The organism is Rhizobium sp. BIGb0125 (assembly GCF_024810055.1).
Classification (GTDB): Bacteria; Pseudomonadota; Alphaproteobacteria; order Rhizobiales; family Rhizobiaceae; genus Agrobacterium.
The window spans coordinates 575894-633564 of sequence record NZ_JANUDV010000001.1 but is presented as its reverse complement, the minus strand read 5'-3'; the positions used below and the strand labels follow the sequence as shown (position 1 = coordinate 633564).

General features: G+C 54.7%; 55 protein-coding genes (1 of these 55 cut by a window edge). 25 read left to right on the top strand and 30 right to left on the bottom strand.

The genetic code is table 11. From position 1 onward, the window contains the following. From M2418_RS02880 to ychF, 3 genes are all read left to right on the top strand, one after another. Nucleotides 1-78: the end of an ABC transporter substrate-binding protein gene (locus tag M2418_RS02880; protein ID WP_259143883.1), read on the top strand. 672 nt of this gene lie to the left of the window's left edge; the window shows 78 of its 750 coding nt (coding positions 673-750); the start codon falls outside the window, past its left edge; it ends in the stop codon at nucleotides 76-78. Between the two features lie 69 nt (nucleotides 79-147). Next, nucleotides 148-867, top strand: a complete 720-nt coding sequence (pth, locus tag M2418_RS02875; protein WP_259143881.1) for an aminoacyl-tRNA hydrolase — start codon at nucleotides 148-150, stop codon at nucleotides 865-867. 154 nt (nucleotides 868-1021) lie between these two features. Next, nucleotides 1022-2125, top strand: a complete 1104-nt coding sequence (ychF, locus tag M2418_RS02870; protein WP_192488417.1) for a redox-regulated ATPase YchF — start codon at nucleotides 1022-1024, stop codon at nucleotides 2123-2125. 80 nt (nucleotides 2126-2205) lie between these two features. Here ychF and M2418_RS02865 read toward each other — a convergent pair whose 3' ends face one another. Continuing rightward, a complete protein-coding gene (locus M2418_RS02865) occupies nucleotides 2206-3300 on the bottom strand; it encodes a hypothetical protein (protein ID WP_259143878.1) in 1095 nt (364 codons plus the stop codon). Nucleotides 3301-3518: 218 nt separating this feature from the next. On the opposite strand from M2418_RS02865, the gene M2418_RS02860 reads away from it, so the two are divergent. The 3 genes from M2418_RS02860 to M2418_RS02850 are packed head-to-tail and all read left to right on the top strand — an operon-like array spanning nucleotide 3519 to nucleotide 5072. Beyond that, the gene (locus tag M2418_RS02860) at nucleotides 3519-3980 is read left to right on the top strand and encodes a MaoC family dehydratase (protein WP_259143876.1); all 462 of its coding nucleotides are present in this window, start codon (nucleotides 3519-3521) and stop codon (nucleotides 3978-3980) included. Further along, nucleotides 3977-4444 (top strand): MaoC family dehydratase, encoded by a 468-nt coding sequence (locus tag M2418_RS02855; RefSeq protein ID WP_259143874.1) that lies wholly within the window; start codon nucleotides 3977-3979, stop codon nucleotides 4442-4444. The genes M2418_RS02860 and M2418_RS02855 overlap by 4 nt, the downstream gene beginning before the upstream one ends. A gap of 10 nt (nucleotides 4445-4454) precedes the next feature. After that, nucleotides 4455-5072, top strand: a complete 618-nt coding sequence (locus tag M2418_RS02850) for a bifunctional 2-polyprenyl-6-hydroxyphenol methylase/3-demethylubiquinol 3-O-methyltransferase UbiG (RefSeq protein ID WP_259143866.1) — start codon at nucleotides 4455-4457, stop codon at nucleotides 5070-5072. Between the two features lie 22 nt (nucleotides 5073-5094). Here the strand turns inward: M2418_RS02850 and M2418_RS02845 are convergent, their stop codons facing one another. From M2418_RS02845 to petA, 5 genes are all read right to left on the bottom strand, one after another. After that, nucleotides 5095-5637, bottom strand: a complete 543-nt coding sequence (locus M2418_RS02845; RefSeq protein ID WP_192488412.1) for an adenine phosphoribosyltransferase — start codon at nucleotides 5635-5637, stop codon at nucleotides 5095-5097. A gap of 112 nt (nucleotides 5638-5749) precedes the next feature. Beyond that, the gene (locus M2418_RS02840) at nucleotides 5750-6139 is read right to left on the bottom strand and encodes a GFA family protein (RefSeq protein WP_259143855.1); all 390 of its coding nucleotides are present in this window, start codon (nucleotides 6137-6139) and stop codon (nucleotides 5750-5752) included. A gap of 139 nt (nucleotides 6140-6278) precedes the next feature. After that, on the bottom strand, nucleotides 6279-7139 hold the full coding sequence (locus M2418_RS02835; protein WP_192488410.1) for a cytochrome c1: 861 nt from the start codon (nucleotides 7137-7139) through the stop codon (nucleotides 6279-6281). Nucleotides 7140-7166: 27 nt separating this feature from the next. Next, on the bottom strand, nucleotides 7167-8489 hold the full coding sequence (locus M2418_RS02830; protein WP_250981958.1) for a cytochrome b N-terminal domain-containing protein: 1323 nt from the start codon (nucleotides 8487-8489) through the stop codon (nucleotides 7167-7169). A gap of 14 nt (nucleotides 8490-8503) precedes the next feature. Next, a complete protein-coding gene (gene petA / locus M2418_RS02825) occupies nucleotides 8504-9082 on the bottom strand; it encodes a ubiquinol-cytochrome c reductase iron-sulfur subunit (protein ID WP_192488408.1) in 579 nt (192 codons plus the stop codon). A gap of 345 nt (nucleotides 9083-9427) precedes the next feature. On the opposite strand from petA, the gene M2418_RS02820 reads away from it, so the two are divergent. Beyond that, nucleotides 9428-10363, top strand: a complete 936-nt coding sequence (locus M2418_RS02820; protein WP_259143852.1) for an endonuclease/exonuclease/phosphatase family protein — start codon at nucleotides 9428-9430, stop codon at nucleotides 10361-10363. A 16-nt stretch (nucleotides 10364-10379) separates the two neighbouring features. Here the strand turns inward: M2418_RS02820 and M2418_RS02815 are convergent, their stop codons facing one another. Together M2418_RS02815 and M2418_RS02810 are read right to left on the bottom strand one after the other, a co-directional pair. After that, the gene (locus M2418_RS02815; RefSeq protein ID WP_310503177.1) at nucleotides 10380-12242 is read right to left on the bottom strand and encodes an ABC transporter ATP-binding protein; all 1863 of its coding nucleotides are present in this window, start codon (nucleotides 12240-12242) and stop codon (nucleotides 10380-10382) included. Between the two features lie 106 nt (nucleotides 12243-12348). Continuing rightward, entirely contained in the window at nucleotides 12349-14214 is a 1866-nt protein-coding gene (locus tag M2418_RS02810) for an ABC transporter ATP-binding protein (protein ID WP_259143839.1), read from the bottom strand. 377 nt (nucleotides 14215-14591) lie between these two features. On the opposite strand from M2418_RS02810, the gene M2418_RS02805 reads away from it, so the two are divergent. Next, complete coding sequence (locus M2418_RS02805) at nucleotides 14592-15050, top strand: tRNA (cytidine(34)-2'-O)-methyltransferase (protein WP_259143830.1); 459 nt, start codon at nucleotides 14592-14594, stop codon at nucleotides 15048-15050. A gap of 9 nt (nucleotides 15051-15059) precedes the next feature. Here M2418_RS02805 and M2418_RS02800 read toward each other — a convergent pair whose 3' ends face one another. Then, nucleotides 15060-15335, bottom strand: coding sequence for a hypothetical protein (locus tag M2418_RS02800; protein WP_259143815.1), 276 nt, complete (start codon nucleotides 15333-15335; stop codon nucleotides 15060-15062). A 145-nt stretch (nucleotides 15336-15480) separates the two neighbouring features. Between M2418_RS02800 and hemF the strand changes: the two genes are divergently transcribed. The 3 genes from hemF (at nucleotide 15481) to M2418_RS02785 (ending at nucleotide 17204) form a co-directional block, all read left to right on the top strand. Continuing rightward, entirely contained in the window at nucleotides 15481-16392 is a 912-nt protein-coding gene (gene hemF, locus M2418_RS02795) for an oxygen-dependent coproporphyrinogen oxidase (RefSeq protein ID WP_259143809.1), read from the top strand. 260 nt (nucleotides 16393-16652) lie between these two features. Then, the gene (locus M2418_RS02790; protein ID WP_192488402.1) at nucleotides 16653-16928 is read left to right on the top strand and encodes a hypothetical protein; all 276 of its coding nucleotides are present in this window, start codon (nucleotides 16653-16655) and stop codon (nucleotides 16926-16928) included. A gap of 90 nt (nucleotides 16929-17018) precedes the next feature. Beyond that, nucleotides 17019-17204 (top strand): DUF1059 domain-containing protein, encoded by a 186-nt coding sequence (locus M2418_RS02785; RefSeq protein ID WP_192488401.1) that lies wholly within the window; start codon nucleotides 17019-17021, stop codon nucleotides 17202-17204. A 4-nt stretch (nucleotides 17205-17208) separates the two neighbouring features. On the opposite strand, the gene M2418_RS02780 is transcribed toward M2418_RS02785, so the two are convergent. From M2418_RS02780 to M2418_RS02770, 3 genes are read right to left on the bottom strand one after another with little or no spacing between them, the layout of a single operon-like run. Next, nucleotides 17209-18465 carry a CCA tRNA nucleotidyltransferase gene (locus M2418_RS02780; RefSeq protein ID WP_259143807.1) on the bottom strand — a complete coding sequence of 419 codons (1257 nt, stop codon included), beginning with the start codon at nucleotides 18463-18465 and terminating at the stop codon, nucleotides 17209-17211. Next, a complete protein-coding gene (locus tag M2418_RS02775) occupies nucleotides 18462-19094 on the bottom strand; it encodes a CoA pyrophosphatase (protein WP_259143799.1) in 633 nt (210 codons plus the stop codon). Before M2418_RS02775 ends, M2418_RS02780 begins: the two co-directional genes overlap by 4 nt. Then, the gene (locus M2418_RS02770; protein WP_259143793.1) at nucleotides 19091-19714 is read right to left on the bottom strand and encodes a DUF1285 domain-containing protein; all 624 of its coding nucleotides are present in this window, start codon (nucleotides 19712-19714) and stop codon (nucleotides 19091-19093) included. Before M2418_RS02770 ends, M2418_RS02775 begins: the two co-directional genes overlap by 4 nt. Before the next feature lie 283 nt (nucleotides 19715-19997). On the opposite strand from M2418_RS02770, the gene M2418_RS02765 reads away from it, so the two are divergent. Genes M2418_RS02765 through M2418_RS02750 form a run of 4 tightly spaced genes read left to right on the top strand, consistent with a single transcriptional unit; the run spans nucleotide 19998 to nucleotide 26833 of the window. After that, a complete protein-coding gene (locus M2418_RS02765; protein WP_192488397.1) occupies nucleotides 19998-21008 on the top strand; it encodes a MoxR family ATPase in 1011 nt (336 codons plus the stop codon). A gap of 26 nt (nucleotides 21009-21034) precedes the next feature. Then, the gene (locus M2418_RS02760) at nucleotides 21035-21955 is read left to right on the top strand and encodes a DUF58 domain-containing protein (RefSeq protein WP_259143785.1); all 921 of its coding nucleotides are present in this window, start codon (nucleotides 21035-21037) and stop codon (nucleotides 21953-21955) included. Beyond that, nucleotides 21952-24762 (top strand): DUF4159 domain-containing protein, encoded by a 2811-nt coding sequence (locus M2418_RS02755; protein ID WP_259143783.1) that lies wholly within the window; start codon nucleotides 21952-21954, stop codon nucleotides 24760-24762. The genes M2418_RS02760 and M2418_RS02755 overlap by 4 nt, the downstream gene beginning before the upstream one ends. Nucleotide 24763: 1 nt before the next feature. Further along, the gene (locus M2418_RS02750; protein ID WP_259143774.1) at nucleotides 24764-26833 is read left to right on the top strand and encodes a hypothetical protein; all 2070 of its coding nucleotides are present in this window, start codon (nucleotides 24764-24766) and stop codon (nucleotides 26831-26833) included. 93 nt (nucleotides 26834-26926) lie between these two features. Here M2418_RS02750 and M2418_RS02745 read toward each other — a convergent pair whose 3' ends face one another. Beyond that, nucleotides 26927-27496 carry a GNAT family N-acetyltransferase gene (locus tag M2418_RS02745; RefSeq protein ID WP_250981969.1) on the bottom strand — a complete coding sequence of 190 codons (570 nt, stop codon included), beginning with the start codon at nucleotides 27494-27496 and terminating at the stop codon, nucleotides 26927-26929. 296 nt (nucleotides 27497-27792) lie between these two features. Between M2418_RS02745 and M2418_RS02740 the strand changes: the two genes are divergently transcribed. Further along, the gene (locus M2418_RS02740) at nucleotides 27793-28785 is read left to right on the top strand and encodes a glutathione S-transferase family protein (RefSeq protein ID WP_259143758.1); all 993 of its coding nucleotides are present in this window, start codon (nucleotides 27793-27795) and stop codon (nucleotides 28783-28785) included. Nucleotides 28786-28794: 9 nt separating this feature from the next. Here M2418_RS02740 and M2418_RS02735 read toward each other — a convergent pair whose 3' ends face one another. Continuing rightward, nucleotides 28795-29283: an NUDIX domain-containing protein gene (locus M2418_RS02735; RefSeq protein WP_192488391.1), complete on the bottom strand. Its 489-nt coding sequence runs from the start codon at nucleotides 29281-29283 to the stop codon at nucleotides 28795-28797. Nucleotides 29284-29348: 65 nt separating this feature from the next. Between M2418_RS02735 and M2418_RS02730 the strand changes: the two genes are divergently transcribed. Beyond that, entirely contained in the window at nucleotides 29349-30299 is a 951-nt protein-coding gene (locus tag M2418_RS02730; RefSeq protein ID WP_259144804.1) for a metallophosphoesterase, read from the top strand. A gap of 153 nt (nucleotides 30300-30452) precedes the next feature. Here the strand turns inward: M2418_RS02730 and leuA are convergent, their stop codons facing one another. The 3 genes from leuA to M2418_RS02715 all read right to left on the bottom strand — a co-directional run bounded on the left by leuA (nucleotide 30453) and on the right by M2418_RS02715 (nucleotide 34419). Next, the gene (leuA, locus tag M2418_RS02725) at nucleotides 30453-32168 is read right to left on the bottom strand and encodes a 2-isopropylmalate synthase (protein ID WP_259143756.1); all 1716 of its coding nucleotides are present in this window, start codon (nucleotides 32166-32168) and stop codon (nucleotides 30453-30455) included. 302 nt (nucleotides 32169-32470) lie between these two features. Further along, on the bottom strand, nucleotides 32471-33655 hold the full coding sequence (locus tag M2418_RS02720) for a benzoate/H(+) symporter BenE family transporter (RefSeq protein WP_259143754.1): 1185 nt from the start codon (nucleotides 33653-33655) through the stop codon (nucleotides 32471-32473). A 182-nt stretch (nucleotides 33656-33837) separates the two neighbouring features. After that, nucleotides 33838-34419, bottom strand: a complete 582-nt coding sequence (locus M2418_RS02715) for an ATP-dependent Clp protease proteolytic subunit (protein WP_192488388.1) — start codon at nucleotides 34417-34419, stop codon at nucleotides 33838-33840. A 227-nt stretch (nucleotides 34420-34646) separates the two neighbouring features. Here M2418_RS02715 and M2418_RS02710 point away from each other — a divergent pair, with 227 nt between their 5' ends. After that, nucleotides 34647-35222, top strand: a complete 576-nt coding sequence (locus tag M2418_RS02710) for a HupE/UreJ family protein (RefSeq protein ID WP_259143751.1) — start codon at nucleotides 34647-34649, stop codon at nucleotides 35220-35222. 97 nt (nucleotides 35223-35319) lie between these two features. Continuing rightward, complete coding sequence (locus M2418_RS02705; protein WP_259143743.1) at nucleotides 35320-36087, top strand: DUF2076 domain-containing protein; 768 nt, start codon at nucleotides 35320-35322, stop codon at nucleotides 36085-36087. Nucleotides 36088-36105: 18 nt separating this feature from the next. Here M2418_RS02705 and queF read toward each other — a convergent pair whose 3' ends face one another. The 5 genes from queF to M2418_RS02680 form a co-directional block, all read right to left on the bottom strand. Beyond that, nucleotides 36106-36564, bottom strand: a complete 459-nt coding sequence (queF, locus tag M2418_RS02700; RefSeq protein WP_259143742.1) for a preQ(1) synthase — start codon at nucleotides 36562-36564, stop codon at nucleotides 36106-36108. Beyond that, nucleotides 36561-37478 (bottom strand): cation diffusion facilitator family transporter, encoded by a 918-nt coding sequence (locus M2418_RS02695; protein ID WP_259143740.1) that lies wholly within the window; start codon nucleotides 37476-37478, stop codon nucleotides 36561-36563. Before M2418_RS02695 ends, queF begins: the two co-directional genes overlap by 4 nt. Before the next feature lie 136 nt (nucleotides 37479-37614). After that, nucleotides 37615-38028: a VOC family protein gene (locus tag M2418_RS02690; protein ID WP_259143738.1), complete on the bottom strand. Its 414-nt coding sequence runs from the start codon at nucleotides 38026-38028 to the stop codon at nucleotides 37615-37617. A gap of 18 nt (nucleotides 38029-38046) precedes the next feature. Next, nucleotides 38047-38727, bottom strand: a complete 681-nt coding sequence (locus M2418_RS02685) for a TIGR02117 family protein (protein WP_259143736.1) — start codon at nucleotides 38725-38727, stop codon at nucleotides 38047-38049. Between the two features lie 72 nt (nucleotides 38728-38799). Continuing rightward, nucleotides 38800-40989, bottom strand: coding sequence for an anthranilate synthase (locus M2418_RS02680; protein ID WP_259143728.1), 2190 nt, complete (start codon nucleotides 40987-40989; stop codon nucleotides 38800-38802). A 277-nt stretch (nucleotides 40990-41266) separates the two neighbouring features. Between M2418_RS02680 and M2418_RS02675 the strand changes: the two genes are divergently transcribed. Beyond that, nucleotides 41267-42106 (top strand): extensin family protein, encoded by an 840-nt coding sequence (locus M2418_RS02675; RefSeq protein WP_259143717.1) that lies wholly within the window; start codon nucleotides 41267-41269, stop codon nucleotides 42104-42106. An 86-nt stretch (nucleotides 42107-42192) separates the two neighbouring features. Here the strand turns inward: M2418_RS02675 and M2418_RS02670 are convergent, their stop codons facing one another. Beyond that, nucleotides 42193-44466, bottom strand: a complete 2274-nt coding sequence (locus M2418_RS02670) for a TonB-dependent hemoglobin/transferrin/lactoferrin family receptor (protein ID WP_259143715.1) — start codon at nucleotides 44464-44466, stop codon at nucleotides 42193-42195. 470 nt (nucleotides 44467-44936) lie between these two features. On the opposite strand from M2418_RS02670, the gene M2418_RS02665 reads away from it, so the two are divergent. Together M2418_RS02665 and M2418_RS02660 are read left to right on the top strand one after the other, a co-directional pair. After that, complete coding sequence (locus M2418_RS02665) at nucleotides 44937-45452, top strand: TIGR00645 family protein (RefSeq protein WP_259143713.1); 516 nt, start codon at nucleotides 44937-44939, stop codon at nucleotides 45450-45452. A 274-nt stretch (nucleotides 45453-45726) separates the two neighbouring features. Beyond that, nucleotides 45727-46437, top strand: coding sequence for a LuxR family transcriptional regulator (locus tag M2418_RS02660; protein ID WP_259143711.1), 711 nt, complete (start codon nucleotides 45727-45729; stop codon nucleotides 46435-46437). A 72-nt stretch (nucleotides 46438-46509) separates the two neighbouring features. On the opposite strand, the gene M2418_RS02655 is transcribed toward M2418_RS02660, so the two are convergent. The 7 genes from M2418_RS02655 to M2418_RS02625 form a co-directional block, all read right to left on the bottom strand. Beyond that, a complete protein-coding gene (locus M2418_RS02655) occupies nucleotides 46510-47628 on the bottom strand; it encodes a DUF2333 family protein (RefSeq protein ID WP_259143709.1) in 1119 nt (372 codons plus the stop codon). Then, a complete protein-coding gene (locus M2418_RS02650; protein WP_250981983.1) occupies nucleotides 47621-48919 on the bottom strand; it encodes a DUF6638 family protein in 1299 nt (432 codons plus the stop codon). The genes M2418_RS02655 and M2418_RS02650 overlap by 8 nt, the downstream gene beginning before the upstream one ends. Further along, complete coding sequence (locus tag M2418_RS02645) at nucleotides 48916-50838, bottom strand: ATP-binding protein (protein WP_259143707.1); 1923 nt, start codon at nucleotides 50836-50838, stop codon at nucleotides 48916-48918. Before M2418_RS02645 ends, M2418_RS02650 begins: the two co-directional genes overlap by 4 nt. 4 nt (nucleotides 50839-50842) lie before the next feature. Then, nucleotides 50843-51946, bottom strand: coding sequence for a hypothetical protein (locus M2418_RS02640; protein WP_259144802.1), 1104 nt, complete (start codon nucleotides 51944-51946; stop codon nucleotides 50843-50845). A 67-nt stretch (nucleotides 51947-52013) separates the two neighbouring features. Continuing rightward, on the bottom strand, nucleotides 52014-53102 hold the full coding sequence (locus M2418_RS02635; RefSeq protein WP_250981985.1) for a hypothetical protein: 1089 nt from the start codon (nucleotides 53100-53102) through the stop codon (nucleotides 52014-52016). Between the two features lie 121 nt (nucleotides 53103-53223). Further along, entirely contained in the window at nucleotides 53224-53673 is a 450-nt protein-coding gene (locus M2418_RS02630; protein ID WP_259143704.1) for a pseudoazurin, read from the bottom strand. A 109-nt stretch (nucleotides 53674-53782) separates the two neighbouring features. Continuing rightward, the gene (locus M2418_RS02625; RefSeq protein ID WP_250981987.1) at nucleotides 53783-54364 is read right to left on the bottom strand and encodes a thymidine kinase; all 582 of its coding nucleotides are present in this window, start codon (nucleotides 54362-54364) and stop codon (nucleotides 53783-53785) included. A gap of 256 nt (nucleotides 54365-54620) precedes the next feature. Between M2418_RS02625 and M2418_RS02620 the strand changes: the two genes are divergently transcribed. The 3 genes from M2418_RS02620 (at nucleotide 54621) to choV (ending at nucleotide 57567) form a co-directional block, all read left to right on the top strand. Beyond that, nucleotides 54621-55577: a choline ABC transporter substrate-binding protein gene (locus M2418_RS02620; protein WP_250981988.1), complete on the top strand. Its 957-nt coding sequence runs from the start codon at nucleotides 54621-54623 to the stop codon at nucleotides 55575-55577. A 62-nt stretch (nucleotides 55578-55639) separates the two neighbouring features. Then, on the top strand, nucleotides 55640-56524 hold the full coding sequence (choW, locus tag M2418_RS02615; RefSeq protein WP_250982397.1) for a choline ABC transporter permease subunit: 885 nt from the start codon (nucleotides 55640-55642) through the stop codon (nucleotides 56522-56524). After that, a complete protein-coding gene (choV, locus tag M2418_RS02610; protein WP_192488370.1) occupies nucleotides 56521-57567 on the top strand; it encodes a choline ABC transporter ATP-binding protein in 1047 nt (348 codons plus the stop codon). Before choW ends, choV begins: the two co-directional genes overlap by 4 nt. Nucleotides 57568-57671 lie beyond the last annotated feature (104 nt).

The following is a 57671-nucleotide window of genomic DNA, read 5'->3' as shown; positions in this document are numbered from 1 at the left end:
GGGACGCAGCGCAAGATATTTGAAAAATATGGCCTGATTATTCATAACGATCTTCATCTTCCTGCGCATACGCCCTAAGACGTTGCGCAGCGCGTTAATTTCTCAGGCCACAAATGTCGCCTGTGATCATCGGAATATGAGACGACAATGATTATCATCGCTGGCCTTGGTAACCCCGGCAGCCAATATGCTGGAAACCGGCACAATATCGGCTTCATGGCTGTCGACGCATTACAGCGCCTGCCCTCCTTTTCGCCCTGGTCCAGAAAATTCAAATCGGAAATTTCCGAAGGTGAAATTGCCGGCGAAAAAGTCCTGCTGATGAAGCCGCTGACCTATATGAACCTGTCGGGCGAAGCAGTTGGCGAAGCCATGCGCTTTTACAAGCTTGGCCCATCCAACATCATCGCCATTCATGATGAACTCGATCTGCCTGCCGGTCGCGTGCGCATTAAAACTGCGGGCGGCCATGGCGGCCACAACGGCCTGAAGTCACTTGATGCCCATTGCGGCAAGGATTACCGACGCCTGCGGCTTGGCATTGGTCATCCCGGCGACAAGGACCGTGTGCATGGTCACGTGCTGGGGGATTTTGCCAAGACTGACAAGGTTTGGCTCGAGCCCCTCATCGAAGCCATTGCCGACAATGCCAGCATGCTGGTCAAAGGCGAAGATTCGCAGTTGATGAACAAGCTGGCCTTGGCAACCGGAGCCAAGGCAGAACCAGAGAAACAAGTTAAACCGGCAAAGCCTGCCGCCAAATCGCACATTCATCAGGCGCGCAACCACGCCCAACCGATGAAGCTGCCGGAAACCGGCCCCATGGCGGAAATGCTGAAAAAGATGTTCGGCGGCAAGAAAGACTAACTTGCCGACATATGGTGCGGCAGTGATGCTCAACCTCTGCTAACGCAACCTAATTCAGCGCCCTTTCACCTGTTTGCGGCAACAAGGCTTGACCTTGCGCTGTCGTTTCAGCAAAAGGCTGACAACGGAATTCTTAAAGAGACAGGTTCAAGCCATGGGCTTTAAATGCGGTATTGTTGGATTGCCAAATGTCGGTAAGTCCACCCTCTTCAATGCTCTGACAAAAACAGCCGCCGCTCAGGCAGCCAACTATCCTTTCTGCACCATCGAGCCGAACACCGGTGAAGTTGCTGTACCGGATGCACGCATGAAGGTACTGGCTGATATTGCCGGCTCCAAGGAAATCATCCCCACCCGTATCTCTTTCGTAGACATTGCCGGTCTGGTGCGTGGCGCCTCGAAGGGCGAAGGCCTTGGCAACAAGTTCCTGGCCAACATCCGCGAAGTGGATGCTGTGGTGCATGTTCTGCGTTGTTTCGAAGACGACGACATCACCCACGTTGAAGGCCGTATCAATCCGGTTGGCGATGCCGACACGATTGAAACCGAACTCATGCTGGCTGACCTTGAAAGCCTTGAGCGCCGCGTTGAGCAGACACGCAAACGCGCCACGCTGAAGGACAAGGATTCGCTGGCGCAGTTGCCGGTCATGGAAGCTGTTATCAAGCTTTTGACCGACGGTAAGCCTGCCCGTCTGCTGCTCAAGACACTGGCGGCTGATGAAATTGAAGTGTTGAAGAGCCTCAACCTTCTGACCTCGCATCCGGTTCTCTACGTCTGCAACGTCGCTGAATCCGACGCGGTTGACGGCAACGAGCACACCAAGGCAGTTGCCGAAATGGCAAAGGCACAGGGTGCAGAATGCGTCATCATTTCCGCCGCAATCGAATCCGAAGTTGCGCAGCTTCCAGAAGAAGAAGCCAACGAATTCCTCTCGGCACTTGGCCTGGAAGAAGCCGGCCTCGACCGCCTGATCCGCGCCGGTTACCACCTGCTCGACCTGATCACCTACTTCACCGTTGGTCCGAAGGAATGCCGCGCCTGGACAATCGTTCGTGGCACCAAGGCTCCACAGGCAGCGGGCGTCATTCACACGGATTTCGAACGCGGCTTCATCCGCGCCTTCACCATTGCTTATGACGACTATGTCGCATTCAAGGGCGAAGTCGGCGCCAAGGAAGCTGGCAAGGGCCGTGACGAAGGCAAGGAATATGTCGTCAACGACGGCGACGTGATTCACTTCCGCTTCAACACCTGAGGCAACACAGAATTCGGTCCCATAAATAGAAAGCCCGGTACCTCACAGGTCCGGGCTTTTTTCATGTCGCTGATATTGGATCAGATGACCGGCGGCAATTTTTCCTGCAGGCCCACTGGCAATTGCGCGACGACGACACGTCGCAACGAAGACCAGCCAATACCGATGATCAGGACAAAGACACCAACGGCCAACAATGCGACAAACACAGCATTACCGCCACTGATCTCACCCTGCCGCAACACAGCCACCACGGTGGCAATCAGCGACACAAGACCCGAGGTAACGAAGGCTCTGCGATCAATAATGATGCCGATCAACATCAGCATCACCACAACGCAGACGACCAGAACGGCGCTGCCGTAGAGCCCGCTTTCCTCTGCACTGAATAGACTGCCGCCGGCGCCGATGAACACAAATGCCAGCAGCGCATAGAGCAAGGCAGGCGCCGTCGCCAGGTGAAGCCAGAAGGCGATGTCTGAGCGCCGCGTCACGCGGTAGCGGTCCGACAGGTCGTAGCGCATTGCAAGGGCAAACAGGCTGAGCGCCGCAATCAGGAAAATCATCAGCGACAGCAGGCGATATTCAACCAACACATCTGCCGAGCCTGTAATCTGCTCCATCACCACAAAGATGCCCGTCAATGCAAGCAGTGCCGCAGCAACAAATAGACCAGCCAGTGCCAGCGGCACCCTGTAGCGCCAGTAGAATATCGCCATGACCGGTGGCAGCAGAAACACCATCAGAAAGACTTGCACAGCCTCTCCGGGAATATTGGCCACGAAGGCATTGTAGACATACTCATTCACGCCACCCATGGCGATCGCTGTCGCGACCGTCAGTGTCACGGCCGGCAGGGCAAGCCGCTGGCGACGCACGAGAATTTCGGCAAGCACAATGATCGCAGGCAACACCGCAAAGACCGTTGCCACGCCCCACAGGCCAGCCAGAACAACCACAACACCGATTGTAATCAGGATATCGTGGAAACCACGCACGAACCGTGGTGTTTCAGTATCCGAATGTGCTGGACTATCAGCCTCGCCACCATCACGGAAGACCGTACTGACACCCGGTTTTGCCACGAGATATGGCAAAAGCTTATCGGCCTGTGCGTCCGAGATAATGCCATCGCTTGCGGCCTGCTTGAGACCTGAGAGAACTTGCTCGTTCACTGTGCACCCTGAATGTTTGTATATCGAATGGGATCGAACAATGAGCATCAGCATTCTAGGCTGATCCCCCTTTTTACCCTCCCCTAGTGTTGCAAGCTCTATTGCATTCGCCGGTGACAATCCAGAGCATCCCGCCTCATCTCCAAAGACAACAAATTCACCTTTACGTAAACGGAAAAATATCTTTATGATCGTCGCGAGAATGGGAGGTTTTAAAGGTGATCTACACTTACGAAGATTTTACACCGGAGCGCGTTTTCCCCTTTGCCCCGGTTACGGTGACTGCCGAGGACATTATCGAATTCGCGTCAGAATTTGATCCACAACCCATGCATCTATCGGAAGAAGCCGGGCGTGCCAGCATTCTTGGTGGGCTTGCCGCCTCCGGATGGCATACCTGCGCCTTGTCGATGCGCATGATGTGCGACAGCTATATTTCCAACTCCACATCACAGGGTTCACCCGGTATCGATTTTCTGGACTGGAAGCGTCCGGTTCTGGCGGGAGATACCCTGTCTGGCCATTCCAAGGTGGTTGAAAACCGACCGCTGGCATCTCGCCCGGGCATTGGTCTTGTCAAATTCCGCAATGAGCTGACCAACCAGCGTGGCGAAATCGTCTGTCAGGGTGAACATGTCGTGATGTTTGCCATGCGCGATCAAGGGAGCACTGTGGCATGAGGTTGGCTGAACTTTCCCCCATCGGCACGCGTATCACCCTTGAAACGTTACACTTTTCCGCCGACGATATTATTCGCTTTGCATCGAAATTCGATCCGCAGCCGTTTCATCTGGATGCGGAAGCCGCACGCCACTCCGTGCTTGGAGGTCTTTGTGCATCGGGGTGGCACACCGGCTCAAGCTGGATGAAGTCATTCCTGTCATTCTGGATGAAGGAAACCATTCGCCTTAAGTCAGAGGGAATAGAACCCCCAAAACTCGGCCCCTCACCGGGCTTCCGAAAGCTGAAATGGATACGCCCCGTCTATGCTGGCGACGACATAACCTACTATGTCACATTGCTGGAAACCCGCCCCCTCGCCTCGCGGCCCGGACTTTTGCTCAACACCACCTTCAACGAAGGCGTAAACCAGAAGGGTGAAACCGTCATATCGTTTGAGAGCAATGTGTTGGAGTTCGAATAGCGGCGGACAGATGAACGACATTTTGGAAGGTTACGCAAAGTCCGCGACGCCGGAGTTCATCGCACGTTACAATGAGCTGGATTGTGCGGAGGTCTATGCACCCGTGCTTGACCTTCTGCCGCCAACGCCTGTCCGTATTGCAGATATTGGTGCAGGCACAGGACGAGACGCCGCATGGTTTGCGGCGGCAGGACATAGAGTGCTTGCTGTCGAGCCCGTGAAAGAACTGCGCGAGCCCGGTATGCGCGGACACATTTCACCCAACATAGAGTGGCTTGACGATAAACTGCCAACGCTGAAAAAGGCGCAGAACTATGGGCGTTTTGACCTGATAACTCTATGTGGCGTCTGGCAGCATATTGAAGACCGCGATCGTCAGCTTGCCATGCAAAGCCTTGGCAGGATGGCCGCCTCAGGTGGCAAGATGGTCATGTCACTTCGCCATGGACCAGCGCCTCTAGATCGGCCGGTGTTTTCTATCTGCCCGGATGAAACGATTGAGCGAGCCAAGCAGTGCGGGTTCAGCCTGTTGAGGCGTGTTGAGACGGGGTCCATTCAGGTCGGCAACAGGGCGCTCGGTGTAAACTGGACATGGCTCGCCTTCCAAATGACTGACCTATCGATATAATGGGTCAGTCGCAGCAAAAGTATCAGTGCCCGGAAAACTCGACCAGTGTGCGAACATCAACGCCGAGGTCTTCGAGTTTCTTTCGACCACCGAGATCCGGCAGGTCGATTACGAAGCAGGCCGAGACAATTTCAGCACCCATCTGGCGCAGCAGCTTGACCGCGCCTTCAGCGGTACCGCCTGTGGCAATCAGATCATCCACCAGAATGACCTTTTCGCCGGGCTGCACTGCATCCACGTGCATTTCCATTTCATCGACACCGTATTCCAGGCTGTAGGCCACACGGACAGTCGTATGCGGCAGCTTACCCTTTTTACGGATCGGTACGAACCCGGCAGACAGTTGGTGGGCAACGGCACCACCCAGAATAAAACCGCGTGCTTCCATGCCGGCAATCTTGTCGATCTTTGTGCCGGCATAGGGCTGAACCAGCTCGTCTACAGCACGACGGAAAGCCCGCGGATTGCCCAAGAGCGTGGTAATGTCACGGAAAATGATGCCCGGCTTCGGATAGTCGGGAATGGAACGAATGGCAGCGGAAAGCTCCGAAGCGATAGCAGTCATGATATGTCCAATTGAATGGGAGATTGATCGAAAAGCTTTTCGTACATTATCAAGTCAGAACGGCTGAACCAACTAAAAAGGGTTGCAACAGCAGCGGTACCCTGCAGACGGTTCATTCAGCAGCCATGCCCTGCACCTTGGCCCAAGCAGGGCAAAGATCTTCAAAGGAATGTGCAGTCGGCTGCAAGGCAGGATCGCTCTTGTCATCGAAAACGCCGAACACCAGTGCCACGGTCGGAGCATCATCAATGGCACCAAGCGTGCTGCCGCATTGACCGCAAAATGCACGGGAAGAATAATCCGACGAACGGTAAAGGACTGGCTCGCCCGCCTCACCTGTCCAGCGGACATCGCTCTTGGCAAACTCCACCCATGTCAGGCTGGTTGCACCGGATTGACGCTGGCACCACTCGCAGGAGCATGTGTGCGGGTTTTGTGGTTCTCCCTGCGCCTCAAACCGTACAGCACCACAAAGACAACCGCCAAGAAACGTTTTTGCCATGTTGAACCTCCTCAAAAATCTTGCCGCAAAGCCCTGCCCGATTCCTGATAAAAATCCAATGAACTAACGGTGAATAAAAAAGCCCCCACAGTCTGTGTGACCGTGGGGGCATTGATTTCTAAACCTCAGCTATTGCAGCTTAGTGTTCTTTGCGTGCGTAAACCGACTTCTTCGTCAGGTAAATCAGCGCGGTAAAGATCGCAAGAAACACCATGACCATGAAACCGGTGCGCTTGCGTTCTTCCAGATGCGGCTCTGCAGCCCACATCAGGAATGCCGAAACGTCCTTGGAATACTGGTCGAGCGTCTGCGGCGAACCATCATCATAGGTCACCTGATCGTCAGAGATCGGCGGTGCCATGGCAAGGGCAGCAGCATTGGCAAAGTATGGGTTGTAGTGAGTTCCTTCGGCCACTTCCACGCCTTCTGGCGGATCAACATATCCAGTCAGCAGAGAGTAGATATAATCCGGGCCACCTTCCTGATACTGCGTAAAAATGTCGAACACGAATAGCGGGAAGCCACGAGTTATACCGCGTGCCTTGGCAAGCAGCGACATATCAGGCGGTGCGGCACCATTGTTCGATGCAGCAGCAGCTTCGTGGTTCGGGTATGGCGATGGGAAGTGGTCGGATGGAACAGCCTTGCGGGTGAACATTTCACCGTCACCGTTAGGCCCGTCCTGCACTTCATACTCGGCAGCAAATGCCTTTATCTGATCATCCGAGTAGCCCAGATCTTCCAGTGTGCGGAAGGAGACGAGGCTCATCGAATGACAGGCCGAACAGACTTCCTTGTAAACCTTCAGGCCACGCTGAAGCTGTCCCTTGTCGTATTTGCCGAATGGACCGGCAAAGCTCCATTCGAGATTCTTCGGCTTATGGATCGGGTAATGCGGTGTACCCCCCTCTTCATGGCCTTCTTCTGCAGCAAATGCTGCACCGACGCCAAGTCCGATAGCCAAGGTCAACGACAGAACGCTTGATACAAGCTTTTTCATAATTTCAATTCCTCTCTGTCGCCACCGTTACGCCTGGGCAGACGCTGGAGCGGAAGCGGTTTTACCACTCTTTTCCAACACTGCTTCCGTAATCGAATTCGGAATACGCCGTGGTTTTTCCACGAGGCCCAGAACCGGCATGATCACCAGGAAGAAACCGAAATAATAAAGGGTACCCAGCTGAGAGAAGCCAACATAGTTGCCCTTCAGATCGCCACCGAAGATCAGACCGATCAAGCCGCTGCCTTCAGCAGGCTGCGAACCGAGCCAGCCAAGGAAGATGGCGTTTACGACGAAGACCCAGAACAGCATCTTGTACCATGGACGGTACACAGCCGAACGAACCTTCGATGTATCCAACCAAGGCAGGAAGAACAGAACGATGATCGCACCGAACATCACCAGAACGCCACCGAGCTTGGAATCGATCGGGCCGACATTGAAGGTGATCGCACGCAGCATGGCGTAGAACGGTAGGTAGTACCATTCTGGAACGATGTGTGCCGGTGTCTTCAGGGCATCAGCGGGAATGTAGTTGTCCGGATGGCCGAGATAGTTCGGCATGTAGAAGATGAACCAGGCATAGACGATCAGGAAGACGGAAACGCCGAATGCATCCTTGAGCGTTGCATAAGGTGTAAACGGAACCGTATCGGTCTTGCTCTTGACTTCAACACCGGTCGGGTTGGTCTGGCCCGTAACGTGCAGCGCCCATACGTGCAGGATGACAACACCTGCAATCATGAATGGCAGCAGATAGTGCAGCGCAAAGAAGCGGTTCAGCGTTGGCTGGTCAACGGCAAAGCCGCCAAGCAAGAACTGCTGCAACCATTCACCGATCAGCGGGAAGGCTGTGAAGAAGCCGGTGATAACGGTAGCGCCCCAGAAGGACATCTGACCCCAAGGCAGAACGTAACCCATGAAGCCGGTTGCCATCATCAGGAGGTAGATGACACAGCCGAGAATCCAGAGGATTTCGCGTGGCGCCTTGTAGGAACCGTAATAGAGACCACGGGCAATATGGAGATAAACGGCAATGAAGAAGAACGACGCGCCGTTGGCGTGCATGTAACGCAACAGCCAACCGTGGTTGACGTCACGCATGATCTTCTCGACGGAGTTAAAGGCAACCGTTGTTTCGGCGGCATAATGCATGGCCAGCACAACGCCGGTCAGGATCTGCACGATCAGCATAACCGAAAGCATAGCACCAAAAGTGTAGGCATAGTTCAGGTTGCGCGGAACCGGATAAGCGACAAAGCTGTCATAGATCAAACGCGGCAGCGGCAGCCGGGAATCGATCCATCTTTCTAAGCCGGTGGACGGCTGATAACTGGAATGACCACTCATAATATTCTGTCCCTTTATCCGATCTTGATGACGGTATCGGATGCAAAAGCAAACGTCGGAATATGCAGGTTCTCAGGCGCTGGGCCTTTACGAATACGGCCCGCCGTATCGTAATGAGAACCATGGCAGGGACAGAACCACCCGCCGAAATCGCCAGCCTGACCGAGCGGAACGCAACCAAGATGGGTACAGGAACCGATCATCACGATCCAGTTTTCCTTTCCTTCACCAGCAGAGCGGTCAACATCCGTTGCCTGCGCGTCGGCAGCAACGTTGGCATTACGCGCAACAGGATCCTTGAGGTCAGCAAGCGCAACGGCCTTTGCCTCTTCGATTTCCTTTTCTGTACGGTTACGGATGAACACAGGCTTGCCACGCCACTTTACAGTGAGCGACATGCCGGGTTCGAGGCTGGAAACATCAACATCAATAGAAGCAAGAGCCAACGTCGATGCATCTGGACGCATCTGGTCGATGAACGGCCATGCAACAGCCGCAGCCCCGACAACACCCGCCATACCAGTTGCTAGATAAAGAAAATCGCGACGAGTGGGTTCACCCGACGCATGATTATTTGTTACGTGTTCGCTCACCGCTACACCATCCTCTGCGCTAAATGTGCCGAAAATCGCATGATTCCTCCCACTGCTATTTGATCCAAGACAACTCCATCCCAAAAAGTCCTGGCCAATATGCGCCAATCGAATTCACGCATAATTGTTTGATCGCAAAATATCCCAACCTTTGGCAAGAGGGAACACCACAATACGGCCGTAATTCCACCCTCACAGAGCATTATTTAGGCCACTGTCGTTCTCATGCCATGACATCGGGTCTTCAGCTGACGAATCAGACGCTTCACTTCCTCCGCCCGTGATTGTGCCCATGCATACCCCATGTTAACAACAGTCGCTTGTCGCTGCGGCTCGGAATGATTGATGAAAACACGGCTAACCTGCATTTTTTCTGTTTTACTGACCCTATTTCTTTTCGCCGGAAGTCTTCGTTACGTCAGGGATCACTGGCTTTTTTCATTCACCTACAGCTTCCAGCTTCACATCGGCATCGTCGGCGCACTCGCAGCCATTGTGCTATTTGTCGTTTTGAGAAGCCGTTACCTGTTGTTGCTTTTTGTCTGGGCCATCGCAATCACCGCGCATGCCGCGGTTCTACGGTATGAATTCGTTGCGCCAGCCGGCGAAACCGTTGCTGGCCAACCCTTCAAGCTGATTTCTTTCAATGTCTTGGGCGAAAATTACCGCAATGGCAAAAGCATCGCGGAATTTCTCTCCAATTCCGGCGCCGACGTCATATACGTCATGGAAGGCAGACCGCTTGCACCTTATCTGTCTCGAATTGCGAAAACCTATCCCTATCGAATGGGGTGCAGGGTCGACACGGAAACATGCGATCTTCTGGTGTTTTCAAAATATCCGCTGGAAGGCGCAAAATTCATTACCTTGAGCGATTTACGCCGCGATCGCATGGCGGTCGCAAGGGTTACGGTCCATGACACAACCATCAATCTGGTCGCCTTGCACGTCACGAAGCCATATTATGACGATTATCACGAGGAAGAACTGTTTGCCGCCTCAAAAATCATAAGGGCCTTAAAGGGTCCTTTGATTGTTGGAGGAGACTTCAACTCATCCAGCATCGCGCCAGATATGCGTCGTTTCCAGCAAGCCAACAATCTGCGCATCTCCAACTTCGAACCGGCAACATGGCCGATCGAGGCCGGTAAATTCGGCATTCCGATCGACCATATTTATGCCCGCGCTCCAGCAACAATGACCAGCTTGAAGCGCCTGCCAGATGCCATGGGATCCAACCATTTTGGCCTCGAGGCAGAATTCATCATTCAAAAACAATAATCGGCGCGAGGCGTCGTCAACCGACATCGGCGGCAAGGAAGCCACCTGACTGGCGCTGCCAGAGTGTCGCGTAAAGCCCGCCCTGCCCGATCAGCTGATTATGTGTGCCCTGCTCCACGATGCGGCCATTGTCCATGACAATCAGCCGGTCGAGCGCCGCGATTGTCGAGAGACGATGGGCAATCGCAAGAACGGTCTTACCCTGCATCAAATCATCGAGATTGCTCTGGATTGCCGCTTCCACCTCGGAATCCAGGGCAGAGGTCGCTTCATCCAACACAAGGATCGGCGCATCTTTCAGCATCACCCGCGCAATGGCGATACGCTGACGCTGACCACCTGACAATTTCACGCCACGTTCACCGACATGCGCATCAAACCCGCGCCGTCCACGCTGATCTTCCAAACGTGCAACAAAATCATCAGATTTTGCGCGCCGTACAGCCTCCACCAATTGCGCCTCGGTCGCGTCGGTGCGGCCAAACATGATGTTTTCCCTGATCGAACGGTGCAGCAGTGACGTGTCCTGCGTCACCATGCCGATATGGGCACGCAGGCTTTCCTGCGTCACCTCTGAAATGTCCTGCCCATCAATAAGGATGCGGCCACTTTCGATGTCGTAGAAACGTAAGAGAAGATTGACGAGTGTCGATTTACCGGCACCAGAGCGACCAACAATGCCAACCTTCTCACCGGCTGCAACCGAAAGGTTGAGCTTGTCGATCACCGATTTTCCGTTTCCATAATGGAAGGAGACGTTATCAAAGCTGATTTCAGGACGACGCACCACAAGCTCGGTTGCATTTGGCGCATCGACGAGATCGATCGGTTTGGAAATCAATTCCGCAGCATTCTGCACGGTGCCGAAGTTGCGCATGATGCCGTTAAACTGCGTCATCAAACGACCAAGCAGGAAGTTAAGGCGCAACACCAGTGCCAGCGTGAACGCAACCGCACCAGAACTGATCCGCCCATCCAGCCACAGGTCTATACACAGAGCCGCCATGGAGGTGATCATCACACCGGAAAGCAAAGCCATCGACGCTCTGACACCGGTGATGAAGCGTGTGAACATCAGCGTTGTCTGCTGAAAAATATCAAAACCTTGCCGCATGTAACGGTCATTGGCATCGTCACGACCAAACAGGCGCAGCGTCTGGATGTTGCTATAGGCATCAACCATGCGACCACTCAGCATCGAGGCCGCTTCGGCCGTTTCCTTGGAATGGTAGCGGATACGCGGCACGAAATAACGCGCCAGTAGCGAAAACACACCAACCCAGACAAAGATTACCGCCGCCAGACGCCAGTCCAGCCCACCAATAAGGACGAGGGTCGAAACGGAATAAATGCCAACGAACCACACGCTTTCCATCAGCGACGTCACTAGGTCACCCGTCGCCTGCCCGCCCGACCAGACCTTGGTGACGATTCGTCCGGAAAAGTCATTCTGGAAAAAGCTCAGCGATTGCCGTGCGACATGCATGTAGGATTGCCAACGCACCAGATTGTAGAAACCTGGCGTGATAATCTGCTGGTCGGTCAGCGCAGTCAGCAAAGCAACAACAAACCGCACCACGGCGATCAACACCAGCATGCCGACAAGTTCGGGGCCATGCTGGCTTAATAATCCTGCCCAGCCGTCGCCGGGTTTGACACTGGCAAGCACATCCACCAGCCGCCCGACGAACCAGAATAACGCAGCCTCAATGGCCGCGGTCATTCCGCCGAGAATCAGCATGGCAATGAAGGGTGCCTTGGCCTGCGAAATATAAAACCAGATAAAACCGGATGTGGTTTCAGGTGGCCTCAGATCATCCTTTCGGGCGAAAGGCTGGATCCAGTTCTCGAAAAAGTTGAAAAGCTTCGAAATCACCATGTCACGGATATAGGCCTTTTCCACGAAGACGCAAAGCAGCCTGCCACCTTATATTTTGGTAATGATCAAATACAAAAGGGCGGGGAATGCCCCGCCCTTTTGTTCGTTATTCCGCAGCAACGTCGTCATCATTGTCCTGGATGAAGCCGCCGGACTGGCGTTGCCAAAGGTCGGCATAAATGCCGCCTTTTTCAACCAATTCGCCATGCGATCCAGCCTCAACGATATGGCCGCGATCCAGAATGATCAGCCGGTCCATTTCTGTCAGTGTCGAAAGCCGGTGAGCAATCGCAATAACCGTCTTGCCCTGCATCAAGGCAAACAGGTTTTCCTGAATGGCAGCTTCCACCTCGGAATCGAGTGCCGATGTCGCCTCGTCCAGAATGAGGATCGGAGCATCCTTCAGGAACACACGGGCAATAGCGATACGCTGCCGCTGACCGCCCGAAAGCTTGACACCACGTTCACCCACCTGCGCATCGAGACCGGTGCGACCATGCATGTCCTCCAGCGTTTCGATGAAATCCCACGCATTGGCGCGTTTTGCCGCCTCGATGATCTGCGCATCCGTTGCCCCCGGATGACCGTAAGCAATGTTGTCACGGATCGAACGGTGAAGAAGCGAGGTATCCTGCGTCACCACACCGATTAACGAACGCAGACTGTCCTGCGAGACGGTGGAGATATCCTGTCCGTCAATGGTGATGCGTCCGTCTTCAAGATCATAGAAGCGCAGAAGCAGGTTCATCAACGTGGTTTTACCGGCGCCGGAACGACCGACAAGACCAACCTTTTCACCGGCACGAATATCCAGCGTCAGGTTGTCGATAACTCCCTTTGTCCCTTCAGCCCGTGCCTTTCCGTAATGGAACTGCACATGCTCATAGCTGATGGCACCTTTTGGTGCTGCCAATGCAGGCGCATCTGCCTTGTCGACGATGTCATGCGCCTTGGTCATCATGCCCATGCCGTCATAGACAGTACCTATGTTTTCAAACAGCGATGTCACTTCCCACATGATCCATTGCGACATGCCATTAACGCGCATGGAAAGACCGATCGCCACGGCAACAGCACCTGTCGTCACCGAACCATTCAGCCAGAAATAAAGCCCGAGGCTGGCGGTCGAAAACAACACAAAGGCATTGTTGAGATCGATGAGAATGTTGAAGCCGGAAATCTTGCGCATCTGGCGATGCACGGTTTCCAGAAACATGTTCATGCCATCACGTGCATAAACCTCTTCACGGCCAGCATGAGAAAACAGCTTGATCGTCGAAATATTGGTGTAGCTGTCGACGATACGGCCGGTCATCAACGAACGCGCATCAGCCTGTTCCTTGGCCAAACGCCCCAGTTTTGGAACGAAATACACCAGAATAAGAATGTAGAAACAAAGCCATGCAAGCAGCGGCAGCACCAGACGAATGTCTGCCGCGGCAACTAGAAACAGCATCGAAACAACAAAGCTGATCGCATACACGAACACATCGATGACCTTGAGTGCCACTTCACGGATCGCAAGCGCCGTCTGCATGACCTTGGTCGACACACGTCCTGCAAACTCGTTTGCAAAGAAAGTCATGGAATGGCGCAGCAGGAACCGATGCATCTGCCAGCGGGCGATCATGCCAAAGTTACCGGCCAAGGTCTGGTGCATGGTCATGGTGTGCAAGGCACCCATCAGCGGCAGGGCAATCAACACAAGTGCGGCCATGCCGATCAGATGCCAGCCTTCATCCTGAAGGAATGTCTCGCGGTTCGCCGTTGCCAGCCAGTCAACAATGTTACCCAAAAATTGGTAGAGCATGACCTCGGCAATGGCGATGCCCATCGACATCAAGCCAAGCAACAGCAGCCAGGGTGCAGCCGGTTTTGTATAATGCCACAGAAAGGGCAGCAACTTCGGAGCCGGAGCCACCGGCGTCGAAGAGGGAAATGGATCAAGACGTTTTTCAAACCAGCCGAACATGGCCAAGCTCCGAAGAAAATGCACCCGAAATGCGAACTCACGGAGAAAACCGGGACCGCGAACGGGAAAATCATGGAATGCGGCCACGACAGCCACATGACGATACTGAAAAGAGTGAGAAACCGCGTAAGTTCCGCGTTAACGCCTAGGCTCGAAGAAAGCCCACGGGAAACGGAAGGTGACGGCGAACAGATATATTCATGGTGAACCTCCCTTTTTGGCGTTGAAGATGCCACCTTTTAAATCAAAAAACGTTGTCTGCCTAGGGGCCACGAGACACGCTCCGTCAATATGACACTGCCCCACTGAATGGTTGTGGCTTTTCAGGCACAATCTGTCGTGGTAACCGCCTCGCAATTCTTGCAATTGGAAAACACATGCCCGACATCAGGATCGCCCTTTATCAACCCGATATTCCCGGCAACACAGGAACGATCCTGAGACTTTCCGCCTGTCTTGGCATTGCCATCGACATCATTGAACCAGCCGGTTTTGATATTTCCGACCGCAACCTCAAACGTGCCGGCATGGACTATCTGGCCGTTGCTGCTTTGACGCGCCATATCAGCTGGACACATTTTGAAGAGTGGCGGGCAACCACTGGACGCCGTCTGGTTCTCGCCTCCACCAAGGCTGCCCTTCCCTATACAGACATCCAATACAAGCCAGACGATATTCTGTTGTTTGGCCGCGAAAGTGCGGGGGTGCCTGATCATGTGCATGACAAGGCCGATGAACGCATCATCATTCCAATGATCGAAGGTCAACGTTCCATCAACGTTGCCATGTCGGCCGCCATGATAACAGGCGAAGTGTTGCGTCAGGTCGGGTTTTAAGTCTGACGGTCAGTCGGCAGACGGCAGGCGACGCATGGTAAATTCAATGCGATCCCCTTCCAGCTGGCGCCAGCTTTCCACCTCTGTCCAGTAAGCTGCTTTGGGAAAGGCGTCGAACCATTCACGCGCCTTGGCGCGAGCGTCCTCGCGGGTGAGACAAAATGTCTGGCGCACGAACATGCCGTGTTTTTTTGCGCACTCCCCGACAAGGGCTTGTTCCCTGCGATGGGCGTTAATACGCCGTTTTAGGCCGTCCAGCGGTGGCGGTCCGGTAAATTTCGTCATGACATTCACCTCTGCCAATAGGATATTCTGGCGAAAGGCGATTGGCGAGTCGAAATTGTGCGCAAGCCTCGCGCCTGATAAAGCGGCGACAATAAAGGCGAATCAACGTCAGGCGTTCGCGCGCAAAACATGCAGGAGAGCGGACATGGACCGGCCGCAAATGCCCAAGGGCTTGCCAGAAGACATTGAGGACAAGAAGGAAGCGGCACGCGCCTGGTTTGAAAGCCTGCGCGACACCATCTGCGCATCCTTTGAAAACCTGGAACGCGAACTTCAGGGACCGCTTTCTGACCAGGAACCGGGTTACTTCGTCGCCAAGGACTGGCAGCGCGAAGGCGGTGCTGGCGGCGGTGGCCGCATGTCGATGATGGAAGGCCGCGTGTTTGAAAAGGTCGGCGTACACACCTCAACGGTGCACGGCGAATTTTCGCCAGATTTCCGTTCGCAGATCCCAGGCGCCGAGGAAGATCCAACCTTCTGGGCGTCCGGCATTTCGCTCATTGCCCACCCGGTCAATCCCAACGTGCCGACTGTGCATATGAACACCCGCATGGTGGTCACATCCAGTCACTGGTTCGGTGGTGGTGCAGACCTGACGCCCATGCTGGCACGCCGGCGCACGCAGGAAGATGGCGACAGCCAGCTTTTCCACAAAGCCATGGAAATCACCTGTCGCCGCCATCCGGTTGCAGATTACCCACATTATAAGAAGTGGTGCGACGACTATTTCTTCGTCAAACATCGCAATGAAGCACGCGGTATTGGCGGCATTTTTTTCGACTGGCTACACCCGGATGAGGAAAAAGGCGACTGGAATGCCAATTTCGCGTTTGTTCAGGATGTCGGTCGCGCCTTCAATCTGGTTTACCCGAAGATTGTACGCAGCAATTTCAATACGCCATGGACGGAAAATGATCGTGACGAGCAGCTGATCCAGCGTGGCCGTTATGTGGAGTTCAATCTGCTCTACGACCGCGGCACACTTTTTGGACTAAAAACCGGTGGCAATGTGGAATCCATCCTGTCGTCCCTGCCACCGGTCGTCCGCTGGCCATAAAATCTTCGCTGAAACGACCGGCGTGTCGGCGAAAAACCACGATAACAATGACCTGAAACGGGTAGCAAAAACAGGCTCGTCAATCGACCCTTTATGAGTGCTCCAGAGCTGTATGGAGCACCAAAATGGCGCACGCTGGTTTGGTGGCAGTCATAATATTAATCTTCACGAATATTTCACCGAAACCCCTATAATTAGGGGTTAATGAAATGCATGAGTGGTGTTAGTCTCCAGCCAGACGTACTGGAGGAGCTATCGTCATGATTACTTCAAACAGCATGCAGTTGTCCGCGTCCCCCAAAGCCCAACCACATTCAATCGAAACACCTGAATTGATTGATCGTCTTGCGACGGAACTCCGCGCAAGCGGTGATCGTGATCTGCCACATGCGTTCTATGTGGAGCAGGTCAAACGCACCCTTTCCGGCGACATCAATCCGGAAGCACTGGTGGCGGCAAATGATGACGAGGGACTTACTCGCGTATCATCCATGTGCAGCCCATCGGTTTTCCAATGCTGGGCGATGCCTGAGTAAGCCGGAACATAACCGGTAACAGCTCGTTACATAATAGGCAGGGCTAAAAATCTGGCTTTCTTCCCTGCCTTTTGAACAGGGAGTTTCAAAATGCGACTATTTGAATGTGGCACACTGGTGCCAGGTTGCGCATGGCACACACGTGCCGACGACGACGCCGAAGTGGTGCGCCGTACAGTTGAGCACATGCGCACCGCTCATGGTGAAACGATTATTCGTGAAAACATGGTTGAGAACATCAAGGCGCGTATTCGCAGCGAAGCGAACGCGGCCTGACTTTTTAATCCTGCAGCATGGTTTTCAATCGGGCGGTCAATGCCGCCCGGTCAAGTGAGAAGTTGACCTCAACCCACTTGTCTTCCAGCGCAGAAAGGACCTCGCCCACACGCGGTCCTGCAGCAACGCCTTCTGCCAGCACATCGGCACCGGTCAACGGAAAGGCCGGCTTGACAAACGCGTTTGCTCGATTGTTGAGCGTCGATAGTCGGGCGACTTTGCGCATCGCCTCTTCACCCGCCGACACATCAGCACGGGCCGCAGCCAGCGCAAGTTTCAGCCGCATCACTACCCCATCCTTACCCTGCCGATAAAGTAGACGATCAAGTGCCGTTTCTGCCATGGTAGCGTCCGGTGTCTGGGCACCCGCCCACAACAACAGCCGGTTGGTTTCGTTTTTCGACATCCGCAGCCTGCTGGCCATGGCTTCAACTCTTGCCACGTCAGGCGGGATAATCGCGGCAAGGCGTATCAACGGGTCGACCGACCAATTCAAAGACTGCTCGGCAGCAACGAGGCCATGGATAGAATCGATGCCCCACTTTTCCGTCTCCGGCAGCACCTGCGCCAGGACGCCAGACTGCCGCATCCACAAAAGCGAACGCGACGGATCCGGTGCTGACAACAGTTTCTTCAACTCGCTCCAAACACGCTCGGCCGACAGGGTCGACAGCTTATCTTTGGCACGTGCGCTTGCCCGGAGCCCGTCCGCATCTGGACGACCGGACCCGTACCAGGCAAAAAACCGGAAGAAGCGCAGTACACGCAGATAGTCTTCTGCCACCCGGGTTGCCGCATCGCCAATAAAGCGCACGGTTCGAGTCTCAATGTCTGGCAGACCATTGATCAGGTCGATAATGTTGCCTTCGACATCGGCATAAAGGCCGTTGATTGTCAGGTCTCGGCGCTCGGCATCAACCTGCCAGTCGGTGCCGAAGGCAACATCAGCACGTCGGCCGTCAGTCGCCACGTCGCGGCGCAGGGTGGTTACCTCGTAACCTTCCCCCTCCAGAACCAACGTGACGGTGCCATGCTCAATGCCTGTCGGGACGGATTTGATTCCCGCATCCTTCGCCCGTTCCACCACATCCTGCGGCAGCAATGTCGTGGCAATATCGATATCGCCAACCGGCATATCCATAAGAGCATTGCGGATTGCGCCCCCCACAATCCTTGCCTCGCCGCCATCAGCGTTCAGCAGACTAAGAATGCGCTGAAGGGCCGGTTTGGAAAACCAGTCCTGCCCGGCAATGCTGTTCATGCGTATAGCCTTTCATAAATCATGCGGACGATACCCGCCGTAATGCCCCAAATATAACGTTCGCCATAGGGCATCTCGTAGAAGTGCCTCTCATGGCCCTGAAACATCCGGCTGGCAAGCACGTGATTGTCGGGATTCATCAGAAAAGACAGCGGTACTTCAAATACCTCATCAACCTCTGCCGGGTTGAGGATCAGATCAAAACCGGGTTTTACAACAGACAGAACAGGCTTGATGCGGAAACCCGTGCCGGACACGTAATCCGGTAAAACGGCCAACGGCTCGACAAATGAACGTTGCAGCCCTATTTCTTCTTCAGCCTCCCGCAGCGCAGCAATTTCGGCATTTTCATCTTCTTCATCGATACCGCCACCGGGAAAGGCTATCTGCCCGGAATGTTTGCGCAGCGTCGACGTGCGCTGTGTAAAAATCACCCGCGCCTCATTGCCATCATCGACGACAGGCACCAGCACTGCCGCATCCTTCAGTTTGACGCCATCAATGGAAAAGCGCACGGCAGGGTTCAAACGGTGGTCGCCATTCACGCCCGCCGTCTCGAAAGCGTCTTCATTCATTGAGAGCACGCGACGGCGAAATTCGCCCGCGGAAAACTGCATCACATCACTCATTTCGACAACATATCCAGTTCATTCATCGGCATGACTGGAAAAACATCGTCACCTGATCGAACGCAGAACATCTCGGTACCGTCGATGTCCATCGCCTCTCCTAGTGCTGCCAGATCATACATAACCGCTCTTGAAACAAGGGCTTCAAGTCGTCCTCGCACCAGCAGATAGGGTTTCAATTCGTGATTTTCACCGTGGATTTCAAAACGGAGCGGATTATCTTTTCCAACAGCCACCACATCCCCCACATTGGTCCGGAATGTCAGTTGTTGTTTACCACCCTCTTTCGTCACCATCATCTCGACGGCAAGAAACGGTGCATCCACCACCTTGATGCCGACTTTTTCCACAGGCGTCACAAGATATGTTTTACCATCTTCGTCTTTTCGCAAAACAGTGGAAAACAGCCGTACCAGCGGCGCACGGCCAATGGGCGTGCCCATATAAAACCAGGTGCCATCCGCCCTGATTTCCATATCGAGATCACCACAAAATGGTGGATTCCAGCGCTCCACTGGGGCCGGCCCACGTGGTTTATCACCGGTTTGCTCAGCTGCGCGAGAAATCAGGGCAGCAAGACCTGCCGCATCTTTCGCCGAATTTATCGTTTCGCTTGCCATATTCGAGTCCCGCTTTACACGTAATGGAACATGAGTAACGAGATAGTCATTTGAAACATGCTTGTCAGCCGTCAGGATGGCAATAAGCTATATGCAGTGCAGAAATTGTCTTAAAGTATGCCGCGTAACAGCGTGCGGCGGTTTTGCGGTCACGGTGTACGATAAAACAATGACTTACAGCACGTTACTTGGATATGATGAACCGAAACGTGATTTAAAGCCACGATTCGCCGGAACCGCAGGATGAGCCGAACGGTTCGATGAAAATGTTGAGGAGAGCGACATGGGCATGATGAACACCAGCGAAGCCCTCGATGAAAAGGCGATTATCGCGGCAGCCGAAAAGGCGCTGGCAGATATTGCAGCCATCCGGGCTGATGTTTCCAAGGTCATTTTCGGTCAGGAAAAAGTCGTCCAGAATACCTTGCTCGCCATTTTGTCTGGTGGCCACGCGCTGCTGGTCGGTGTTCCCGGCCTTGCCAAGACAAAGCTGGTGACGACGCTTGGCACGACACTTGGCCTTGATGCCAATCGTATCCAATTTACACCCGACCTCATGCCGTCAGATATTGTCGGTTCGGAAGTGATGGACCAAGATGAGAGCGGGCGCCGCTCTTTCCGTTTCATCAAGGGTCCGGTCTTTGCCCAGCTTTTGATGGCCGACGAAATCAACCGCGCCAGCCCGCGCACCCAGTCCGCTTTGCTGCAATCCATGCAGGAATACCACATTACCGTCGCGGGCCAACGTTATGATTTGCCCAAACCATTCCACGTTCTGGCCACCCAGAACCCACTGGAGCAGGAAGGCACCTACCCACTTCCAGAAGCCCAGCTTGACCGCTTCCTTCTGCAAGTCGACGTTGATTATCCGGACCTTGCCGCCGAGCGCCAGATCCTGCTCGACACCACCGGCACCACATCAGGTGAAGCACGCCGCGTGATTGACGCGGAACGCCTGATAGAAATCCAGACCCTCATTCGCCAGATGCCTGTCAGCGACAAGGTTGTTGATGGCATCCTGTCACTAGTGCGTTCGGCACGTCCCGGTCACGGCAATGCACTGACCGACAAGAATGTCGCCTGGGGTCCAGGCCCACGTGCCGGCCAGTCGCTGATGCTGACGGCGCGTGCGCGTGCGCTTTACGAAGGCCGTCTCGCGCCGTCGCTGGACGATGTTTATGCCCTTGCGGAACCAGTACTGGAACACCGCATGGCATTGACCTTCGCTGCCAGAGCCGAGGGTATGTCGGTTCGTGATGTAATTGCAGGACTTGTGGCGCAAGCCAAAGGCTGACCCTTAGGGGCAGAAAAGGAGCGCAAGTGGCATCCATTGGTCAGATCGTCGAGAAGACCCCGGGCCCCGAGGTTCTGGCACGCGCGCGCCAGCGCGCAAGTCTGGTGCCGGATTGTATGGTGGAAGCCAAACGCATTGCCAACACCGTAATTGCCGGCTGGCATGGCCGCCGCAAACGCGGCATCGGCGAAAACTTCTGGCAGTTCCGCCCCTATGCCGAGGGTGAAAGCCTGTCGCGCATCGACTGGCGCCGCTCGGCCCGTGACGATCATACCTATGTGCGTGACCGGGAATGGGAAGCAGCCCATACAATCTGGTTGTGGGCCGACCTGTCACCATCAATGATGTTCAAGTCGACACTGTCACCGGTATCGAAAGAAAGCCGCGCATTGGTGCTGATGCTGGCATTGGCGGAAATTCTGGCCCGCTCCGGTGAACGGATCGGTTGTCCCGGCATCATGGAACCGGTCTCGGCGCGCAACGCCGCCGAACGACTGGCCGCTGCCCTCATGCATGCGCCAATGACTAGCGGCTTGCCGGAAACCAACATGATCAAGGGTGCAAGCGATATTGTGCTGATCGGCGACTTCTTGGATGATGCGGCAAACGTCATGGAGCGTATTTCGCCCTTGGCACGCCGCGGTTTGCGCGGGCATGTGGTGGAAATTGCAGACCCCGCAGAAGAGACCTTCCCCTACAGCGGCAGAACCGAATTTTCCGATCCCGAAACCGGTGAAAAGCTGGTGTCAGGTCGCGCCGAAACCATCAAGCAGGACTATACCCGCGCCTATTTCGCCCGACGCGATGCGCTTGGTTCGGCACTGCGTCGTATGGGCTGGAATTTTGTGTTTCACCGCACCGACCATCTGGCATCCGAAGCGCTGGTGACGATGCACATGTATCTGTCCGGTTCTCCGGCCGGTGCCGTTGGTGGAGGTCGCACATGAGCGCCCTGCCTTTCCTGTTCACCAATCCCTATATTCTCATTGGTCTCGCTGCCCTGCCCGCCATCTGGTGGCTGTTGCGGCTGACGCCTCCACGCCCCAAGGCGGAGGTCTTTCCACCACTCAAAATCCTTGCCACGGTATTGAAACGTGAGGAAACGCCGTCGCAAAGTCCTTGGTGGCTAACCTTGCTGCGCATGGTTCTGGCGGCCTTGGTCATTCTGGCACTGGCCGATCCCGTCCTTAACCCGCGCAACACGTCCGTGGCCAGTGGTGGTCCGCTGGTGTTGGTGGTCGATAATGGCTGGGCGACCTCCATTGACTGGGAACGCCGCGTGCAGACCGTATCGGCGATCATAGACGATGCCGAGCGGGCCGATGTGCCGGTGTCGATCAGCTTTACCGCCGAAACCAGCAATGACGCCGTGCCGACAACCGCGGCCGTGGCGCGCGAAAAACTGGCCGCTGCAAAACCGCGGCCCCTGGTTCCAGACCGGTTCAAGACCGCAGAATCCGTGACCGAGGCATTGAACGGCACCTCGCCCGGCACATTGGTTTTTGTCGCCGATGGCATTGCAACGCCAACGGATCAGGATGCACTGGCTGATCTTGCCAGCCTCTCGCCTTCGGAACTGCGGCTGATCGAAGGTGACGGCAAGCAGATCTCCGCCATTGCCTCCGCTACCAACGGCGCCGATTCCATGTCGCTTTCCATTGCCCGCCTGAATACGACAGATGCCGAAAATCTGACGGTGAATGCGCAGGATAGTCAGGGCCGCACACTTGGCACTGGAACAGCAGCTTTCGCCACTGGTGCTGATGAGGCAACCGGCACCATCGAAGCGCCTTTCGAATTGCGTAACGATTTTGCCCGTCTTTCGATTGAAGGACTGACCACAGCAGGTTCCGTGCATTTGCTGGATGATGGTTTTCGCCGTCGCCGTGTCGCACTGCTTGCCGGCGATACCGGCAGCGACTTCCAGCCGCTGCTGCTGCCATTGTTTTACATCAGTCGCGCCCTGCAACCCTACGCGGACCTGATCGAGCAGAGGCAGCCTGACCTTTCGGTTGCCATTCCGGAAATCCTGCAGGCTAACCCCTCCGTCATCGTCATGGCTGACATTGGCCGCCTGCCAGCCGAAACCTATGAACCGCTGCAACGCTGGTTACAGCGTGGTGGCACATTGATCCGTTTTGCCGGTCCTCGCCTTGCCGCAGCCCCCGCCGATGACCCGCTGGTACCGGTGACCCTTCGTCAGGGCGAGCGCACTCTGGGTGGCGCCCTGTCATGGGCAGAACCACAGCCGCTTGCCGATTTCCCGAATTTTGGCGCCTTTGCAGGCATGCCGAAAGCCGACGGTGTGCTGGTCAAACGTCAGGTGCTGGCAGAACCAACGCCTGATCTCGCCGAACGGACCTGGGCAAGCCTTGCCGATGGAACGCCATTGGTGACCATGCGTGAAAACGGCGCTGGCCGCATCGTGCTGTTCCACATTAGTGCGGAAGCCACATGGTCGGACCTGCCGATTTCTGGACATTTCGTTGAAATGCTACGCCGTCTCGTACAATTGTCAAAAGCCGCCGGAGCAACAGCAGAAGGCAGCGCCGTTGGCAGCCTTGCCCCTTATCGCCTGCTGATGGCAGATGGCACACTAACAACGGAAACCGGTACGGCACGTCCGCTGGAAAACCGTCCTGGTCAGACGCCGATCGCAAATTTCGACACCCCACCCGGCCTGTACGGCACAGAGGATGGCTTCGTGGCCCTCAACCTTTTGCCAGCAGGTGCAAAACTTGCGCCGCTGGATGCCTCGCTTGCCAACTTGCCTGTGCTGCGTGAAGGGCTGATCGGCGAAACAGCCCACTCCCTGCGCCCCGCTCTGTTCATCGCGGCATTCCTGTTGCTGATCGCCGACAGCCTGATCATGCTGTTTATGAATGGTGCCTTTGCCCGTCTTCCCCGTGCCAGAGGCTCCGCTGCTGCCGTGATGCTTGCCTTCATGGCAACACTATCATTGCTGGCACCGGACACGGCACGTGCAGATGATCCCAAACCCGGCGATGAAGCGATTTTTGAACGGCTCGACACCACGCACCTCGCTTACGTCATCACGGGTGAAAGTGATGTCGATGATATCTCAAAACGTGGTCTGCAGGGCTTGAGCGAGTTCCTGACCTGGCGCACGACGCTGGAACCCGGTGCACCGGTTGGTCTCGATATTTCAAAGGATGAATTGTCCTTCTATCCGATCATCTATTGGCCGATTTCTGCCACCGCACCAATGCCATCCAGTGCTGCGATCTCCCGCATCGATGCCTATATGCGCGCCGGGGGTACTGTGCTGTTTGACACACGCGACCAATTCACCTCACTCGGCAATGGTGGTGGTACCAGTGCCAATGGCGAACGCCTTCAGGCCATTCTCGCCAATATCGACATCCCACCGCTGGAACCAACACCGGAAGATCACGTACTGACCCGTTCATTCTATCTGCTGACCAATTTTCCCGGCCGTTACAACGGCAGCCCGCTATGGGTCGAATCCCGCCAGGATTCCGGCAAGACCACGTCCGGCCTGTCCTCGTCGGGCGATGGCGTGACACCCATTCTGATCACCGGCAATGATTTTGCGGGCGCATGGGCGATTGACGACAATGGTGCGCCCTCGCTACCAACCGTGCCTCCGGATGAAGTGCAGCGTGAACATGCGTTCCGCTCTGGCGTGAATATCATGATGTATATGTTGACCGGCAACTACAAGGCAGATCAGGTGCATGTGCCTGCCCTGCTGGAAAGACTGGGGCAATGATATGACACTGACTTTTGCTCCCTTCCTCCCGTGGTTTGCCATTATCATACTCGCCGTTGCAGCCCTGTTGCTATTCGTCCTCGGACTGTGGCGTGGTGTGCGCGGCGCATGGCTGCGCGGTATTGCGCTTGCCGCCCTGCTGCTTGCCATTCTCAACCCGCTTCTGACACAGGAGGAGCGTGAGCAGCTTTCCACCATTGTGCCTGTCATCGTTGACCGCTCCCAAAGCCAGGATACGGCTGAGCGTACAAAGACGACCGATGACGCACTGGCGCAGTTGCAGGATCGTCTGTCGAGATTTCCGCGCATCGAGCCGCGCATTGTCGAGGTGCAGGATGATGGCACCAGCGATACGCCATCGACACGCCTATTTTCCTCGCTCAATTCCGCAATATCAGATGTATCACCATCACGGCTTGGCGGTGCCATTTTCCTCAGCGACGGCCAGATCCATGACATTCCAAACCCCGGTCAGGACCTTGGTTTCAAGGCACCGATCCATGGCTTGATCACCGGCAAGGCGGACGAATTTGACCGGCGTATCGAGGTGGTTCGTGCACCGCGTTTCGGCATCGTCAACGAAAACCAGCAACTGACCTTCCGGGTGTTTGATGACGGCCGCAGCCAGGGCGGCCCGGCAGAAGTTACCATCCGCATGAATGGCGAGGAACTGGCAAAGGTACAGGCAACACCCGGACAACCGACACCGTTCGATTTCAAGGTGCCACGTGGTGGCAACAACGTCATGGAATTCTCGGTCGCCGAACTGCCGGGAGAAGTCACCACAGCCAACAACCGCGCTGTGCATCTGATTGAAGGCATTCGCCAGAACCTGCGTGTGCTCCTGGTGTCGGGCGAGCCCCATGCCGGGGAACGCGCATGGCGCAATCTGCTGAAATCCGACGCTTCGGTTGACCTCGTTCATTTTACCATTCTGCGCCCTCCGGAAAAGCAGGATGGGACACCGATCAACGAGTTGTCCCTGATTGCCTTCCCGACCCGTGAGTTGTTTGTTGAAAAGATCGAGGATTTCGACCTGATCATTTTCGACCGTTACCAGCATCGCGGCGTGCTGCCGATCCTGTATTATGATTACATTGCCCAATATGTCGAAAAGGGCGGCGCCCTTCTGATTGCGGCGGGACCAGAACATGCCGGACAGGATTCCATTGCCCTGACGCCGCTTGCCAGCGTTCTGCCAGCCAATCCGACCGGCCAGATGCACAATTCCGCCTTCTACCCTCGCCTGTCTGAAGCGGGTAAAAAACATCCGGTCACCCGCGGCCTTGAAGGCTCTGGTGATGAACCGCCGGCCTGGGGTCGCTGGTTCCGCACCGTCAGTGTTGATCCTCCGGCCGGCCAGACAGTGATGCTGGGCGATGGACAAGACCCGCTGCTTGTGCTGAACCGCCAGGGCGAAGGCCGTGTGGCTATGCTGTTGTCCGATCAGGGCTGGCTGTGGGCGCGTGGTTTTGAAGGTGGCGGCCCGCACGTGTCGCTTTACCGGCGCATTGCCCACTGGCTGATGAAAGAGCCGGAACTGGAAGAAGAGGCTCTCACCGGCCGGGCCAATGGCCGCACACTTGAGGTCACCCGCCAGACGATTGGCGATGATCCCGGTCAAGCAACGGTGAAGTTTCCATCCGGCAAAACAGAAACCATGGCGTTTACCGAAGCTGGTCCCGGCCTTTACAAGCTGGAACAACGCATGGACGAAACCGGCCTGTTTGAAATCACCAATGGCGAATTCACAACACTGGTGCATGTCGGTGCCGTTGATGCGCCGGAATTCAAGGCGATGATTTCAACAACCGAAACACTCGCGCCGCTGGCTGGGGAAACAAAAGGCAGCGTGCACCGCGTTGCCGACAATGACGGCCGTCTCACCCTGCCGGACATTTTGCCTGTGCGCGGTGAAGTGCGTGTCCCCGACAACAACCGCATGCTGATCAGCATGACCAATGAAACGGTGCTGACCGGCGTGAATACCCTGCCGCTGTTTGCCGGTTTTGCGGGATTGGGCGTGCTGCTGTTTGCCTTTGCCGCCGTGTGGTGGCGTGAAGGTCGCTGATATCTGTTTCAGTAAATATCGATCAAAGAAAAAGACCTGACAGATTGCTCTGCCAAGTCCTTTTGTTGGATCCTTCAAGTTAAGAACGTAAACTCAGGCAAAAGCCCTTTGAGGTTCCTCATAGGTATCCTCTTCGGCGTCCGGCATTGCCATCACGGCTTCACATTGCCGCCAGCCAATCACGCCCTTCAGCCGCGCATGAACATCTTGGCCAAGGGGAACAACCAGCACCCGGTTCGGATCAACAGGCCCCGGAAAATCCAGCGCCTTATAGCTGACCTTCTCAAAACCGAGCGGCATGTAATAAGGCGGGTCACCAATCAGGATAACAGCTTCCGAACCCTTGCGTTTTGCCGCCTCGATAGCAATCCGCACCAGTTCCCGGCCAATGCCCATGCTCTTGTGGGATGGCCGCACGGCAAGTGGTCCCAACATATGTCCTTTGACACCACCGGCCAGCACCGGCGTCATCCGCACGGAGGCAATGGTTTCACCGTCGTCAGCACAAATGAATGACAAGGTCCGGTCATGAGGTCCCTGCTCGCGAATGCGCGCTGCCGCACGGGTGTGACGGCCCGGACCAAATGCTTCTTCGTTGATGATTTCGATGGCAGCATCGTGAGATGCGTGCTCGGTAAGGTAGACCAGATCGTGCTTGGACATTAAAAGACCCGAACCAAAAAGCGGACATGACAATAGCGACAGCTACGCCTTAAGAGGCGTTTAAGAGCGTCAGCGTCGTCGGAGCATCCGTGGTTCAGTCATTGAATTCGATCAATCCCTAAAAGTTGGTTTTGCCTGATATCAGGATTCATGGGGAGCGTCCAGCCTTTATTGAACACGTGCTTCCATCATAATTGTGAACGGCACAGAACGCAGTGTTCACGATTAGGGTATCGAATACATCAGAAAATAGCCTATTCTTTACTCAGTCAAAAATTGAAACAGGAGGTTGCACCATGGGTATGCTGGTGGAAGGTGTCTGGAAAGACGTATGGTATGACACAAAGGAAACCCGTGGCCATTTCAAGCGCAGCGCATCACAGTTTCGTAACTGGATTACCGCAGACGGCGAGCCCGGCCCATCCGGCAAGGGTGGCTTCAAGGCGGAAAAAGACCGTTATCATCTGTACGTATCGCTGGCCTGTCCCTGGGCACATCGCACACTGATCTTCCGCAAGCTCAAAAAGCTGGAAGATCTGATTTCCGTTTCAGTCGTCGATCCGCTGATGCTGGAAAACGGTTGGGAGTTCAAACCTGAATCTGACCGCACACCGGGCGCCACACAGGACCATCTGTTCGGCTCGTCCACACTCTGGCAGGTCTATGTCAAAGCCGATCCAAACTATTCCGGTCGGGTCACCGTGCCGGTCCTCTGGGACAAAAAGAACAACACCATCGTTTCCAATGAATCGGCGGAAATCATCCGCATGTTCAACAACGCCTTTAACGGCCTGACAGGTTCGGAAGAAGACTTCTATCCCCAAGCGTTGCAGCAGCAGATCGACGAGCTCAATACCCTCATCTACGACACCGTGAACAACGGTGTTTACAAGGCCGGTTTTGCAACGACGCAGGAAGCCTATCAGGAAAACGCCATCAAGGTGTTTGAAACGCTGGATATTCTGGAAGCACGATTGAAACAGCAACGCTTCCTGTTTGGCGCAAACCAGACCGAGGCTGACTGGCGGTTATTCACCACCCTGGTGCGGTTTGATGCTGTTTATGTCGGCCACTTCAAGTGCAACATTCGCCGCATTGCCGACTATCCCAATGTGAGCGGTTATCTGCGCGATCTCTATCAGACACCGGGTGTCGCCGAGACGGTCGATATGCGCCATATCAAGGAGCATTATTATCGTAGCCACACGATGATCAACCCAACTGGCATTGTTCCGGTAGGTCCAGCCATCAATCTTGAAATGGCACATAACCGGCAGGCATTGGTTTAATCCCCGCGCCTACCAGTAATCCGAGACAGTGATCTCACCCTTCAATTCCTGCAGACGGCGGCGCGTTGCCGCCGTTGCATCCTCGGGCAAATTGTCCGGATCAAAAAAACCGCTTTCCTTGATTTCCCAATCCGCCAGCCGTGGTGCCGTCTGCTCGACATTCAACCGGTAGAGCACAACATGGTCGCGCCTGCTGGCCTTGTTGTTGAAATAGACATGGAAAATCTCCGGCGTGCTGGTCGCCGTCAGATTGCCCTCCTCGCGAATTTCCTTGTGCAGCGCTTCGATCACTGTTTCGCCGCGCTCAACGCCGCCACCGGGCAGATACCAGCCCGGCAAATAGGAATGGCGCACAAGAAACACCCGACCTTGTGCGTCAAAACAGGCCGCCCGCACCCCCATTGTCATGCCACGCGTTACCAGGAACACCGCATGCAGGATGCGTGTCACAATCCACGTCAACAAACTCTGTTTTTCGGAGGAACCTTTTTCGCTCATTCTGCCTTTCCGATCATGGCCAAAAACAATTCCGTTTCATGATCTTATGCGTTATGTCTGCCACCATGTTCAAACTCGCGCATATCTCAGATGTCCATCTTGGACCCCTGCCCAAGCTTACATTCCGTGAACTGGCGTCTAAACGCATTACAGGATTTGTGAACTGGCATCGCAACCGTCGCAAGCACCTTTTCACAGATACGCTGGAAAAACTGCTGGATGATCTGGAGGCGAAGCAGCCCGACCATCTGGCGATAACCGGTGACCTCGTCAATCTTGCGACCGGCATTGAAATTCGTGCCGCCGCCGATTGGCTGGAAGAAGTGGGCGAACCATCGTCTGTTTCCGTCGTCCCTGGCAACCATGATGCCTATGTCCCCGGTGCGCACGACAAGGCCATGAACTCATGGTACCCCTATGTGCGCGGGGATGGCGACCCCGAAGACTGGGATGAAGACCGCAAGATTTTCCCCTATATGCGCGTTCGCGGCCCGGTCGCCCTGATTGGCTGCTCGACATCCATTGCCACCCCGCCCTTTTCAGCGACCGGTTATTTCGGCCGCAGACAAGCGCGTGCGACAGCTGAACTGCTGAAAAAGGCGGGCTCGATGGGCCTGTTTCGTGTGTTGATGATCCATCATCCGCCAATCCGTGGCGCAGCGGCCACCCACAAGCGCATGATCGGCATTCGCCGTTTCGCCGGCGCCGTTTCAACGGGTGGCGCAGAGCTGGTGCTGCATGGCCACACACATCTGAACACGGTCTATTGGCTCAATACCCACCATGGGCAGGACCATATTCCGGTGGTTGGCATCGCCTCGGCTTCCCAAGGTCCCGGCGGGAAAAAACCACGCGCCAGTTATAACCTGTTCAACATATCAGGCGAACAGGGCGCATGGAACGTAACCTGCGAACGCCATTCGCTCAACGAGGCAGCAACGGCCATCGAATTTGAGGATGTCAGGGTGTTCTATGAAAATGGCCGGGTGATAGGTTTCCCCCCGCCGGACGCGTAAGTTCTAAACAGCGAAACGTTTATTTTTAGATCAGCGACCGTAGCGCTGTAACTTTACGTCTGACTTTAAGCTGCCGATTCAACGCCTTTAATCAAAGTCCAATTTGCCATACCCGGGACAAGACCGGGCATGGCAATGTGAGGCGTAAAAGCCTTATGCGTTTTTGGCGCGCTCTTCCAGAACGCGGTTGGCAGCCGAAACGATCGCTTCCAGCGAGGCCGCCACGATGTTGGTGTTGACGCCAGCACCGTAAAGCTTGCCACCATCATACTCAGCTTCGACATAGGCGATGGCCGATGCGTTGGAACCATGCTGCAGCGAGTGTTCGGAATAGTCGTTTACCGACAGGTCAACGCCCAGATAGACTGACAATGCGTTGATGAAGCCATCGATCGGACCGGTACCTTTGCCTTCAATCCGCTTGACCTCCCCGCGGTCCATGATTTCGGCAGCGACCACACGCACGCCTTTGAAATCACCGGCCGGATAGGTGTGATGGTCAACGAATTTCAGACGTGCGTCAGGCTGGGTCACATAACGCTCGATGAAACGCTCATAGATCCGCTTGGCTGGCAGCTCCACGCCTTCTTCGTCGGTAATGCGCTGAATATCCTCGCGGAACTCCACCTGCAAATTGCGCGGCAGGTTGATGCCGTAATCCTGCTGCAGAATATAGGCAATACCACCCTTGCCCGACTGTGAGTTGATGCGAATGATCGCCTCGTAGGAACGGCCAACGTCCTTCGGATCGATGGGCAGGTAAGGTACTTCCCAAACGCCGGTATTGGACTGCTTGATTGCCTTCATGCCCTTGTTGATCGCGTCTTGGTGCGAGCCGGAGAACGCAGTATAAACCAGTTCACCAACATAGGGGTGACGCTCAGGGATCGCCATTTCGTTAGAATACTCATAGACCGACTTGATGCGTTCGATGTCGCGGCAATCCAGTTCCGGGTCAATACCCTGGGTGTACATGTTCAATGCCAGCGTCACCACGTCGACATTGCCGGTGCGCTCGCCATTGCCGAACAACGTGCCTTCCACGCGGTCAGCGCCGGCCATCAGGCCCAGTTCGGTTGCTGCGATGCCCGTGCCACGGTCATTGTGCGGGTGCAGGGAAATGATGACGTTTTCGCGGTTATCAATGTTGCGGCACATCCATTCGATCTGGTCGGCATAGATGTTCGGGGTAGCCATTTCCACAGTCGAAGGCAGGTTCAGAATCAGCTTGTTGTCAGCGGTGGGTTTCACCACCTCGATCACCGCGTTGCAGATTTCCAGCGCCACTTCCAGCTCGGTGCCGGTAAAGCTTTCCGGAGAATATTCAAAACGGTAACCGCCACCGGCTTTCTCGGCCATGTCGGTAATCATCTTGGCGGCATCAACCGCAATCTGCTTGATGCCGTGCACGTCCTTGCCGAACACCACGCGGCGCTGCAATTCAGATGTCGAGTTGTAGAAATGGATGATCGGTTTTTTGGCACCAACCAGAGATTCAAACGTGCGGGTGATCAGTTCCGGGCGGCACTGCACCAACACCTGCAAGGACACGTCGTCAGGCACACCGGCCTCTTCCACGCACCAACGTGCAAAATCGAAGTCGGTCTGCGACGCCGAAGGAAAACCTATTTCGATTTCCTTGAAACCCATTTCCAGCAACAGCTTGAACATGCGCGCCTTGCGGTCATGTCCCATCGGGTTGATCAGCGACTGATTGCCATCGCGCAGGTCAACCGAACACCAGATTGGTGCCTTGGTAATGGTTTTGGATGGCCATGTGCGGTCAGGAATATTGATGGTTGGATAGGGACGATACTTCGCAGCTGCGTCAGACATGCCGTTTGCGCTGGTGATGATCTTCGAGTCCATGTTACTTCCTCCTTGCGCATCCGTGGCTTGGGAACCACCGTTAGATGCGCGCCCTCGAGCGGGCAAAAAATCCAGTATGTACAGAAATTTCGTATGAGGAGCGTTTGTGCCAGCGGGCTTTCGGCCGCCGGGCGCTCCTCACTGGACCCGGCAACCGCGTGTAAGGTCGAGGCTAAGAAGCGAGAGTGCACCGCATGGGCAAGCATTCGCAGAAATCTGCGCATTCATGCCGGAAAAGGTTGCGGAGCAAGTAATCATGCGTTCGCTTATAATTGCCGAAAGATTCTGATGCAAGCGCATCTTTAATTTTTCATTCGTTTCACGAAACGCGTCAAAACCATCATCAGGCCACCAGCCATCAGCCCCCAGAAAGCACCGGAAATGCCGCCGAATGACAGGCCGGAGGCCGTGATCAGGAAGGTGATCGCTGCCGCTTCCCGCGTGTCAGGTTCCCTAAAGGCCGCAACGGCAGAACCGGAGAATGCACCGACCAGCGCCAGTCCAGCCACCGCCTGAATGAGAATCGGTGGAGCAAGTGCCACAAAGGCCGTCACCACACCGGCCAGCAGACCGAGAATGATATAACCAACCCCGCCAATGATCGCCGCCCAATAACGGCGCTTCGGATCGGCATGGGCATCTTCACCCGCACACATCGCAGCAGTAATCGCCGCAAGATTAACAGCGTGGCCACCAAATGGCGCAGACAGCAGCGAGAAGAAGCCAGTCGTGGCAAACAATGGGCCGGGCTGCGGGTCATAATGATTGACCTTCAAAACCGCGATCCCGGGAATGTTCTGCGATGCCATGGTCACGATGAACAACGGCAATGCAATCGAGATCAGGGCCTGCAGATTAAATGATGGCGTTACAAATTCCATTGGAGGTTTCAGTGACTGTGAAATGCTGTCCAGTGCGCCAGGGGGAATATCGACACCAAAAACCATCACCAGCACAAAGGCCAGGAGGGCAGCCGGCACGGCAAACAGGCGCTTGAAGGCACCAACCACGATCCATGCCAATATGATCGGCAGACCCAGCGCCGGGTTAAAACCGATGGCCTTGATTGGCGCAAAACACAGGCCGATGATGACGCCGGATAACATGGCATTGGCCAACGGCGCTGGAATGGACGCAACAGCGCGGCCGAGCGGCTTGAAAAGACCTGCAATCATGATCAGCACGGCACAGATGATGAAGGCACCAACAGCAGCAGAAAACCCACCCTCAACCACGCCTGTCGTCGCCAGCAGTGCGGCACCGGGCGTCGACCATGCAATACTGACCGGTAGTCGGGTGGCGACCGACAAGGCAATCGCGCAAAATCCCATCGACACGGAAAGCGCCATCAATCCGGAGGCTGCCTCAAAATCCGTGGCTCCAACGCCTTTTAGCCCCTGCAACACAACGGCAAAGGAACTGGCAAAGCCAACAAATGCCGTAAGGCAGCCCATGAACAGGCTTTGAACGGAAAAATCTTTCAACATGGCAGGGACTCAGGACAGCGTGTGATTGTACCTATCACAGATCAAAAAAACGCATGAGACGCAAGGGAGCCCTGCCGGACAGCTGAAACGGACACGAAAGCTAAGCTACGGGTCGCAGAAAAACAAAAACCCGCACAGGTTTTTACCGGTACGGGCTTTAAAATGGCAGACAGTCGAACAGTTTACAGTTCGGACTGGTTTTCCACGATGCGGCTGGTCAGACCGTAGTCCTTAGCTTCTTCAGCCGACAGCCAGTAATCGCGGTCGATGTCCTTGGCGATCTTTTCTTCCGTCTGGCCGGTGGCCTTGGAGAAGATCTTGATCAGGCGCTGGTTCATCTTGATGATTTCGCGTGCCTGGATTTCGATGTCCGATGCCATGCCGCGTGTGCCACCAGATGGTTGGTGAAGCAGGAAACGGGTGTTTGGCAGGCAAAGGCGGCGTTCTTTCGGCACAGAAACATAGATCAGTGCGCCAGCCGATGCGACCCAGCCCGTACCGATGATCCAGACCTTCGGCTTGATGAACTTGATCATGTCGTGGATGCTGTCGCCAGACTCCACGTGACCACCAGGAGAATTGACGTAAACGCGAATGTCTTCGTCGCTGGCTGCGGCAAGTGCCACAAGCTGCGTGCAGACCTTCTGCGCCAATTCCTGGGTAATGCCGCCATAAATGAAGATAGAACGCGACTTGAAAAGATTCGCTTCCGTTTCCTTACCGATCGGCAGTTCCTTGCTCTTGTCGTCGTCTTCTTCGTTCATACACGGATCTCCAACGTAATTCGTCTGTCCTTCGGACATAGTGTGATTTGTGTCGTAAAACAATGAGCGAAAAAGACAAGGCGCAGAACTGTATAATAAACAGCACACCGGCAAATGGCGCATGGACAGCAAGTTCACGCTTACGATATCGTTAAAATCATACCGCTGCGCCGATTTGGGAGGAGCGTCCGCAGCGGCTTGATGCCATAAAATACTGAGAGGGAACAATGTTCAAACGTATTTCAATTGCCGCCGCAGCACTCGCCGCAACCACTCTGCCAGCCTTCGCCCACCTGAACCCCGAAGAACACGGCTCGTTCATGGCCGGTTTTTCCCATCCGCTTTTTGGTGCCGACCACATTCTTGCGATGGTTGCCGTCGGAATCTGGGCCGCACAGATTGGTGGACGCGCGCTTTGGGTCGTTCCATCCGCCTTCGTTGGCACCATGGCAATCGGCTTCATGACGGCACTTGGTGGCATTGATCTGCCATTTGTGGAGCCGGCCATTCTCGCCTCCGTGATTGCACTTGGCCTTCTGGTTGCCATGGCAGCCCGCCTCCCCGTCTCGGCCGCAGCCGCCGTGGTTGGCATTTTTGCGCTGTTCCATGGCCACGCCCATGGCGGCGAACTGGGCAGTGCCGGCGCACTTCAATTCGGCGTCGGCTTTGTTATCGCCACAGCGCTGCTGCATGTGGCTGGTATTGCTGCCGGTCTCGGTGTCAGCCGCCTTGGCGCAGTCGCCAGCCGTATCATCGGCGCGCTCACGGCACTTGCTGGCTTGACACTGGCCTTCGGCGGCTGAAGCATTACAAAAATTTAAACCTCCGGCAGCTTTGAAAAGTCGGATTTAGCGCCTACCTCCTTATCGATACGTTTCTTTGTTCGGTAAGGAGGCATACATGTCGCCGGAAGAAACCAGACTGCTCACCGCCCTGTTCGACAGGGTCAGAACCGCATCATCCACACCGCGAGACAGCGATGCGGAGATCTTGATTGAACGCGCCGTGCGGGATCAGCCAACCGCTCCCTATTATCTGGCGCAAGCGGTCATCGTGCAGGAAAAGGGGCTTGAAGCCGCTGCTGCTCATATTGCTCGGCTTGAAGAGCGTATTCATCAACTGGAATCGGGCAATGTCGATCCGCACCACACCCAGCAAGGTGGCTTCCTCAGTTCAATATTCGGTTCCAGTCAACCACAGGCAACAGCCCCTGCCCCAGCCGCCGCACCACCGACGACGAACTATCGCAATGACACAGCCGACCCAACTGCCGGTCCGTGGGGTCGCGCGCAAAGCCTGCAACCACAAGCACAACAACCAACTGGCCCATGGAGCCCGCAACCCGCAGCCCGTTCTGCGGGCGGCAGTTTCCTACAGGGTGCGTTGGGCACCGCAGCAGGTGTGGCGGGCGGCATGCTGCTCGCCAATTCATTGAGTGGAATTTTCGGCAATCACATGTCGTCTCTGGGCCTAGGATCGCCCGTGTCCGGCAACGCACCGGTCGAAGAAACCGTCGTCAACAATTACTACGGCAACGACACGCCAGATCAGACCGCAGGCGCTGACAACAGTGGTAATGACATCCAGCAAGCCGATGACGACAGCGACAATGATGACGACAGTGCAGACATGGATTTTGATTCAGGCGACGACGGTTCATTCGCCTGAACCCATTTTGCTCGATTGTCAGCCACGACCACGGTAGGTCGGCACGCCCTGATCCGGAAGCCAGACACCTTCCGGTACAGCACCCGTCTGCCAGAACACATCGATAGGAATGCCACCACGCGGATACCAATAGGCACCGATGCGCAGCCATTTCGGTTGCAATAGATCGACAAGCCGCTTGGCAATATAGACCGAGCAATCCTCATGAAATGCACCATGATTGCGGAAAGAATGCAGGAACAGCTTCAGTGATTTCGATTCCACCAGAAAATCGCCGGGTATGTAATCAATAACGATATGCGCAAAATCCGGCTGGCCGGTCATTGGGCAGAGCGATGTGAACTCAGGCGCGGTAAAGCGCACCACATAATCGGTGCCGGCATTGCCGTTTGGCACCTTTTCCAGCACGGCCTTTTCTGGGTTTTCCGGAGTGTCGACCTTGGTGCCGAGCTGAGACAGACCTGAAACATCGGTCATATTTTTTCTCCTTTGCGAACTTTTACCATGACGCCGTGTGCCTTCTCGCCCTCCGGTTCTACGTGGATGGCAAGGCTGGCACCCGGTATCACCTCGCGTATGGCATCTTCAAGGCGGTCGCAAATTTCATGTGCTTTTCCCACGCTCATCTCGGTAGGCACCACCAGATGGAAATCGATGAAAGCGGCAGCGCCTGCCCGGCGAGTCCGCAAATCATGTACGCCAACCGACCCGTTGGCATTGGCACTAATCGCCTCCTTGATCTGCTCTTCCTCTTCCGGTGTCACAGCGCGGTCCATCAAACCACCAATGGAATTTGAAATGACCTTCCAGCCCTGAAACAGGATGTTGATGGCCACCACGATAGCGAGGATAGGATCGAGGATCGCGTAACCGGTGAGGATAGCCAGCACCAGACCAATGAGAACGCCGATCGATGTCACCACATCCGACATGATGTGATGAGCGTCTGCTTCCAGTGCCGGTGACCGATACTGTTTGCCGACACGCATAAGGATGGTTGCCCAGACGGCATTGATGACACCGGCAGCAGCGTTGATAGCAAGACCAAGCACCGGCGCTTCCGGAAGGCGTGGTTCAAACAGCCCGGCCCAGGCTTCTTTGACGATCAGCAGCGCAGCTAATACGATCAGCACGCCCTCCACCACGGCCGAAAGATACTCCGCCTTGTGATGGCCGAACTGGTGGTCTTCATCGGCCGGCTTTTGCGCATAACGAATGACGAAATAGGCAATGAAGGCGGCGACCACATTGACGGTCGATTCCAGACCGTCAGACAACAGCGCAACCGAGCCGGTTACCCACCATGCAAGAAGCTTTAGCCCAAGCACCCCGATTGAAAGCGGAATGCCCCAAAACGCCAATGTTCGAACCAGCCCCTTGCCGTCACTCATGATCATAACCTCGTGCAGATGCGAGCGAATTGCAGAAAATTCGCCCCTGAAACGCCAAACCGCGCGCACGGGGTAGCGTGCACGCGGTCTGATTTTCATGTTCTATCGTTCAATCGTCTGAAAACGTCAAGTCTCGCTAGACAGACGCCTCGCCACCATCATTCTGCTCACAGAACCGTATTCGGTTGCTGAAGGGATCAGTGACCTCCATCTGCAATCCCCAAGGCAAAGTCTCAACGCCCGGCTTCATATAGGTGTAATCTTTCGCAATCAGCTCTTTCTGGTAGGCCTGAACACCTTTCATCACAACGAAAGTATTGGAGCCTGGAGATGCATCGCCATGATGGCCACTCAAGTGCAGGACGAGGCCTGCACGGGATACCTGCATGTAGAGCGGGAAATTGTCGCCAAAGCGGTGTTCCCAATCAAGCTGAAAACCAAGGAAGTCCACGTAGAATTCTCGTGCCTTGTCTTCATCAAAAATACGGATGATCGGGCAAGTGCGCTGAAAGGAGATGAAAGGCTGGTTGGCATCACGACTGTCACTCATCGGTCTTCCTCTTTCCAATCACGGTGCCGGCACGGCTGCGACATCATTATGCAAATGCAATGATGTTATCAGCAAGGGCGGCAAGGGCGTCCACCATCCGGTTTTGATACCCGCAGCACGCAAGGCAGCTGCCGTCCAGGTGTTACAGCCCAGCAAGGCGTTGAAATAACCATTGGCTTCGAAAAACGCATCGTCGGAGCCGTAGGATTTTCCCAAGAGTGGAACGGGATTATCTTGTGGCCTGGAAAAACTGGCCTCGATAAAGCCCAGCAGCGATCGATATCCGTTATCGGAAATGTTGAACGCCGTAACACTCGCATCCGCAAGGGGAATTTCGCCGGCAAGCGCGACATGCATGACCGACTGATCGAGTGTGAAACTTTTCAACACCGGCATAGGCTTCAAATCCGCCCAAGTTGGCGTTTCCGTGTAAAACGACCGCCCGCCCCAACCGATTATCAGATAACGAAGACCGGGTTGATCGATATCGAGACCATCGTTGCGCAGGAAACCAAAACGCGTCAGCAACTCAGCATCTACGGGAAGTGCGATATCCGTGTGGATGGGATTTTTCAGCACCAGAATGGGACGTGAATTTGCCGCGATATCTTCAGCGTGACCTCGCGGCAGCACTGTTCCGGCCGCAACCGCGAAAGCAATCAAAACCAGACCGATACAGAGATATCTGAGAAATTTCACGGCTGTGCATCACCCGGCTGGTTTGCAAATGAAAACGGCGGCGTTTTGTCAACGCCGCCGTCTGTAAGTGGCTTAAGCAGCCTTGGTTTTCGACCGGCGCGCCAGATGCGCAACCACGTTCTCGATCATCCGCATGCCGGCATCCTGCCCCAGCGTCATGATTGATTCCGGGTGGAACTGTACGGCAGCAACCGGCTCCTTGGCATGTTCGATGCCCATGATCGTGCCATCTTCGCTTTCCGCGGTGATGATGAAATCACGGTGCAGCGTCGCGGGGTCGGCAAAGATCGAATGGTAGCGGCCAACGGTGACTTCCTTAGCAAGACCTGAGAACACCAGACCAGGCTCCAGCACACGAATACGCGACGGTTTGCCGTGCATGGGCACAGCCAGTTGCCGCAACTCGCCGCCATAGGCTTCCGCCAATGCCTGCAAGCCAAGGCAAACGCCGAAAATTGGCAATTCACGGGCTCGCGCCGCCTTGATGGTTGCCTTGCAATCGAAGTCGCTCGGATTACCCGGTCCGGGCGACAGCACAACCAGATCAGGATCGAAGCGATCAAAAACTTCTGCTGGCACTGGCGTGCGCACAGTGGACACCGTCGCTCCGGTCTGGCGGAAGTAGTTGGCCAGCGTATGCACGAAGCTGTCTTCGTGGTCGACCAGCAGGATTTTTACACCGGCGCCGACCTTGGCAGCATCGCGCTTCGAAGCGGAAGAATTGGCAGCCTTGGCATCACGGATCGCCGCGATCATTGCTGACGCCTTCAGTTCGGTTTCAGCTTCTTCTTCCTGCGGGTTGGAATCATTGAGCAGTGTTGCCCCTGCCCGCACTTCCGCAATGCCATCCTTCACACGAATGGTGCGCAGGGTAAGACCGGTATTCATGTCGCCATTAAAACCAACCATGCCGATGGCACCGCCGTACCAGGCGCGCGGGCTCTTTTCATGGCTTTCGATAAAGCGCATGGCCCACAGCTTCGGCGCTCCGGTAACCGTAACAGCCCATGCGTGGCTGAGGAAGCCGTCAAACGCATCCATCCCGTCACGAAGGCGTCCTTCGATATGGTCCACGGTGTGAATAAGCCGCGAATACATCTCAATCTGACGGCGACCGATAACCTTGACCGAGCCGGGTTCGCAGACGCGGCTCTTGTCATTGCGGTCAACGTCCGAGCACATGGTCAACTCGGACTCGTCTTTCTTGGAGTTGAGCAGTTTGAGGATCTGCTCCGAGTCAGCAATCGGGTCATCACCACGCTTGATAGTTCCGGAAATCGGGCAGGTTTCAATGCGACGGCCGGATACGCGAACGAACATTTCCGGCGACGCGCCGATCAGATATTCCTGATGGCCGAGATTGATGAAGAAGGAATACGGCGACGGGTTGATGGCTTTCAGACGGCGCGACAGGTCGGACGGCTTGCTGTCGCAACGTTCCATGAACTTCTGGCCCGGCACCACTTCAAACAGGTCACCACGACGGAAGCTTTCCTTGGCCTTGACCACCAGTTCGGAATATTCACCCGGGCGATGATCGCCCTTTGGCGGAATAACGTCGGTTGGCTTGAAAGGCTCAGGGGCGATGTCTTCAGCCTTGCCAGCGGTTGTGACGCCAGCTTTTTCAAAGTCATACCGGTCAATCCATGCCTTGGCGGAATAGTGGTCAACGACCAGAATTTCATCCGGCAGGAACAAGACCATGTCGCGCTGGTCCTCAGGGCGCTGCAGCGACAATTTGATGGCATCAAACTGGAATGCGAGGTCGTAACCGAAGGCGCCAAACAGGCCGATGGCTGAATCGGCACTGGAATAGAAGAGGTCAACGACCGCCCGCAGAGCAGTAAATACCGTCGGGATTTTTGAGCGCTCTTCTTCGGTGAAGACACGGTCTGGTTCATTGACCACCAGATCGAGACGACGTTCCGACGATGCACCGAGCGTCAGATCCGGTGTCCCCGCCAGTTTTTCACGAATAAAGGAAAGCAGAACTTCACCGCGCCCATTATAGGCTTCGATCCACATTGTGCGACCGAGGCAGGAAATACCAAGTGGCGGATCGATGATTGCAGTGTCCCAACGGGTGTAACGACCGGGATATTCATAGTTGGAGGAAAACACTGCGCCGCGACGTTCGTCCAGCCGTTCAATATAGGAGTCGATTGCACCAGCATAATCAGTGGCACGACGCTGGCGTGTCACTTTCACGCCGCCTTTCGTCTCGTAGATTTCACTGCCATCATCCTGAATGATCGTTACCATTTCTTACTTCCCCGTTTGTTCAGACCCGATGGCAGGCGGCAAGATAACAAAAAAGCCGCCTGAGAATTCGGGCGGCTTGGTCGTCGTCTGAAGACATGACTGGTCAAGGCCGCGTTAGCTGCCCCACCACCAGTTACCGATGTTCTTAGACGTTGTGTTCATGGCGGCAATTGTTAGCGTGCAGAAAATCATATGGCAAGTGCTTTCCAAGCACGCAGTGAACCGAATGCGGGCAAAGGCGTTGACCCTTCACCGATACGAAGGAGTGCCCGGCAAAATGCCTCATCATTTTGTTATTCTGGCAGCGAGCGTGCTGCTGATCTCAGCCTCTAAGCCACCTGAAACTGTTCCCGTTCCACAACAGAAACCTGCACAGGAACAGAGCGAAGACACCAAACCCGTGGAAACCCCAACTGAGGCAGAAACGCCAAAGCCCCAACCTAAGCCAGAGGACAAGGAAGCGCCCTCACCTGCCACCGAACCCGAAAGCAAAGCTGAAGACAAAAAGACTGAACCTGAGGAAAAACCGGAAGCCGTTATTCCCGTAGAGCAGGAAAACCCTGAGGAATTGCAGGCTTGTTTTGCGGAACTCAAAACGCTGGGTGCCGAGTTCAAGACGCTGGATGCCATCAAGGGTGAAGAAAATGGCTGTGGCATAGCATCTCCTATTGAGTTGTCCTCTATAGGACAGGGCATCAAGCTTGATCCGCCAGGACCCATGCGCTGCGAAACCGCGCTTGCTCTCAGCCGCTGGGCAAAGGATATGCTGGTGCCAGCCGCAAAACTGTCGATGCCGGAGCGCAAGATCACCGCTATCGCCAATGCATCCACCTATGTCTGCAGAAACCGCAACAGCGCTGAAAATGGCAAGATATCCGAACATGCCAAAGGCAACGCCGTCGATGTCTCATCAATTGCTTTTGATAAGGGTGAGCCGCTGATTATGAAACCACGCGGTGAAGACGGCACCGTTGAAGGTGCATTTCAGCGCACCATCACCACGGCCGCCTGCCTGTTTTTCAAGACCGTGCTATCGCCCGGCAGCGACGCGACCCATCAGGATCACCTCCATCTCGATGTACTGGAGCGCAAAGGCGATTATCTCTACTGCCGGTAAGGCAAGAGACTGCCACAACCAATCAAACCAAAGGGCGGCGCTTTCGCACCGCCCTTTCTTTCCCCGGCCCCCGCCAGTTTTTGCGATCAGAATTTCTGGGTGAGAGAAATTTTGAATGAACGACCTGGTTCTGAATAGAACGCAACAGGCTGATTGGACGTCGACGCAGCTCCGCTAGTGCTGACATCACGGACACCTACAGCATTGTAGTAGGTCTTATCAAAGATGTTGTAGACACCAGCCTGAATGCGCAGGCCCTTGGTCTGCTCGGGTTCCCACCAACCCGTCAGATTAACGATGCCATATCCGGGAGCATCGAACGTGTCATACGCAAATGCTGGACCAGTAATCGGTATCACCCGTCCATCTTCTCTCATGCCACCTGACAAGATGGTCGAGAGATCCGCACCCCAGGTTTCCTGTTCATAACCGATACCGAGAACCGATTTGACCGGTGCAACAGTGCGGATGAATTCGCCTGTATCCTTGTCCTTGCCGTAAGAATAGGCAAGCGAACCATGCAGGAAGATGCCGTTTGCGAAGTCTTTGCGAGCACTGACTTCAACACCTGAAATCTCAACTTTGTTTCGGTTGCGCCACGTATAGAGGGTCGTTGGCTGCCCAATGCCACCTGGCGTCCCAAACACATCGATGAAATTCGAATAGATGTTGTGATACAGGGTGAGCTTACCCGTCAGATCATCACTCTGATAGCTCGCACCCATTTCAAAACCTTGAGAGGTTTCAGGCTTCAGGTCCGGATTACCAACGTTCGCGTAGAAGCTTCCATTCCGGAAATCAATGTACAGTTCATTGACCGTCGGGGGACGGAACGCCATAGACCACTGGCCAAACAGTTCGACTTCAGGCGTCAGCTGATACGTAGCGAGCAGCTTAGGCGAAATACGAATGCCATCCTGTCCATCCGGCAAACCGAAGACAGGGAAGCCAGTATTGTTGCTAAAGCCTGCGGATGCTTTTGGATCGTAGTCATACCAATCCAGGCGAGCGCCGGGTGTCAGCGCAAAACCTGAATCTCCGAAGGAGATACGGTCATCAAGATACAGACCGAGACGACGACCATCGACGTCTGGGATGTCGGACTGCGAAACAACTGTCGTTACCGGCACAACACGAATAAACTGTTCCGTTTGGAAGAACTGGAGGTTTCCACCAAACCGAACTTCGTGGTTCAGATTACCGGTGCTGAATTCGGACAACGCGCCGCCGGTCAAACCGATGGAGCTTTCTTCCATCTGGTTGTAACGACCATAATTCGTGCCGTTGTTGCGGCGGCCATAGGAGCCAGCGTCTTTGGCAAGCTGCTGCCAATAGAGCGTCAGATTTGCACTGTCGATCAGCGCATCGGCGGATGGCGCTTCATATTCATAATCCAGCGAGACGCGATCACGACGCGTATCGTCATAGCCCCAATAGTCGCCGACCCTGTTGGTTGACCCGGCAGTGCCAGCGGTAAACGTAGAGTTCTGCAAGGTTTTAAGATCGGTTTTTGTGTCGAGATTGAACCGTTCCGCCGTCAGACCTATGCGATGGCCACCTTCCAAGTCCTGACGAACCTTGAAAAGCAAGTTGTACTGATCGTAGTCGGCAGGATTTGCCTCGGTTCGGTTCACGCCGATAATGTCGGCCGTACCCTGATTTCTGCGCTCATGGCCCTTCTTGTAGCCACCTTGGAAAAGGACAGACGTATTCTGTACTTTTTTGGCGACCGCGACATTACCACCGAAGCTTCTGTCTTCGCTGTCATAAGTAAGCTTGGCAACGCCGCCCCAATCGCGACCCTCTTCAATCAGGTCTTCAGGCTCAAGCGTCCGCAACACCAAAGCACCACCAAGAGCACCAGGGCCAATGCGACTGGAATCCGAACCACGCAGAACATCCACGCGGGACAGCGACGAGAAGTCATAACTGTTATTGGTGTCACTCATGCCAGTCGTCGCAACGGTGCTGCGTGCATAGTTCTCAAAGAATGGAACTGGGATGCCATCGATCAATGTTGTAACGCGTGCGCCGCCGAGACCGCGAATAAACAGGCCACCTGTTTTACCAGGCTTCGACTCCACGAAATCAACACCTGGTTCCGTCGTATTACCGAGATCGCGGACGTTGCTGATTTCCTTCTTGCGGATCTGATCAGCCGTTGTCTGGCTGGCAAGTGGCGTGTCGGATGCAGCATTGGCCGCAGTTGCGCGCTTGCCCTTGACCACGATCCTGTTGAGAAGAGTGCTATCGGCGGATTGTGCCTGAGCAGCGTCCTGCGCGTAGGATGCACCGGAGGCGGAGAGCAGAACCATTGCTGTGCAGACAAGTAGTGCTGATCTGGAATGCCCAATTATCATTTACGTCCCCCTTTATGCAGGCGCACGGAAACAGTCGCTGCGACGATGGCGCAACGCTCTCCCACCCCTGTCGGAATATGCAAAAATTGGCGGTGAAACCGCTGTTACGGACGATTAAAAAACATGACTATTATAGTCAATATAGAAAACATGATTGAAAGTTTCATAATTAAATCTGGAATAAAATGTTGCCAAAACACAACAATGACAGTGCACCGGAACGCAGAATAACGGAAAAGCAATCGTCAATTACAGGTAGAATTACGTAGAAGCTGCAAGCGGCAAGCCGAAAATCAACCGACACGATAGTTAGAATATTAAAACAATCAAAAATATAACTCCTTAGATACTCTTGCCGTTCTCATATTTTTATCCGCTCATACTTGCGGATTTGCCGGGTGGCCCCTAAATGCCCGCTAATATTGAAAACCCCTATACTTGATCACCAAGCCATTATCGGAAGCCCGTCAATGAAATTGCTGGAACTCCTCGTAGAACGCATAATCCTCTCGAGCCGTTGGATTCTGGTCGTCTTTTATCTGGGGCTGGTCGCAGCTTTGGGTGTTTACGCGTTTTCTTTCGTGCTGAAATTCCTGAAGGTCGCCAAAAACGTCTTCACCTATGATGAAGCCGATATGATCCTTGCCATGTTGGGTTTGATTGACGCAGCGCTTGTTGCAAGTCTGATCGTCATGGTGATGATTTCCGGTTACGAAAACTTCGTCAGCCGTTTTGATGAGGCAGATGCGGAAGTGTCCTTCCTTGGCAAGCTGGATTCCGGCAGCCTGAAGATCAAGGTCGCCTCCTCCATTGTGGCAATCTCGTCCATTCACCTGCTGCAAATCTTCCTGAATGCCAACCAGTACACCGACAACAAGCTGATGTGGTTCACCATCATTCATCTGGCTTTTGTGGTCTCGGCCGTCATGCTCGGCTTCCTCGAGAAGCTGATGGCAAAACCAAAGGATCAAACTCCAAAACCATAATGGAGTTTGATTTCTTCAAAACTGGTTCCCCGGAAATGATTCTTCATTTTTTGGCACCGACAGGGACATTTTCGGTCGGGTCACATTTGACCGCCAGCAGTGGAAAATCTGTCAGACCAATTGACGTCTGATAACGCTCTGATATACCACAATAAATAAATCCCGTTTAAATCAGCGTTTCAAACTACCAATTTATCAGTAGCGTTTCAGCGTATTTCATATATTTGTTACCGTTAACATACAGGCAAATTGGCCCACCAAAGAAACCCTTTTAATGGCAGTTATCGAACGGCAATCGCAATTGAGCGAAGAGATATCAGCAGCCGACAGTCGTCCGGCTTGGCTGCTTGCCGTTCATAAGGTTGCCAAACAATTCGGGTTTGCCCACGTCTCGCTGATCATATCGCCGACCGTTAATGATCTGCTTTTGGCGCCGCTGGTTGTCGAAAGCACAATTTCGGCGCGGTTCGTCCGCGAGATCGACGCCCATCATTTTCTGCCGCTTTGCCCGGTTATTCCGCGTCTCAACCGTTCCCTGCTGCCGCAATTCTGGTCGGTTCATGACTCCGTTCCACCATTTCCGGACGAGATGCGGCGCATCATGACAGACTACGGCATTGTCTGCGGTGTGATGATCCCGATAAACGCGCCATCCGGCGAACGCTACATCATACGGTTCGATGGTGACACAACGCAGCCCTGCCAAAGCGTGATGAATGCGCTGGGCATGATCGGGCTGCACGCTTATGATGTCTATGACAGCATGAAGCGCAATGAAATGGCACCGGTCCGCACCCTGACCAAGCGGGAGCTTGAGGTGATCCGCTGGACAGCACAAGGAAAAACATCAGCCGAGATCGGCCAGATCCTCTCGCTGTCAGACCATACCGTCAATGCCTATATGAATAATGCGATCAAGAAGCTGGACTGCGTCAATCGTACGCAATTGGTGGCAAAGGCCATCCGTTCCAAGCTGATCAGCTAAGTCGCCAATCAAAAAAGTCTACCGGAAATAATGATCCTGCCACGGGTTTGCCCATGGCAGGATTTTTGATTTTTAGCGATCCAGAACCGAGCGCAGTTCGACAAGGTTGGAGCGAACACGCAGAACGTAAAAGCCCATTGTCGCCAGGTGCGATGGCATAAGCCAGCCGCTTTCCTCGCCGTTGGAAATGATTGCTGGCTGAATGCGCAGTGCCGCACGGGTCTGCACCAGCGTGTCATTCCACAGGGTCGTCAGGTTACGTTCACGGATAACCTGCGAGAAATCGGCACCGGCAGCAGATAGAACGCCGTAATAACCGTAAAGCTGGCCGTAAGCGAACCAGAAGCGGTCATCCGCACGAGTATCAAACCAGCCGCCATTATAGTTTTCCGATCTTTCACGCAAAATGGCAGAAGTCGAGCCAATGTCACCGGCGATACGATCGATGAACTGAATCAGGTTGTCGGCACGTCCATCAAATACGGCATTGCACGCCACCAGTTCAGCGTTGAATGCCTGGAAGCTGCGGATAGCAGAACGGTAATAGCTTGGTGTTGGCGTTTTGGGACCGAATGGATCAAGACCGAAATACCAGGAATATTCACTGAACTGCATGTTGCCACGCGCTTCCTGAAGATTGGCATTGATCCCCGAAGTGCCGCGAACGCGGCCCAACGTATCAACGAGCTCAACCGACGTACGGCGAACGGCCTGGTTCACACCACGCTGGAAGGATGCCTTATTGTCGAGAAATGGCGTATTATCCCAATCCATGCCGAACAGGCCAAAACGGTACAGCAGCATGGAGGAAATCCATGCATTCTGATTGACGTTAAAGTCTGTCAGATCAGCCGCAACATCGACGATTGCCGAACGCTGGCACGTGCGGGCCGCACCATCAGTGGCTGGCAATTCCTGCCCTGCCGGAACAGTTCTTTCAGCGAACTTATAGGCGGCGATGTAGTCTGGATCAAAATTGGTCCAGCGCTGTGTCTGAATGATGAAATAGCCGTAGGACACGACCAGCACAGCCAGACCCGCAAGGACGATGCCCTTCACTGTCCATGTGCGTTGATTGTACCAGCCATGCGCGGCCATGAAAGGCCACAGCACCCAGGCAACTGCGATGCCGACCCCTCGACCTATGGCACTGAAAAGCCGTTGGAAGAATGTGATGATCGGATCAAGCATGGTCATCTTCTCCTATGCCATAAAGTCGCTGGCGAAACTCTCTTTTGTCTTTCAAATATGTTCCGGTCAGTGTCGATACAACATACTCACGAAACTTTTCAGAATATCGCTCGTAAGAAGCATAAAAACCCTGCTTGTCGAAGATAAACCGCGAAACAAAGTCCGCTGGCACCATCTGGGCGATCAACCGGTTGACCAGCCATTGGTCGGCATGCTCGACGCGAGCACGCACCAGCATGAACCGCCATTCGGGTTTCACATCCTCCATCCGGATGCTGCCGGTGCTGGAAATCTTGCGCATCGCATCCTGCAAAAACGGATAGGCGCCGTTGCGGGTCACGGTCGCGCCATTCATGTGCAGCCAGGTCTGCATCCAGATCGGGTCTGCCATCAGCGTGCCAGCATCAGGTGCTGCATCATTGACAAGCTGCTTCAGGATCATGTCCGAGCGGTGCCTGAGCAGTCCAGAGGTTTCAACCCAGCTGGCCCGCGGCAGTTCTATCCGGCCGGTTTTTGCCAGGAAGTCATAAACTCGTTGGTGGTCATCAATGGCAATATAACTAACCTGCCACGGGCGCGAACGACGGAAACCCGGCGCCTTTGCGTCACAAATAACCGTGGTGTTGCGACCATCGAGGAAGATGAATACGCCGCCAAAATGATTGGCCCAGAACGCATCGTGGCGGAAAACCAGCTGGTCCGGCACCAGCCTGTTTTGGCGAATATCGCCCGTCAGCTTGGCGAGCTCCACCATGCGGTTGAGCATGTCGTCATCACGCCAGGCATTTTCGTCGCTTTGCAGCCGGTCCACCAGTTGCCGCAGTTCCGCCGCCTTGGCCAGCACGTTTTCAGTCGAAAACATGCGGAAACTGACTTCGTTTATCGACAGCAGATCCTCAAGGCTTTCAACAATAGAGACGCTGTCTTCAATTTCGCCAAACAATGCATCCTTGATGGTTATGGCATTGATTGAGCGGGTGTTTGCCGCAAAAAACTCATGCATCAAACCGGCGGTATTGGAAAAGCTGGTATGTACAACCGGCAGGTTTTCCTGCTCCGGCGTCATGATGATGAAACGGCGATTGACCCGGTTGGGGTCCAGATAGTCCTTGTCGCCAAGCTCATCGGCAATTTGCGGAGAAAAGCCGGTCATGTCAATTTCAAAGGCGTCGAGCGTGGTTTTACGCAGACCAAACCCTTCCAGCGCCTTGTTGTAGCGCTCGACCAGATGTGGCTCGGCAATTTCCAGCAACCGCCCGTAAATCAGTTCTGTTTCCAGCAGACGGTTCATTGCGACCACCGTCCGTCACGTTTCATCGCCTCGATTTCAGCAATCGCCTTCTCACGCTGACGTTCACGGCGGATGATATCCGTCACCGCCGCATCGTCGGACTTATCGGTGTAGCGGAATTCGCTGTCAGCGTAACGATTGATCTCCTGAAGGATCATATCCATCGTCACCGGGCCACGCAGTTCGGCAATCATCGCTTTCTTGTCATCATAGGACTTGTGCATGAAAGCATCAGGCGTTTCAAACCAGGCATCCGGCAGTTCCACGTCCATCGCACGCATCTTGATTGCGTCGGTAATGTTCTTGATGGCACGACCGGTAAAGCGCGGCTCGGCCAGCTTGATCATATGCAGATAAGCACCGATATCAGCCAGCGTCTGAATGCGGCCATGTGTTCGCTCATAACGTTCCCAGACGGCAACCAGACCGTCTTCTTGCGGCTGGCTGTGTTTTTCATAAGAGCCGGACACGGCCTTCTTGATTTCCTGATCGGCAAACAGCGCGTGCTCGCCCAGCGGAATGGAGTGGTTCTTACCAACCAACAGAGAGAAGATATCAATGTAGTCATGCTCGGTCTGTGGGCCATCCACCAACCAGCGCGCCCCTGCCCGCTGGCGCAGCGCGTCATCCACATTCTCAGGATAGTTGGAGAACATGCCGAAAGAGCAATTGCCGCGAACGACCGTCGAGGCACCGGCAAAACTCTCCATCAGTACTGCTGTCACTTCATGCTGACCGGCAGAGGCGCGGTCATCAGAACGTTTTGCTGCAACCTGGTCGACATCATCAATGGTACCGAAACCGATAGCACGTGGGTTCATCACATTGTTGATGAACGCCTTAGCGTTTTGCCCCGACTTGCCCTGATAGGACGAAATCTGGTCCACGCCGAAGTTTTCGTAGTGAAAGGCGTAACCGGCAACTTCACAATAATCGTTCAACATGCCGGCCAGCATCTGGATCAGAATGGTCTTGCCCGTACCCGGCATGCCGTCACCGATGAAGGTGAACAGAAAACCACCCAACTCGACAAACGGGTTCATCTGCCGGTCGAAATCATAGGCCATCATCATCTTGGCCAGTTTCAGCGCCTGATATTTGGCAATGTGGTTGCCAATGATTTCTTCCGGCTTTTTGAAGCTCATCGAAAGCGACTTGCGCCTTTCTCCCGGCGTCACATCAAAACCATCAAGCGTGAAATCATCCTGATCCACACGGATATGGTTGTTCTCAAACACCGAAAGCGCCGCAAAACGTGCCTTGCGCGTCAAAAGCCCCTGAATGGCGTCCCGGGCAAAGGCCCGGCTGCGCGCCACAAGGGCGGCCTCGTCTGTGGCCCCTGCCAAACCTGCATCCAGCCCGGCCAGCATGCTCTTCATCGCATCCTGCGGTGTATCGAACAGGAAGTCCGGTTCTCTCGTATCGTCAACCGGCTCACCGTCACCCGGCAAGGTCGAAAGCAGATAAGCACCCAGCGTAAACGCCGCAACGTAGGACGAAGCGGAAAGCAGCGCCTTGAGCTGCTCGGCATCGGCGCCGGACAATGGCGCAGCACGATTGCGGGCCTGCAACTGTTCCAGCGCCGTCTGTCGCGCAAATATATCCGCCACGGCCAAGGCAATCTGCACACCACGCCGCGCACGGTAAAGCACCGTGTGCTGCAGCGGAGAAAGCATTGGATCAGATGACTTTACCGCCTGAATAGTCCGCGCCAGTTCCACTTCACGGGTACTGCGCACCGAAGTCGTCGACACGGTTGAAACAAACCGCCTGCCGGTACCGGCCAAAGCAGTACCACTGCCCTGTCCGTTGCCACTGTCCAGCACGATGAATTTTGTCACCAGACTTTGTGCAAGGGTCAGATGGCTGGCAATCTCATTTTCATGGATAGTCGTCAGTCCGGCATTCAAACTGTTCATCGGATCAAACCTCGCTTACCACCTGACGACCGGAAATTACGTGAACCTTGTAATTGCCGAAGATTGCGGTTGCCTCACCTGCGGCATAGAGCGCCTGATACGCTTCATGCGGCACCAGCGCGTGTTTTTCGTAAGCGCTTACACCCATGCGCGCCGCTTCCAGATCATTCGTTTCGATATGGAATTCCTGAACGGCCGGCGTGGAAGAGAAAAAGCCACGCGATGCCGGACGTTCGTTTTTCGAGAATATCTCCTGCATCGTCCAGCTCATCAGCCAGGCATTTTCATCCCTGCGAACCTTGGAGAGAATGTCGTTGATCCGGGCATTATTTTCAGTAATGCCGGACGAGTAGAACGGGCCAAGCACGATACGGCGCAACAGCTTGGGATGCAGCGTCTCGAAATCTTTGTCGAGATTGGACGCAATGGTTGCAGGCGTTAAACCATAGGCTCCGTTGCGGACAATAAAATCGTCAAACCGCGTCGCCAGTTCCGGGTTCAGCAAACCACCGATTGGCAAAGGAATATCGACATCTTCTCGCAACTTGCCATCCGGTCCCACCAGCAACCGGTCGACATTTTCAGACGAATCCTCAATGGTGGCGATATAGATCATCGGCAGTGTCTGCGGTCCGTCGAACACGCCCCACGTCACCACATAAACCGGACGAGAATTTTGAGGATTGACTGACACATGAATGGTTTCGGGTAACACGAAGGGTGAGAATATCTCACCTTTACGGATTTGCTGCAGGTAAAGCCGTTCAGCCATCTGCGTTTGCAGCGTTGCCGGGAATTCCCTGTGGCGCAAAATGAAATCGGCCATTTCGCTGCGCAGAACATCGGGTTCCGGAATGGAAGCCAGCCGCTTTTCAGCACCATTGCGATCGTTTTCCAGTTCCAGAACACTCTGGAAAACCGGGAAGCCGCTTTCAGCTCGCGAAATGCGAAACTGCTCCATGAACCCGACCCGGTTCTGCCAGCAGGTGAAGGAGTTTCTCAGCCGTTCAATGTAAGGCAGCAACAAACGCCCCGCCAACCCGCTGCCCGGAAGCATCAGGTTGGGTTGCGAAAAATAAACATCCATGCCGTTCAGCGCCGCGGCCATGGTATTGAAATACTGCGTCACTGCGGCATTGTTGGCGGAAGGTAGCAACGGAACACCCCAGCTTATCTTACTGCTTCACGTAGTTAGCCGAATTGTGCTTGTCGAGTACGGCCTGGAAACGGCGCGAGAACGCTTCGTCTGCCAGCTTCTTGCGGCGCTGGATATCCTGGGTCGAAAGCATGTTCTTCTCATGCATTTCCAAGAGATCGCCAATATGACGCTGTGCGGCAGAGCCAATACCCGCCATTGTTTCCGCAGCGGCCGCATCCACCTGCGTCCCGAGCGTGTTGATCTTGTGCGCAACGTCCTGCTGGGCGGCGGTCTTCAAGCTGTCCTCAAGCGCCTTGTAGAGAACGATACGCTGTTCGGTATCGATGGTCAGCTTGTTGATCAGCGTATTCTGCGCGGCAATCTGGTTGTTGAGCGAATCCACGAAGGTCTGGAACATCGAGGTGTAACGCTCCAGCGTCTGGCTCTCGGCCAGAAGTTCCTGCTCTTTTGCCTGCGCAAGATTATATTCCGTGGCAAGCTTGGAGCGCTGACCCTCAAGTTCTGTGCGCTGCGACTGCTCGGTGGAGGCTGCAATCTTGTTTTCAATATCAAGCAGCGCCGGGTTCAACTGTTCAATTTGCTTCTGGGTCGCTTCCAGCAATGCGATCGTGCCCTTGCGACGCTCGATCACCTGCACAAGGCTTGCCTCAGACGAAGAATAACGCTGGTCGAGAACGCTCTTTTGCTCTTTCAAAATGCCGACAATGCTGTCGGACTTGGACAAGAGTTCCTGAAGATTACCGGCCAGCGACATGTTGCGAACACGCTCGGTGCGCATGCGCTGGGCCTTCTGCTTTGAGAAAACGCCGATAAATTTTTCATAACCGGTGTAGTTCTTCATGCTTTCGAATTCGCTGCCAAACACGTTGGTCGCATCCTCAAGCCCGATGATGAGGTCGGCAATGTTTGCTTCCATCACCTTCTGCTGGGTCAGAACGTCCTGAATACGCGCATTTTCAATATCGAAATTCACATCGCCAAGCTTGGTGTCTGCCTTGGAGAACTGATCGAGCACCACGCCCGACTGCTCAAGTTTCGCACGCATGTCGTTGACCGCAACTTTGGTCTTTTCGATTTCGGTATCGAAGGATTGCAACGTAGCCATATGAGTTTCTCTCCCCAAACGATGAACAGCAAAAAGGCCGCCTTTCAGATTGAAGGCGACCTTATAGAAAATATCAGCTTTGGAAACTGCAAATTCAAGAGATTGCAGTTAAATCACAAACTTAGAGGCCGAGATTGGCAATTTCTGCATCAAGACGTTCACGTGCCTTCTTTGGCAGTTTACCGGTCTTGATGGCGTCGAGGTTTGCTGGCGCATCACCGGCAACGATGAGTGCAACCATGCCCATGCCAAGGTGCGGGGTGCATTTCACGACGAAAGCGCCTTCCTTGTCGATGGTCACTTTCAGCGTTTCGTTCATCTTGCCTTTGAACTCGGTTACACCTTCAGGGATCATACCTTTAACGGCTGCTGCGTCATGTCCTTTGTCGACCGGCACGAACACGATGACGTCGCCGACATTGGCCTTAACGGCCTGCGGCTCGAACACCATGGCGTCGCCATTAGCGCCCTTGTTCAGCATCTTGACTTCAATTTCGGCGGCGAGAGCCGGAAAGGCGAACAAGCCGGCAACGGCAACGGCGCTGACAAGACGAAGGAATTTATTTTGCATCTTTTGCACTCCTGAGCGAAGCCGCACCCTGCGGCGTTGAGTGCGTGATACCGCGAAGATGCTGTGCACTCTTTGACCAAAATCAAACACAGAAAACTATATGCGGCGCTCAGCTTTCCTTGACAGCCTCCACCCAGTGGCGACGGCAGAAGGAAACATATTTCTCATTGCCACCGACATCGATCTGCGCACCTTCCTTGATGACCTGGCCGGATGCATCATAACGGGCAACCATTGTCGCCTTGCGGCCGCAATGGCAGATGGTGCGGATTTCACGCAACTCATCGGCAATGGCCAGCAATTCCTTCGAAGATGGAAAGAGCTTGCCCTGAAAATCGGTGCGCAGGCCGTAGGCCATCACAGGGATATTCAGCTTGTCGGCAATATCGGCCAACTGCCAGACGTGATGTTCGGACAGAAAGTTGGCTTCATCGACAAAGACACATGCCACAGCCTCTTCAGCATGGAGTGTCTTCACTTCTTCGAAAATGTTGGTTTCAGGGTAAAACAGTAGCGCATCAGAGCAAAGTCCGATTCGCGATGCGACCCGGCCGACGCCTGCGCGGTCATCGAAAGAGGCGGTAAAAATCAATGTGCGCATGCCGCGCTCATGATAATTGTATGAGGCCTGTAGCAGCATGGTCGATTTGCCGGCATTCATCGCGGCATAATTGAAATAAAGCTTGGCCATGTCGTCTCCGGCTGAAATGTAACAAGGCGCCAACACGCCAGATATTCGTCTGCGTAAGGCTTTTGGCGTCCCACAACCGGAATGGGAAGCGCAAAGCATCAAAAACCACAGGATTTATCGGCCAGTTTTGCTAGCAAAATGTTATGCACGGCAAATCATGTCGCAAATAAAGTGAGCCCGCACGCAAATGCGCATGAGTTGATTGTGTCGGGCATATATTGATAATGGCACGGGAACAAAAAACAGGGAGTACACAATGCTTGTCAACAAAAGGCGCTGTCTTGCCCTCGCCGCGGCAGTTTCAATCTTGGCTTTTGGCGGCGCAGGAGCCCAGGCGGCAGAGCCTGAAAGCTGTGCAACAGTTCGTTTCTCCGATGTCGGCTGGACTGACATCACCGCAACAACCGCAACAGCTTCTGTTCTTCTGAAAGGCCTTGGCTACCAGACCGACGTGAAGATCCTCTCTGTTCCAGTCACCTATACCTCGTTGAAAAACAAGGACATCGACGTTTTCCTCGGCAACTGGATGCCGACAATGGAAGCCGATATAGCGCCTTTCCGTGACGACAAGTCCGTGGAAACAGTGCGCGAAAACCTGGCAGGCGCGAAATACACGCTCGCCACCAATGCCAAGGGCGCCGAACTCGGCATCAAGGACTTCAAAGACATCGTCACCCACAAGGACGCGCTTGAAGGCAAAATTTACGGCATCGAGCCAGGCAATGACGGCAACCGCCTGATCCTCGGCATGGTCGAGAAGGACACATTCGGCCTGAAAAGCTTCGAAGTGGTGGAATCCTCCGAGCAGGGCATGCTGTCCCAGGTGGCACGCGCCGACAAATCCGGCCAGCCCATCGTCTTCCTCGGCTGGGAGCCGCACCCGATGAATGCCAACTTCAAGCTGACCTATCTCTCGGGCGGCGATGATGTATTTGGCCCGAACTTCGGTGGCGCTACCGTGCACACCAATGTTCGCGCCGGTTACACGCAAGAATGCGCCAATGTCGGCACGTTCCTCAAGAATCTGCAGTTCTCTTTGCCGATGGAAAACGAGATCATGGGCAAGATTCTGAACGACGGACAGGACCCGGAAGCTGCCGCAACCGCATGGATGAAAGCCAATCCGACAGCAATCGAACCATGGCTTGCCGGCGTCACCACCTTCAAGGGTGAAGAAGGCCTGCCTGCTGTAAAAACTGCTCTCGGCCTCTAAAAAACGCTGGATGGAAATCCTGTTGAAATTATAACCGGCCATCGCGGTATGGCCGGGTTTTTATAAGATATTTTATCACGAAAGGCTGTCTTTCTGTGGAATGGATCAGCGCATCTGAAAACCGTCTTCCTGTCGGACGTTATGCAAAAGACGCGATCGACTGGCTGACGACAAATCTGGCTTTCTTTTTTGACTGGCTGTCCTTCATCCTGAAGAGCGTCGTTGATGCGTTGCTGTTTGTTTTACAGGCGCCGCATCCGTTGCTGATCATTGCCATCATCACCGCGCTGTCCTGTTGGGTGCGCCGTTCGATTGGCGTACCGCTGTTTACGGCGCTCGGACTGCTGCTGATCGTCAATCTCGGCTACTGGAAAGCCACCACAGAGACACTTGCACTGGTTCTGGCCGCAAGCGTTGTCTGCATGAGCATCGGTGTGCCGCTCGGTATTCTCGCCGCCCGTCGCAAATGGTTCTACGTTATCTTGCGTCCGGCATTGGACCTCATGCAGACCATCCCGACCTTCGTCTATCTTATTCCGGCGCTGATCCTGTTCGGGCTTGGCATGGTGCCCGGCTTGATCGCTACGGTCATTTTTGCCATTCCGGCCCCCATTCGTCTGACCCGGCTCGGCATTATCTCGACGCCGCCTGCCCTGGTTGAAGCGGCCGTCGCGTTCGGCGCGACACCGGCGCAGGTGCTGCGCAAGGTCGAACTGCCTTTTGCCATGCCGCAGATCATGGCCGGCCTGACGCAAACCATCATGCTGTCATTGTCCATGGTGGTCATATCAGCACTGGTGGGCGCCAACGGCCTTGGCGTTCCCGTCGTCCGCGCATTGAACACCGTTAATATTGCCATGGGCTTTGAGGCCGGTCTCTGCATCGTGATCCTTGCGATCATTCTCGACCGTCTGTTTCGCCTTCCAGGCTCGGAGGACGAGGCATGAGTGACGCAATCATCTTCGGCAATGTCGATATCATCTTTGGTGACAAACCGGAAAAGGCCCTTCCCCTGATCGACCGCGGCAAAAGTCGTGACCAGATCAACCGCGAAACAGGTCTTGTGCTGGGTGTCGCCAATGCCTCGCTGAGCGTCAAGGAAGGTGAAATTCTCGTCCTGATGGGGCTGTCTGGTTCGGGGAAATCCACCTTGGTGCGCGCTGTAAACGGCCTGGCACCGGTCGTGCGCGGTAATGTCAGCGTTCGCACCGACGATGGTTATGTCGATCCTTACAAGGCATCGCCGCGCGTACTGCGCGCGTTACGCACGCACACTGTGTCGATGGTATTCCAGCAGTTCAGCCTGCTGCCCTGGCGCAATGTTGCAGATAATATCGGCTTTGGTCTGGAACTGGCCAATGTGCCAGAAGCAGAACGCAAACAGCGCGTCGCCGAGCAGCTTGAACTGGTCAAGCTTGAACAATGGGCAAACCGCAAGGTTGGCGAGCTTTCCGGTGGAATGCAGCAGCGTGTTGGCCTTGCCCGCGCCTTTGCAACAGGCGCACCAATTCTGTTGATGGACGAACCGTTTTCCGCTCTCGATCCACTGATCCGCAGCCGCCTGCAAGATGAACTGCTCGAATTCCAGAGCCGCTTGAAAAAGACCATCCTGTTTGTCAGTCACGATCTCGACGAAGCATTTCGTATCGGCAACCGTATTGCCATGATGGAAGGTGGCCACATCATCCAGTGCGGCACACCGCAGGAAATCGTCAAAAATCCGGCCACCTCCTATGTCGCCGACTTCGTGCAGAACATGAACCCGATCTCGATGCTCACCGCAGGTGACATCATGAAGCCGGGCATATCGGAGCAGACAGGCAAACGTTCGATTTCCGGCACGGCGCGCGCCTCCGTTCCGCTCATCGACATTCTCGACGCTTTGAGCAAACATCCGGGCATGATTGGCGTGGTTGAAAACGGCGCCATCATTGGCACGATATCAGCAGATGATGTGGTGAGCGGACTGACACGGCACCGTAATCGCTAACGGCGTGACACTGATTCGCAGGTGATTCCACATCAGGACGCGACGCTCTCTGGAACATGTGACATGTCTTTTTTATTATCAATAAAAAGAATATACGCAAAAAT

Bases quoted from the DNA above. Each gene is read 5' to 3' on its own strand.
- M2418_RS02690 (WP_259143738.1), bottom strand. From the start codon at position 38,028: ATGAGTGACAGTCGTGATGCCAACCAGCCTTTCATCTCCTTTCAGCGC.
- M2418_RS02840 (WP_259143855.1), bottom strand. From the start codon at position 6,139: ATGGCAAAAACGTTTCTTGGCGGTTGTCTTTGTGGTGCTGTACGGTTT.
- queF (WP_259143742.1), bottom strand. From the start codon at position 36,564: ATGACCGATGTTTCAGGTCTGTCTCAGCTCGGCACCAAGGTCGACACT.
- M2418_RS02845 (WP_192488412.1), bottom strand. From the start codon at position 5,637: ATGACTGCTATCGCTTCGGAGCTTTCCGCTGCCATTCGTTCCATTCCC.
- M2418_RS02660 (WP_259143711.1), top strand. From the start codon at position 45,727: ATGGCAGTTATCGAACGGCAATCGCAATTGAGCGAAGAGATATCAGCA.
- M2418_RS02770 (WP_259143793.1), bottom strand. From the start codon at position 19,714: ATGGCAAGCGAAACGATAAATTCGGCGAAAGATGCGGCAGGTCTTGCT.
- M2418_RS02785 (WP_192488401.1), top strand. From the start codon at position 17,019: ATGCGACTATTTGAATGTGGCACACTGGTGCCAGGTTGCGCATGGCAC.
- M2418_RS02710 (WP_259143751.1), top strand. From the start codon at position 34,647: ATGTTCAAACGTATTTCAATTGCCGCCGCAGCACTCGCCGCAACCACT.
- M2418_RS02830 (WP_250981958.1), bottom strand. From the start codon at position 8,489: ATGAGTGGTCATTCCAGTTATCAGCCGTCCACCGGCTTAGAAAGATGG.
- M2418_RS02625 (WP_250981987.1), bottom strand. From the start codon at position 54,364: ATGGCCAAGCTTTATTTCAATTATGCCGCGATGAATGCCGGCAAATCG.
- M2418_RS02765 (WP_192488397.1), top strand. From the start codon at position 19,998: ATGGGCATGATGAACACCAGCGAAGCCCTCGATGAAAAGGCGATTATC.
- M2418_RS02695 (WP_259143740.1), bottom strand. From the start codon at position 37,478: ATGAGTGACGGCAAGGGGCTGGTTCGAACATTGGCGTTTTGGGGCATT.
- choV (WP_192488370.1), top strand. From the start codon at position 56,521: ATGAGTGACGCAATCATCTTCGGCAATGTCGATATCATCTTTGGTGAC.
- M2418_RS02665 (WP_259143713.1), top strand. From the start codon at position 44,937: ATGAAATTGCTGGAACTCCTCGTAGAACGCATAATCCTCTCGAGCCGT.
- M2418_RS02835 (WP_192488410.1), bottom strand. From the start codon at position 7,139: ATGAAAAAGCTTGTATCAAGCGTTCTGTCGTTGACCTTGGCTATCGGA.
- M2418_RS02650 (WP_250981983.1), bottom strand. From the start codon at position 48,919: ATGAACCGTCTGCTGGAAACAGAACTGATTTACGGGCGGTTGCTGGAA.
- M2418_RS02820 (WP_259143852.1), top strand. From the start codon at position 9,428: ATGAAAACACGGCTAACCTGCATTTTTTCTGTTTTACTGACCCTATTT.
- M2418_RS02855 (WP_259143874.1), top strand. From the start codon at position 3,977: ATGAGGTTGGCTGAACTTTCCCCCATCGGCACGCGTATCACCCTTGAA.
- leuA (WP_259143756.1), bottom strand. From the start codon at position 32,168: ATGGACTCGAAGATCATCACCAGCGCAAACGGCATGTCTGACGCAGCT.
- M2418_RS02800 (WP_259143815.1), bottom strand. From the start codon at position 15,335: ATGACGAAATTTACCGGACCGCCACCGCTGGACGGCCTAAAACGGCGT.
- M2418_RS02790 (WP_192488402.1), top strand. From the start codon at position 16,653: ATGATTACTTCAAACAGCATGCAGTTGTCCGCGTCCCCCAAAGCCCAA.
- M2418_RS02780 (WP_259143807.1), bottom strand. From the start codon at position 18,465: ATGAACAGCATTGCCGGGCAGGACTGGTTTTCCAAACCGGCCCTTCAG.
- M2418_RS02810 (WP_259143839.1), bottom strand. From the start codon at position 14,214: ATGTTCGGCTGGTTTGAAAAACGTCTTGATCCATTTCCCTCTTCGACG.
- M2418_RS02670 (WP_259143715.1), bottom strand. From the start codon at position 44,466: ATGATAATTGGGCATTCCAGATCAGCACTACTTGTCTGCACAGCAATG.
- M2418_RS02755 (WP_259143783.1), top strand. From the start codon at position 21,952: ATGAGCGCCCTGCCTTTCCTGTTCACCAATCCCTATATTCTCATTGGT.
- M2418_RS02730 (WP_259144804.1), top strand. From the start codon at position 29,349: ATGTTCAAACTCGCGCATATCTCAGATGTCCATCTTGGACCCCTGCCC.
- M2418_RS02705 (WP_259143743.1), top strand. From the start codon at position 35,320: ATGTCGCCGGAAGAAACCAGACTGCTCACCGCCCTGTTCGACAGGGTC.
- hemF (WP_259143809.1), top strand. From the start codon at position 15,481: ATGGACCGGCCGCAAATGCCCAAGGGCTTGCCAGAAGACATTGAGGAC.
- M2418_RS02745 (WP_250981969.1), bottom strand. From the start codon at position 27,496: ATGTCCAAGCACGATCTGGTCTACCTTACCGAGCACGCATCTCACGAT.
- M2418_RS02715 (WP_192488388.1), bottom strand. From the start codon at position 34,419: ATGAACGAAGAAGACGACGACAAGAGCAAGGAACTGCCGATCGGTAAG.
- M2418_RS02620 (WP_250981988.1), top strand. From the start codon at position 54,621: ATGCTTGTCAACAAAAGGCGCTGTCTTGCCCTCGCCGCGGCAGTTTCA.
- M2418_RS02655 (WP_259143709.1), bottom strand. From the start codon at position 47,628: ATGCTTGATCCGATCATCACATTCTTCCAACGGCTTTTCAGTGCCATA.
- M2418_RS02805 (WP_259143830.1), top strand. From the start codon at position 14,592: ATGCCCGACATCAGGATCGCCCTTTATCAACCCGATATTCCCGGCAAC.
- M2418_RS02640 (WP_259144802.1), bottom strand. From the start codon at position 51,946: ATGGCCGCGGCGCTGAACGGCATGGATGTTTATTTTTCGCAACCCAAC.
- M2418_RS02630 (WP_259143704.1), bottom strand. From the start codon at position 53,673: ATGCAAAATAAATTCCTTCGTCTTGTCAGCGCCGTTGCCGTTGCCGGC.
- M2418_RS02675 (WP_259143717.1), top strand. From the start codon at position 41,267: ATGCCTCATCATTTTGTTATTCTGGCAGCGAGCGTGCTGCTGATCTCA.
- M2418_RS02635 (WP_250981985.1), bottom strand. From the start codon at position 53,102: ATGGCTACGTTGCAATCCTTCGATACCGAAATCGAAAAGACCAAAGTT.
- M2418_RS02735 (WP_192488391.1), bottom strand. From the start codon at position 29,283: ATGAGCGAAAAAGGTTCCTCCGAAAAACAGAGTTTGTTGACGTGGATT.
- M2418_RS02720 (WP_259143754.1), bottom strand. From the start codon at position 33,655: ATGTTGAAAGATTTTTCCGTTCAAAGCCTGTTCATGGGCTGCCTTACG.
- M2418_RS02750 (WP_259143774.1), top strand. From the start codon at position 24,764: ATGACACTGACTTTTGCTCCCTTCCTCCCGTGGTTTGCCATTATCATA.
- M2418_RS02815 (WP_310503177.1), bottom strand. From the start codon at position 12,242: ATGGTGATTTCGAAGCTTTTCAACTTTTTCGAGAACTGGATCCAGCCT.
- ychF (WP_192488417.1), top strand. From the start codon at position 1,022: ATGGGCTTTAAATGCGGTATTGTTGGATTGCCAAATGTCGGTAAGTCC.
- M2418_RS02645 (WP_259143707.1), bottom strand. From the start codon at position 50,838: ATGAACAGTTTGAATGCCGGACTGACGACTATCCATGAAAATGAGATT.
- M2418_RS02680 (WP_259143728.1), bottom strand. From the start codon at position 40,989: ATGGTAACGATCATTCAGGATGATGGCAGTGAAATCTACGAGACGAAA.
- M2418_RS02775 (WP_259143799.1), bottom strand. From the start codon at position 19,094: ATGAGTGATGTGATGCAGTTTTCCGCGGGCGAATTTCGCCGTCGCGTG.
- M2418_RS02850 (WP_259143866.1), top strand. From the start codon at position 4,455: ATGAACGACATTTTGGAAGGTTACGCAAAGTCCGCGACGCCGGAGTTC.
- M2418_RS02740 (WP_259143758.1), top strand. From the start codon at position 27,793: ATGGGTATGCTGGTGGAAGGTGTCTGGAAAGACGTATGGTATGACACA.
- pth (WP_259143881.1), top strand. From the start codon at position 148: ATGATTATCATCGCTGGCCTTGGTAACCCCGGCAGCCAATATGCTGGA.